Annotated in this window: 59 protein-coding genes and 1 riboswitch (1 of these 60 running past the window's edge); of the genes, 48 read left to right on the top strand and 11 right to left on the bottom strand. The window is 42.7% G+C overall.

Going from position 1 to position 57,671, the window contains the following annotated elements; genetic code table 11:
- The 7 genes from ahrC to AT864_RS01435 all read left to right on the top strand — a co-directional run.
- Positions 1 to 211, top strand: the 3' portion of a protein-coding gene (ahrC, locus tag AT864_RS01460; RefSeq protein WP_044744684.1) for a transcriptional regulator AhrC/ArgR. Its footprint begins 239 nt before the window's first position; the window shows 211 of its 450 coding nt (coding positions 240-450); its start codon lies beyond the left edge, outside the window; the stop codon is at positions 209 to 211.
- Between the two features lie 17 nt (positions 212 to 228).
- The gene (gene recN, locus AT864_RS01455) at positions 229 to 1,950 is read left to right on the top strand and encodes a DNA repair protein RecN (RefSeq protein ID WP_044744468.1); all 1,722 of its coding nucleotides are present in this window, start codon (positions 229 to 231) and stop codon (positions 1,948 to 1,950) included.
- A gap of 125 nt (positions 1,951 to 2,075) precedes the next feature.
- A complete protein-coding gene (spoIVB, locus tag AT864_RS01450) occupies positions 2,076 to 3,362 on the top strand; it encodes a SpoIVB peptidase (protein ID WP_044744467.1) in 1,287 nt (428 codons plus the stop codon).
- A gap of 267 nt (positions 3,363 to 3,629) precedes the next feature.
- Positions 3,630 to 4,409 (top strand): sporulation transcription factor Spo0A, encoded by a 780-nt coding sequence (spo0A, locus tag AT864_RS01445; RefSeq protein ID WP_044744466.1) that lies wholly within the window; start codon positions 3,630 to 3,632, stop codon positions 4,407 to 4,409.
- A gap of 368 nt (positions 4,410 to 4,777) precedes the next feature.
- Positions 4,778 to 5,218 (top strand): RrF2 family transcriptional regulator, encoded by a 441-nt coding sequence (locus AT864_RS01440; protein ID WP_066145740.1) that lies wholly within the window; start codon positions 4,778 to 4,780, stop codon positions 5,216 to 5,218.
- 75 nt (positions 5,219 to 5,293) lie between these two features.
- Positions 5,294 to 5,386: an FAD-dependent oxidoreductase gene (locus AT864_RS18605; RefSeq protein ID WP_369815475.1), complete on the top strand. Its 93-nt coding sequence runs from the start codon at positions 5,294 to 5,296 to the stop codon at positions 5,384 to 5,386.
- A 108-nt stretch (positions 5,387 to 5,494) separates the two neighbouring features.
- Positions 5,495 to 6,193 (top strand): NAD(P)/FAD-dependent oxidoreductase, encoded by a 699-nt coding sequence (locus tag AT864_RS01435; RefSeq protein WP_338078412.1) that lies wholly within the window; start codon positions 5,495 to 5,497, stop codon positions 6,191 to 6,193.
- 288 nt (positions 6,194 to 6,481) lie between these two features.
- On the opposite strand, the gene AT864_RS17405 is transcribed toward AT864_RS01435, so the two are convergent.
- A complete protein-coding gene (locus AT864_RS17405) occupies positions 6,482 to 6,631 on the bottom strand; it encodes a YycC family protein (protein WP_080862329.1) in 150 nt (49 codons plus the stop codon).
- 229 nt (positions 6,632 to 6,860) lie between these two features.
- Here AT864_RS17405 and AT864_RS01430 point away from each other — a divergent pair, with 229 nt between their 5' ends.
- Positions 6,861 to 7,580 carry a glycerophosphodiester phosphodiesterase gene (locus AT864_RS01430; protein ID WP_066145735.1) on the top strand — a complete coding sequence of 240 codons (720 nt, stop codon included), beginning with the start codon at positions 6,861 to 6,863 and terminating at the stop codon, positions 7,578 to 7,580.
- A 20-nt stretch (positions 7,581 to 7,600) separates the two neighbouring features.
- Here AT864_RS01430 and AT864_RS01425 read toward each other — a convergent pair whose 3' ends face one another.
- On the bottom strand, positions 7,601 to 7,837 hold the full coding sequence (locus AT864_RS01425; protein WP_044744462.1) for a DUF2627 domain-containing protein: 237 nt from the start codon (positions 7,835 to 7,837) through the stop codon (positions 7,601 to 7,603).
- A gap of 135 nt (positions 7,838 to 7,972) precedes the next feature.
- Here AT864_RS01425 and AT864_RS01420 point away from each other — a divergent pair, with 135 nt between their 5' ends.
- The 21 genes from AT864_RS01420 to AT864_RS01325 all read left to right on the top strand — a co-directional run bounded on the left by AT864_RS01420 (position 7,973) and on the right by AT864_RS01325 (position 31,871).
- The gene (locus AT864_RS01420; RefSeq protein WP_044744461.1) at positions 7,973 to 10,039 is read left to right on the top strand and encodes a sigma-54-dependent Fis family transcriptional regulator; all 2,067 of its coding nucleotides are present in this window, start codon (positions 7,973 to 7,975) and stop codon (positions 10,037 to 10,039) included.
- Between the two features lie 169 nt (positions 10,040 to 10,208).
- Positions 10,209 to 11,114, top strand: coding sequence for a phosphate butyryltransferase (gene yqiS / locus AT864_RS01415; protein ID WP_044744683.1), 906 nt, complete (start codon positions 10,209 to 10,211; stop codon positions 11,112 to 11,114).
- 34 nt (positions 11,115 to 11,148) lie between these two features.
- Positions 11,149 to 12,252 carry a branched-chain amino acid dehydrogenase gene (gene bcd / locus AT864_RS01410; protein ID WP_044744460.1) on the top strand — a complete coding sequence of 368 codons (1,104 nt, stop codon included), beginning with the start codon at positions 11,149 to 11,151 and terminating at the stop codon, positions 12,250 to 12,252.
- A gap of 63 nt (positions 12,253 to 12,315) precedes the next feature.
- A complete protein-coding gene (gene buk, locus AT864_RS01405; RefSeq protein WP_044744459.1) occupies positions 12,316 to 13,425 on the top strand; it encodes a butyrate kinase in 1,110 nt (369 codons plus the stop codon).
- 15 nt (positions 13,426 to 13,440) lie between these two features.
- Positions 13,441 to 14,862 (top strand): dihydrolipoyl dehydrogenase, encoded by a 1,422-nt coding sequence (gene lpdA, locus AT864_RS01400; RefSeq protein ID WP_044744458.1) that lies wholly within the window; start codon positions 13,441 to 13,443, stop codon positions 14,860 to 14,862.
- Positions 14,863 to 14,884: 22 nt separating this feature from the next.
- Positions 14,885 to 15,880, top strand: coding sequence for a thiamine pyrophosphate-dependent dehydrogenase E1 component subunit alpha (locus tag AT864_RS01395; RefSeq protein ID WP_066145732.1), 996 nt, complete (start codon positions 14,885 to 14,887; stop codon positions 15,878 to 15,880).
- Between the two features lie 13 nt (positions 15,881 to 15,893).
- The gene (locus AT864_RS01390) at positions 15,894 to 16,877 is read left to right on the top strand and encodes an alpha-ketoacid dehydrogenase subunit beta (RefSeq protein ID WP_044744456.1); all 984 of its coding nucleotides are present in this window, start codon (positions 15,894 to 15,896) and stop codon (positions 16,875 to 16,877) included.
- A gap of 139 nt (positions 16,878 to 17,016) precedes the next feature.
- Positions 17,017 to 18,336, top strand: a complete 1,320-nt coding sequence (locus tag AT864_RS01385) for a dihydrolipoamide acetyltransferase family protein (protein WP_066145729.1) — start codon at positions 17,017 to 17,019, stop codon at positions 18,334 to 18,336.
- Positions 18,337 to 18,672: 336 nt separating this feature from the next.
- Complete coding sequence (locus AT864_RS01380) at positions 18,673 to 20,715, top strand: methylmalonyl-CoA mutase family protein (RefSeq protein WP_066145726.1); 2,043 nt, start codon at positions 18,673 to 18,675, stop codon at positions 20,713 to 20,715.
- The gene (gene scpA / locus AT864_RS01375; protein ID WP_066145723.1) at positions 20,708 to 22,903 is read left to right on the top strand and encodes a methylmalonyl-CoA mutase; all 2,196 of its coding nucleotides are present in this window, start codon (positions 20,708 to 20,710) and stop codon (positions 22,901 to 22,903) included. Before AT864_RS01380 ends, scpA begins: the two co-directional genes overlap by 8 nt.
- A complete protein-coding gene (gene meaB / locus AT864_RS01370) occupies positions 22,900 to 24,024 on the top strand; it encodes a methylmalonyl Co-A mutase-associated GTPase MeaB (protein WP_066145720.1) in 1,125 nt (374 codons plus the stop codon). Before scpA ends, meaB begins: the two co-directional genes overlap by 4 nt.
- Before the next feature lie 170 nt (positions 24,025 to 24,194).
- A complete protein-coding gene (locus AT864_RS17820) occupies positions 24,195 to 24,332 on the top strand; it encodes a hypothetical protein (RefSeq protein ID WP_156450476.1) in 138 nt (45 codons plus the stop codon).
- A gap of 314 nt (positions 24,333 to 24,646) precedes the next feature.
- Complete coding sequence (locus tag AT864_RS01365; RefSeq protein ID WP_066145717.1) at positions 24,647 to 25,141, top strand: helix-turn-helix domain-containing protein; 495 nt, start codon at positions 24,647 to 24,649, stop codon at positions 25,139 to 25,141.
- A 14-nt stretch (positions 25,142 to 25,155) separates the two neighbouring features.
- A complete protein-coding gene (locus AT864_RS01360) occupies positions 25,156 to 25,401 on the top strand; it encodes a hypothetical protein (RefSeq protein ID WP_066145714.1) in 246 nt (81 codons plus the stop codon).
- Positions 25,402 to 26,139: 738 nt separating this feature from the next.
- Positions 26,140 to 26,682, top strand: a complete 543-nt coding sequence (locus AT864_RS01355) for a hypothetical protein (RefSeq protein WP_066145711.1) — start codon at positions 26,140 to 26,142, stop codon at positions 26,680 to 26,682.
- Positions 26,683 to 26,800: 118 nt separating this feature from the next.
- On the top strand, positions 26,801 to 27,238 hold the full coding sequence (locus AT864_RS01350; protein ID WP_066146530.1) for a BrxA/BrxB family bacilliredoxin: 438 nt from the start codon (positions 26,801 to 26,803) through the stop codon (positions 27,236 to 27,238).
- Between the two features lie 294 nt (positions 27,239 to 27,532).
- A complete protein-coding gene (locus tag AT864_RS01345; RefSeq protein ID WP_066145708.1) occupies positions 27,533 to 28,327 on the top strand; it encodes a transporter substrate-binding domain-containing protein in 795 nt (264 codons plus the stop codon).
- 206 nt (positions 28,328 to 28,533) lie between these two features.
- Complete coding sequence (locus AT864_RS01340; RefSeq protein WP_044744682.1) at positions 28,534 to 29,193, top strand: amino acid ABC transporter permease; 660 nt, start codon at positions 28,534 to 28,536, stop codon at positions 29,191 to 29,193.
- Positions 29,186 to 29,908, top strand: coding sequence for an amino acid ABC transporter ATP-binding protein (locus AT864_RS01335; protein WP_066145705.1), 723 nt, complete (start codon positions 29,186 to 29,188; stop codon positions 29,906 to 29,908). Before AT864_RS01340 ends, AT864_RS01335 begins: the two co-directional genes overlap by 8 nt.
- 447 nt (positions 29,909 to 30,355) lie before the next feature.
- Complete coding sequence (locus tag AT864_RS01330) at positions 30,356 to 31,303, top strand: aromatic acid exporter family protein (RefSeq protein ID WP_066146527.1); 948 nt, start codon at positions 30,356 to 30,358, stop codon at positions 31,301 to 31,303.
- A gap of 61 nt (positions 31,304 to 31,364) precedes the next feature.
- Positions 31,365 to 31,871 (top strand): L,D-transpeptidase, encoded by a 507-nt coding sequence (locus AT864_RS01325; RefSeq protein WP_066145703.1) that lies wholly within the window; start codon positions 31,365 to 31,367, stop codon positions 31,869 to 31,871.
- 41 nt (positions 31,872 to 31,912) lie between these two features.
- On the opposite strand, the gene prli42 is transcribed toward AT864_RS01325, so the two are convergent.
- Positions 31,913 to 32,008, bottom strand: a complete 96-nt coding sequence (prli42, locus tag AT864_RS17815) for a stressosome-associated protein Prli42 (RefSeq protein WP_149917071.1) — start codon at positions 32,006 to 32,008, stop codon at positions 31,913 to 31,915.
- Positions 32,009 to 32,176: 168 nt separating this feature from the next.
- Between prli42 and mce the strand changes: the two genes are divergently transcribed.
- Positions 32,177 to 32,602: a methylmalonyl-CoA epimerase gene (gene mce, locus AT864_RS01320; RefSeq protein WP_044744441.1), complete on the top strand. Its 426-nt coding sequence runs from the start codon at positions 32,177 to 32,179 to the stop codon at positions 32,600 to 32,602.
- Positions 32,599 to 34,149, top strand: a complete 1,551-nt coding sequence (locus AT864_RS01315) for an acyl-CoA carboxylase subunit beta (protein WP_044744440.1) — start codon at positions 32,599 to 32,601, stop codon at positions 34,147 to 34,149. Before mce ends, AT864_RS01315 begins: the two co-directional genes overlap by 4 nt.
- Before the next feature lie 220 nt (positions 34,150 to 34,369).
- Here the strand turns inward: AT864_RS01315 and AT864_RS01310 are convergent, their stop codons facing one another.
- Positions 34,370 to 35,710 (bottom strand): PepSY domain-containing protein, encoded by a 1,341-nt coding sequence (locus AT864_RS01310; RefSeq protein ID WP_066145700.1) that lies wholly within the window; start codon positions 35,708 to 35,710, stop codon positions 34,370 to 34,372.
- Between the two features lie 290 nt (positions 35,711 to 36,000).
- Here AT864_RS01310 and AT864_RS01305 point away from each other — a divergent pair, with 290 nt between their 5' ends.
- From AT864_RS01305 to sugE, 3 genes are all read left to right on the top strand, one after another.
- Complete coding sequence (locus AT864_RS01305) at positions 36,001 to 37,119, top strand: tripeptidase T (RefSeq protein WP_066145697.1); 1,119 nt, start codon at positions 36,001 to 36,003, stop codon at positions 37,117 to 37,119.
- 383 nt (positions 37,120 to 37,502) lie between these two features.
- Positions 37,503 to 37,964, top strand: coding sequence for a chemotaxis protein CheW (locus AT864_RS01300; RefSeq protein ID WP_066145694.1), 462 nt, complete (start codon positions 37,503 to 37,505; stop codon positions 37,962 to 37,964).
- Positions 37,965 to 38,549: 585 nt separating this feature from the next.
- A riboswitch (guanidine-I (ykkC/yxkD leader) is annotated at positions 38,550 to 38,654 on the top strand.
- Positions 38,655 to 38,817: 163 nt separating this feature from the next.
- On the top strand, positions 38,818 to 39,138 hold the full coding sequence (gene sugE, locus AT864_RS01295; protein ID WP_066146524.1) for a quaternary ammonium compound efflux SMR transporter SugE: 321 nt from the start codon (positions 38,818 to 38,820) through the stop codon (positions 39,136 to 39,138).
- Positions 39,139 to 39,430: 292 nt separating this feature from the next.
- Here the strand turns inward: sugE and AT864_RS01290 are convergent, their stop codons facing one another.
- Positions 39,431 to 39,763 (bottom strand): hypothetical protein, encoded by a 333-nt coding sequence (locus AT864_RS01290; protein WP_066145691.1) that lies wholly within the window; start codon positions 39,761 to 39,763, stop codon positions 39,431 to 39,433.
- A gap of 294 nt (positions 39,764 to 40,057) precedes the next feature.
- On the opposite strand from AT864_RS01290, the gene AT864_RS17810 reads away from it, so the two are divergent.
- The 4 genes from AT864_RS17810 to AT864_RS01270 all read left to right on the top strand — a co-directional run bounded on the left by AT864_RS17810 (position 40,058) and on the right by AT864_RS01270 (position 43,871).
- Positions 40,058 to 40,234 (top strand): hypothetical protein, encoded by a 177-nt coding sequence (locus AT864_RS17810; protein WP_156450475.1) that lies wholly within the window; start codon positions 40,058 to 40,060, stop codon positions 40,232 to 40,234.
- A gap of 259 nt (positions 40,235 to 40,493) precedes the next feature.
- The gene (gene gndA / locus AT864_RS01280) at positions 40,494 to 41,903 is read left to right on the top strand and encodes an NADP-dependent phosphogluconate dehydrogenase (protein ID WP_066145685.1); all 1,410 of its coding nucleotides are present in this window, start codon (positions 40,494 to 40,496) and stop codon (positions 41,901 to 41,903) included.
- A gap of 713 nt (positions 41,904 to 42,616) precedes the next feature.
- Complete coding sequence (locus AT864_RS01275) at positions 42,617 to 43,123, top strand: hypothetical protein (protein WP_066145682.1); 507 nt, start codon at positions 42,617 to 42,619, stop codon at positions 43,121 to 43,123.
- Between the two features lie 124 nt (positions 43,124 to 43,247).
- A complete protein-coding gene (locus AT864_RS01270) occupies positions 43,248 to 43,871 on the top strand; it encodes a hypothetical protein (protein ID WP_066145679.1) in 624 nt (207 codons plus the stop codon).
- A gap of 487 nt (positions 43,872 to 44,358) precedes the next feature.
- Here AT864_RS01270 and AT864_RS01265 read toward each other — a convergent pair whose 3' ends face one another.
- On the bottom strand, positions 44,359 to 44,970 hold the full coding sequence (locus tag AT864_RS01265; protein WP_044744431.1) for a cyclase family protein: 612 nt from the start codon (positions 44,968 to 44,970) through the stop codon (positions 44,359 to 44,361).
- A gap of 23 nt (positions 44,971 to 44,993) precedes the next feature.
- Entirely contained in the window at positions 44,994 to 46,484 is a 1,491-nt protein-coding gene (gene zwf / locus AT864_RS01260) for a glucose-6-phosphate dehydrogenase (protein WP_066145676.1), read from the bottom strand.
- Between the two features lie 163 nt (positions 46,485 to 46,647).
- Between zwf and rnz the strand changes: the two genes are divergently transcribed.
- A complete protein-coding gene (gene rnz / locus AT864_RS01255) occupies positions 46,648 to 47,574 on the top strand; it encodes a ribonuclease Z (RefSeq protein ID WP_066145673.1) in 927 nt (308 codons plus the stop codon).
- A 23-nt stretch (positions 47,575 to 47,597) separates the two neighbouring features.
- On the top strand, positions 47,598 to 48,146 hold the full coding sequence (locus AT864_RS01250) for a histidine phosphatase family protein (protein WP_066145670.1): 549 nt from the start codon (positions 47,598 to 47,600) through the stop codon (positions 48,144 to 48,146).
- A gap of 78 nt (positions 48,147 to 48,224) precedes the next feature.
- Here the strand turns inward: AT864_RS01250 and namA are convergent, their stop codons facing one another.
- Both namA and proI read right to left on the bottom strand, forming a co-directional pair.
- The gene (gene namA, locus AT864_RS01245; protein ID WP_231734571.1) at positions 48,225 to 49,274 is read right to left on the bottom strand and encodes an NADPH dehydrogenase NamA; all 1,050 of its coding nucleotides are present in this window, start codon (positions 49,272 to 49,274) and stop codon (positions 48,225 to 48,227) included.
- A 307-nt stretch (positions 49,275 to 49,581) separates the two neighbouring features.
- Positions 49,582 to 50,415, bottom strand: a complete 834-nt coding sequence (gene proI, locus AT864_RS01240; RefSeq protein ID WP_066145668.1) for a pyrroline-5-carboxylate reductase ProI — start codon at positions 50,413 to 50,415, stop codon at positions 49,582 to 49,584.
- A 537-nt stretch (positions 50,416 to 50,952) separates the two neighbouring features.
- Here proI and AT864_RS01235 point away from each other — a divergent pair.
- Positions 50,953 to 51,918, top strand: coding sequence for an MBL fold metallo-hydrolase (locus AT864_RS01235; RefSeq protein WP_066145667.1), 966 nt, complete (start codon positions 50,953 to 50,955; stop codon positions 51,916 to 51,918).
- On the top strand, positions 51,915 to 52,700 hold the full coding sequence (locus AT864_RS01230; RefSeq protein WP_066145664.1) for an SDR family oxidoreductase: 786 nt from the start codon (positions 51,915 to 51,917) through the stop codon (positions 52,698 to 52,700). Before AT864_RS01235 ends, AT864_RS01230 begins: the two co-directional genes overlap by 4 nt.
- A 104-nt stretch (positions 52,701 to 52,804) precedes the next feature.
- Here the strand turns inward: AT864_RS01230 and AT864_RS01225 are convergent, their stop codons facing one another.
- Positions 52,805 to 53,002 carry a YqzH family protein gene (locus AT864_RS01225; protein WP_066145662.1) on the bottom strand — a complete coding sequence of 66 codons (198 nt, stop codon included), beginning with the start codon at positions 53,000 to 53,002 and terminating at the stop codon, positions 52,805 to 52,807.
- A 626-nt stretch (positions 53,003 to 53,628) separates the two neighbouring features.
- On the opposite strand from AT864_RS01225, the gene AT864_RS01220 reads away from it, so the two are divergent.
- From AT864_RS01220 to AT864_RS01195, 6 genes are all read left to right on the top strand, one after another.
- On the top strand, positions 53,629 to 54,270 hold the full coding sequence (locus AT864_RS01220; protein ID WP_044744994.1) for a hypothetical protein: 642 nt from the start codon (positions 53,629 to 53,631) through the stop codon (positions 54,268 to 54,270).
- A 387-nt stretch (positions 54,271 to 54,657) separates the two neighbouring features.
- Positions 54,658 to 54,906 carry a helix-turn-helix transcriptional regulator gene (locus AT864_RS01215; RefSeq protein WP_044744993.1) on the top strand — a complete coding sequence of 83 codons (249 nt, stop codon included), beginning with the start codon at positions 54,658 to 54,660 and terminating at the stop codon, positions 54,904 to 54,906.
- Positions 54,903 to 55,286, top strand: coding sequence for a sodium/glutamate symporter (locus AT864_RS01210; RefSeq protein ID WP_066145659.1), 384 nt, complete (start codon positions 54,903 to 54,905; stop codon positions 55,284 to 55,286). Before AT864_RS01215 ends, AT864_RS01210 begins: the two co-directional genes overlap by 4 nt.
- A gap of 98 nt (positions 55,287 to 55,384) precedes the next feature.
- Positions 55,385 to 55,720, top strand: coding sequence for an iron-sulfur cluster biosynthesis family protein (locus tag AT864_RS01205; RefSeq protein ID WP_066145657.1), 336 nt, complete (start codon positions 55,385 to 55,387; stop codon positions 55,718 to 55,720).
- Positions 55,713 to 55,952 (top strand): YqkC family protein, encoded by a 240-nt coding sequence (locus tag AT864_RS01200; RefSeq protein WP_044746547.1) that lies wholly within the window; start codon positions 55,713 to 55,715, stop codon positions 55,950 to 55,952. Before AT864_RS01205 ends, AT864_RS01200 begins: the two co-directional genes overlap by 8 nt.
- 126 nt (positions 55,953 to 56,078) lie before the next feature.
- On the top strand, positions 56,079 to 56,297 hold the full coding sequence (locus AT864_RS01195; RefSeq protein WP_066146519.1) for a YqkE family protein: 219 nt from the start codon (positions 56,079 to 56,081) through the stop codon (positions 56,295 to 56,297).
- 376 nt (positions 56,298 to 56,673) lie between these two features.
- Here AT864_RS01195 and AT864_RS01190 read toward each other — a convergent pair whose 3' ends face one another.
- Complete coding sequence (locus AT864_RS01190; RefSeq protein WP_066145654.1) at positions 56,674 to 57,594, bottom strand: aldo/keto reductase; 921 nt, start codon at positions 57,592 to 57,594, stop codon at positions 56,674 to 56,676.
- Positions 57,595 to 57,671: the final 77 nt, after the last annotated feature.

Here is a 57,671-nt window from a genome sequence, read left to right as displayed (position 1 = left end):
AATGGATGCGTTTGTCAAAATTGATGGCGCAGGGCATATGCTTGTAATGAAAACGTTGCCTGGAAACGCTCATGCAATCGGCGCTTTGCTTGATAATCTTGATTGGACGGAGATTGTTGGAACGATTTGCGGTGATGATACATGCTTGATTATTTGCCGTACTCCAGAGGATACCGAAAAAATCTCGCAGCGCTTATTAGACATGCTATAGTATGAGGTGATTCCAAGGTGCTTGCGGAATTATCAATTAAAAATTTTGCCATTATTGAGTCTCTGTCGATCTCCTTTGAGAAAGGCTTGACAGTGCTGACAGGGGAGACAGGAGCCGGAAAGTCCATTATTATTGATGCCATCCATTTGTTGATTGGTGGGCGTGGTTCCGCTGAATTTGTTCGCTACGGCGAAGAGAAAGCGGAAATTGAAGGACTGTTTTTATTAGAAGAAGAAACGCATCCCTGCTATCAAAAATGTGCAGAAGTGGGCATTGATATTAGCGAAGGGATGGTCATTCTGCGCCGAGAGATTTCGGTAAGCGGAAAAAGCGTTTGCCGCGTGAATGGCAAATTGGTGACGATGGGAATTTTGCGCGAAATTGGCTCTACTCTTGTCGATATCCATGGGCAGCATGAACATCAGGAATTAATGGATTCCAGCCGGCATTTGCCGTTGCTTGATGAATATGGAGGCGCAGAAATTGCTTCGGCCCTCGAAGAGTATCAAGCGGTGTATCGAAAATATGAACAGTTAAAAAAACAGCTGCAAAAATTGAATGAAAATGAACAGCAAATGGCGCACCGCCTTGATTTGCTCACATTTCAGCTTGATGAGATTCAAAAAGCCGGCTTGCAGCCAAATGAAGATGAACAATTAATGGAAGAAAAAGTAAAGATTGTGAACTTCCAAAAAATATATGAAGCGTTAAAGAATAGTTACGAAGCGCTATATGGAGAACAGCGCGGGCTTGATTGGATCGGGCTTACGATGAGCCATTTAGATGACGTTGCTCACATTGATGCCGGCTTGAGAGAAATGCATGAAACGATCGCCAACAGCTATTATTTACTCGAAGAAATGGCTTATAAATTGCGCGATCAATTAGAGCAGTTGGAATATGATCCGAACCGCCTTGATTTTATTGAAGGACGCCTGAATGAAATTAATCATTTAAAACGAAAATATGGACAGACAGTCGCCGATATTTTGCAATATGCAGAAAAAATTGCCCAAGAGCTTGATACGATCCAAAATCGCGATACGCATATTCATCAGCTTCAAAAAGAACTGCAATCTGTAACAGAAGATTTACTGATTGAGGCGAAAAATGTTACCGCTGTGCGAATGAAGCATGCCCAAACGCTGGTTCAGCACATTTATCAAGAACTCAAAGATTTGTATATGGAAAAGACGCAGTTCGATATTGTTTTTAGCAAACGGGAGGGCTTGCTTGATGCTCCGTTAATTGATGGCGTGCCTGTCAAATTTCAAGAGGACGGTGTTGATGTCGCCGAATTTTATATTTCAACAAACGTTGGCGAGCCGTTAAAACCTCTCGCCAAAGTCGCTTCAGGAGGCGAACTGTCTCGCATCATGCTGGCCTTAAAGAGTATTTTTTCTAAGCATCAAGGCGTTACATCGATCATTTTTGATGAAGTGGATACGGGAGTGAGCGGACGCGTGGCGCAGGCGATTGCTGAAAAAATTTATCGTGTGTCTGTCGGCTCACAGGTGCTTTGCATCTCCCACTTGCCGCAAGTCGCAGCGATGGCGGATACGCATTTGCTCATTTCTAAGGAAACAGACGGAAATCGAACCAAAACATCGGTCAAAGCGCTTACAGAAGATGAAAAAATTAAGGAAATTGGCCGAATGATTTCTGGGGTGGAAATTACAGAGCTGACAAAGGAACACGCGAAAGAGCTGCTTGAATTAGCAGCAAAAATCAAAGGATGAAAGGCTATCCATTATGGGTAGCTTTTTTTATTAGCAAAAACGATTATATTTATGAGGATTAAGGCAAAATTAAGATTGTAGTCACATTTTGAAGGTGTAGGTGGGAGCGAGGAGAGTGAAAAGGTTTGAACGCAGAAACAATAAGAAAAATGATGGGGATCTTTCTCCTTGTTTCATTCGTATTAATCAGTACATCGAAGCCGGTAAGGGAGTATTTACGCATTCCAAAGCAAATGGTGATGTTTGAAGGAGAAAAAGCAACATTCGCTTCTGCTCTTCCTGTTCATGCAGAGGTGAAAGACGCTTCTCATTCCATTGAGCTTGAGAAAGCAGACGATACCCTTACCGTTGAGGCGAAGCAGCCTGATGAAGAGAAGGTAGTGTTAAATATGGGAGGAGTGCCCATTAAGCAGATTGACGTTAAAGCGCTCCCAAGCTTGAAAGTGATTCCTGGAGGACAATCGATCGGTGTGAAATTAAATACACTAGGAGTTCTTGTGGTCGGCTATCACCTTGTTGATACAGAAAGCGGAAAAAAATCACCGGGAGAATTGGCTGGAATCCAAGTTGGAGATATGATTACAAGTGTCAATGGGAAAAAAATCGAAAATATGAGCGACCTCTCTCCTTTTATTGAAAAGTCAGGGAAAACAGGACAGCCATTGGACTTGCAGCTTATTCGCGATCAACGTTCGATAGCGACGAAACTAACCCCATTAAAAGACAAGCATGACCACGCTTATCGCATCGGCTTATATATCCGTGATTCGGCTGCTGGTATCGGAACGATGACCTTTTTTGACCCCATTTCCAAGAAGTACGGAGCACTTGGACATGTGATCTCAGATATGGATACAAAAAAACCGATTATCGTTCAAAATGGACAAATTATGAAGTCGACAGTCACCTCGATTGAGAAAGGAAGCAGCGGAAATCCAGGTGAAAAGCTCGCAAGATTTTCCAAAGATAAAGAAATCATTGGGAATATCACAACAAACAGTCCTTTTGGGATTTTTGGAAAATTATCGAAATCAGTGCCAAATGAATTGTATGATAAACCAATGCCAGTGGCTTTGTCGAGCCAAGTAAAAAAAGGGCCAGCAAAAATGCTGACGGTGATTGAAAACGACCGAGTGGAGGCGTTTGACGTTGAAATCGTCAATTCAGTTCCGCAAAAGTTCCCGGCAACAAAAGGACTTGTCATCCGTGTCACTGACCCTCGGCTACTGAAGAAAACGGGAGGAATTGTGCAAGGAATGAGCGGCAGTCCTATTATTCAGGATGGGAAGCTAATCGGAGCAGTCACACATGTGTTTGTAAATGATCCAACGTCAGGATACGGCGTGCACATTGAATGGATGTTGAATGAGGCGGGAATTGATATATATGGATCCAAACAAAAAGCGAGCTGACAAATGCTCGCTTTTTGTTTGAAAAAAGGCAAAAAAAAGTCAATATTTTTTTGTTGTTTGCATAGATATTTGTTGAACAATTCGTTAAAATAAAAATACGAAGATTTTTCGACAAAGAAATGAGGGGTTCTGCGTCGAAATGGAACGGTTATTGATGAATTTTAAAAAGATACTTATTTTTGAAAAAATAAAGGATTTTTGCTGACGCTGTCGAATGAATTTTAAGGAAGAAAAAATGATGAATTGGAAGCGGGGAGGAAGATTTTCTTGAAGATTAAAGTGTGTATTGCGGATGATAATCGCGAATTAGTAAGCTTATTAGAAGAATATATTTCCAATCAAGATGACATGGAGGTCGTTGGCGCAGCTTATAATGGCCAAGACTGCTTACATATGCTTGAAGAAAAGCAAGCGGATATATTGCTACTCGATATTATTATGCCTCATTTGGACGGATTGGCTGTTCTTGAGAAGATGCGCATGAAGCGGGAAAAACAGCCGAATGTCATTATGCTAACCGCTTTTGGTCAAGAGGATGTAACCAAAAAAGCCGTTGATTTAGGCGCTTCTTATTTTATTTTAAAGCCGTTTGATATGGAAAATTTAGTTCATCACATTCGTCAAGTGCATGGAAAAACGACTCCTCTTGTGAAAAAAGCGGTGTCCTCTTATCAAGTGCGTGAAAGCAAGCCAAAAAATCTAGATGCAAGCATTACGAGCATTATTCATGAAATCGGTGTACCGGCTCACATTAAAGGATACTTATATCTCCGTGAAGCGATTTCGATGGTATATAATGATATCGAATTGCTTGGTTCGATTACGAAAGTGCTTTATCCAGACATTGCAAAAAAATATAATACAACCGCCAGTCGCGTCGAGCGGGCGATTCGCCATGCGATTGAGGTCGCTTGGAGCCGCGGTAACATCGAGTCGATTTCCTCGCTGTTCGGCTACACCGTCAGCATGTCGAAAGCGAAACCAACCAACTCGGAATTTATTGCGATGGTGGCGGATAAGCTGAGACTGGAGCATAAGGCGAGTTAAAGGCAATAATATCAACGTTTGGGTGATTTCGAACATACATTTTAGTTACCGATAAATATCGGGACGAAGCCAATAAATGTTTGTGCGTATGTATACGAAAAAGAAACGCCTCTTATTTACCGGAAAAAGAACGGTAGTAAGGGGTGTTTTTATTTTGTCCGATTTTATTATCCAGTTAGACAATTTCGTATTGCATTGTGAAGCTAAACATTTATCGTGCCAAACCTTTGGACAAATGTTGTAGGAAACCGGTAAAAAGAAGGGACCACTGCCAGGAAACAAATTTGCTTATGAGGGTAAAGGGTTGACTTATCTGAAGGATTAAGGATATTATAGATTCACGAAGTCTTTAATTAGGAGGTGAGAAAGTGAAGTATTCCAAGGCAACTAATTATGCTCTCCATACCATTGTTTATTTAGCTTTGTTACCACCAGGAAAAACAATAGGTGTAAAGCCTTTAGCTGAAGCTCAAAAAGTGTCGCCTACGTACCTTTCTAAGGTTTTAACTAAATTAGTTAAATCTGGATTTATCGAGTCGGGCACGGGAGTTAACGGCGGATATCAATTAATTAAAGATGCCAAAGATATAACGTTTTTAGATATCATTCATGCGATTGAGGGAACGACCTCATTGTTTAATTGCGGTTTAGATCATACTATACATGATAGACAAAATTGCCTTATTGAGAAAGTAATGAATGAAGCTGAACAAAAAATGGAAGATTATCTAAGATCTCAAACGATTGAGCATATATTACAGAAAGTAGATAAGAATATTGTGAATCGTATCCGTTCTGTAGTAAATTAATTTTTTTTTTGATAATTATAGATTTTAAATATCTTTAATATCTCTAATAAATTTAAAACTAAATGAGGTGGGAAAATGATTTTAGATTGCGCAATAATAGGTGGTGGCCCTGCAGGATTGAGCGCCGCTCTTGTGTTAGGCAGAGCTGGAAGAAAAGTGATCCTTTGACAATGATCAACCGAGAAATGCCGTTACTCAGAAATCACATGGATTTATTACTAGAGACGGTGTTACTCCCAGAGAGTTCAGAAATTTGGCTCATCAAGATATCAGTAAATATCCATCTGTCCAAATAAAAAATGCAAAATTGTAGAAGTAAAAAGAGAGAAAGGTTCCATATTCAAACTAATAACCCATGAAGGTAAGCCATATTTAAGTAAAAAAATGATTATTGCAACGGGTCTTAAAGAAAGCCTCCCCAATGTGAATGGGATTAGGGATTATTATGGGAAGAGCATACTCAGTTGTCCTTATTGCGATGGTTGGGAATTAAGAGAACAATCTTTAGTGCTAATCTCTGAAAACAACAATGCTTTCCATATGGCAAAGATGGTTTATCAATGGAGTAAAGATTTAGTTGTTTGTACGAACGGCAATAAAATAATCTCAGAAACGGAAGAGCAAGTACTTAAAAGAAAGGGTATTATTAAGGAGAAGCCAATATTAAAGTTAAGTGGTTCAGATGGAAAATTAGAAAAGGTGGTTTTTGAGGACGGTACAGAAATTAATCGATCAGGTGGCTTTGTTACAACTGATCTCGAGCAACCTAATGACCTTGCTAAATCGCTAGGATGTGAAGTGAATAAAAATGGTCGAGTGATTGTTGACGTTTTAGGCAGGAGTAATGTAGAGGGGGTATATGCAGCGGGGGATGTATCTGTAGTCGGGCCTTCACAGTTAGTAATCGCTGCTGCTCAAGGAACGTGTGCTGCCATGGGGGTAAATAGTGATTTGACAATGGAAGAATTCGAATGAAATCTGCACTTTGAATAAATGGTTAATTCAATGATGAAACAATGATTTTGTGGTTCATAAGTGACAGCGAGGCATTGATCCAATTAGAATAGATAATAAATTTACTCTTGTTACAAAAGTGACGTAAACCGAATGCGATTATCGGCTTTCTCCTTTGTATCAGTTAATATCGCTTGTGAGAGCCTGGTTTTAAACGATTCAAACGGTGCTACCACTGAACGCTGATTGTAGAGACATGCAATCACATTTAGCGAGAGCTGTAGAAAAAGGCAGTCCTAAAAAATTAGGCTACCTTTCTTCTTTTTTGTCCGCTTTTTCGATTTCTATAAGCTTTTGGATTAAAACATGCTGGGGCATATGCATCACTTGCTCGATCGGGATGCCAAGCGCTTTTGCTAGCTTTTGTGCGGTTTCTAGCGAAATTTGATGTGGACGCATATTGAATCACCTCTCTGTTTATTTGGAAAAGAGCAGCATTTTCATTTATGCATGAAGAGCGTTGATTCGTTTAGTAAAAGGAGATGGCTAGCTAGAAAAAAGCTTTTCGCTTTTCCGCCGCTGCGGCACATGGAAAAGCCTGTTGCCGTTCAAAGAATGGATAATCAACCCTCTCGCTCTTGCATATAATTTTACTATGTTTTCGATTGCTTGGGAAAGGGGCAGGAGTATGACCAAAATTTTTGCTCATCGCGGATCAGCTGGCACGCACCCCGAAAATACGATGATTTCATTTTATGAAGCGGAACGCGTAGGAGCTGACGGGATTGAATTAGATGTGCAAATGACGAAAGATGGGAAGCTTGTGGTCATTCACGATGAAACGATTGATCGAACAACAGATGGAACGGGCTGGGTAAAGGACTTTACGTATCAAGAGCTTCAAGCGTTTAATGCGGTTTATAAATTTGCCAATCAGTACGGAATCTGCCGAATTCCGTTGCTTGAGGAAGTACTTGAATGGATTTCGCCAACTTCGTTATTATTGAATATTGAATTAAAAAACGGATTGATTGCTTATCATAAGCTGGAAGAAAAAGTGATCGAGATGATCAAATATTATCGATTAGAATCCCGTGTCATTTTATCTTCATTTAATCATAACAGCATGGCACGTTGTCATCAAATGGCGCCGGATATCGCAACTGCCCTGCTTTATATGGAGCCGCTCTATCAACCTTGGCAATATGCTCGGCTTCTTGGCGCGAGCGGCTTGCATCCTTATTACCGCACGCTGTCTCCATTATTTGTTCAGAAAGCCCATGCCAACCAGATTGCGGTAAGGCCGTTTACGATCAACCATGAACGGCTGATGAAACAAATGTTTGAACATCGAGTAGATGCTATTTTTACTGATTACCCACTGAAAGCAAAACAAGTCAAAAAATGACCTGAACAGTATCGTTCAGGTCATTTTTTTTGGAAACGGGGCTGCACTTTATTGCGTTTTCGATCACGATGAAGAATAAAACCGCCAACAAACCCTAAGCCAAGCGCAAATAAAACAAAACCGCCCAAAAATTGCAGCCAAAGAGCAGGAATGGGAGGATGTAGGATGCCAAATAAGGTATCGCGCATCCATTTAATTCCTAAAGCAGCTAAAAAGCCAGGGATCAATAAAATCACAAGGGCAATGATTCGTTGCATACGAGCAGAATCCTTTCCTATAGAAAATGGGTTCATGAAAAAATCATAACGATTTGATTATATTTGTCAAGAAATATTCATTAATGATATGATAAAATTGTCTGCAAAAAATTGCATAGTTTAAAGGTGAAGCAAATGAAAAAAGCATTGATTGTAGGAGCCAGCAAAGGTGGCACTGCTTTATTGAAAATATTTCAGGAAACAGCGATTGTTGAGATCGTAGCCGTTATTGATCGCGATGATAAGGCGCCTGGATTAGAATTGGCGAAAAGAATGAATATTCGTACAGGAAACGACTGGCGTCCGTTTTTAACTGACGACATTGATATTGTGGTGGAAGCAACTGGTGAAAAGGATGTGTTTGCGGAGATCAGTCAAAAACGAAAAAAAAATACACTTGTGATTCCTGGAGAGGTCGCCTATGTGATTGCCGAGCTTGTCGAAGAAAAAGAGGCGTTGATTTCGACTTTGAAAAGCGAAACAGCACGTCTTGATTTAATCCTTAACTCCACACATGATGGAATGATTGTAGTGGATGAATTTGCTTATATTACACACATGAATGACAGCGCTGCCGCTATGATCAAAGTCGATAAGCAGCAAGTGATTGGAAAGCATGTTTTAGAAGTGATTCCGACCAGCCAGCTGCCTCGCATATTAAAAACGAGAAAAACGGAAATTCATCAAGAACAAGAGCTTGAAAACGGCCGAAAAATCATCACGACACGCATTCCGATGATCGATGAATCAGGGAGATTGTTTGGCGCGCTGGCGGTTTTTAAAGATGTGACAGAAGTGATGAAACTTGCTGAAGAAGTAACTAATTTAAAGGACATCCGCATGATGCTGGAAGCGATTATTCATTCTTCTGAAGAAGCCATTTCAGTGGTGGATGAGCACGGAAAAGGCATTTTGATTAACCCTGCTTATACGCGCATTACCGGCCTATCTGAGGAGGAAGTGATCGGAAAACCAGCGACAGCTGATATTTCTGAAGGGGAAAGCATGCATATGCAAGTGTTGAAAACACGGCGTCCTGTTCGTGGAGTGCGCATGAAGGTAGGACCAAAAAGCCGTGATGTGATCGTGAATGTCGCTCCAATTATTGTCGATGGCATGTTAAAAGGAAGCGTCGGCATTATTCACGACGTCTCAGAAATTCAGCGTCTGACTAACGAATTAAATCGAGCACGGCAAATTATCCGCACGCTGGAAGCGAAGTATTCGTTTGATGATATCATCGGTACATCGGAAGAAATGATGGTGGCCATTGAACAAGCAAAATTAGCTGCGAAAACCCCTGTTACCATCTTGCTGCGCGGCGAATCAGGAACGGGAAAAGAGCTGTTTGCCCACGCCATTCATAATGCCAGCGATAGAAAATATAACAAATTTATCCGCGTGAATTGTGCGGCCATTTCTGAAACACTATTGGAGAGCGAACTATTCGGATATGAAGAAGGCGCTTTTTCCGGTGCGAAGCGTGGCGGGAAAAGAGGGTTGTTTGAAGAAGCGAATAATGGAAGCATTTTTCTTGATGAAATCGGCGAGCTTTCTGCTAATACTCAGGCCAAGCTACTTCGCGTTTTGCAAGAAAGAGAAATTGTCCGTGTTGGCGGCACAAAGCCCATTCCTATTAATGTGCGGGTGATTGCCGCGACAAACGTCAATCTGGAAAAGGCAATTGCTGAAGGAACATTTCGCGAAGATTTATACTATCGCCTCAGCCGTATGCCGATCCATATTCCGCCGCTTCGCGCAAGAAAGCAGGATATTGTTGCTTTATGCCGACATTTAATCCATAAGCTGAATCAGGATTATGGCAGAAATGTCGAGGGCTTGACGGAGGAAGCGATTCGCTATCTTTTATCCTATGATTGGCCGGGCAATGTTCGCGAGTTGGAAAATGTATTGGGCCGGGCCATGATTTTTATGAAATTCAATGAAGTGCTTATTGATGTTCACCATATTCCACCGCTGCAAATGCCGCAGAATAAGGCGTTAGCTGAAGAACCCACCTTTGCAAGCAGCATCGGTCCGCTTGATGAAATGCTTGAAAAATATGAGGCTCAATTAATTGAAGCAGCCTTGCTTGAACATCAAGGGAATAAAACGGCCACAGCCAAAGCGCTGGGAATTTCGATTCGCAGCTTATACTATAAGCTGGAAAAATACGACCTTGCAAAAAAATACACGCAATAAATTGCGCGGTGTGCAAAAAAATGCAAAAAGATAATAAAGCGTTTTCAACGATTTTTCGTCATTTTTCTCGCTTTTCTTTCATTCGTTTGTGTTTTTTTATTTGGCACAGTTTTTGCATATAATAAAAAGCGGACAAAATGATAAAGAAAAAAGGGGTTGGATGCATGAAATGAAGCTACAATCACTAGTTGACCAAGCAACCCAATATTCCGATATGACTGTTGCGGTTGCCGCAGCGGAAGACGAAGAGGTGATTGAAGCCGTTACGATGGCCTTAGATCATCAATTCGGAAAATTTGTTTTATATGGAGATCGCGAACGTATTTCGCAGCTGCTTAAGCAGAAGAACAAGGATTATGAGAAAGAGGGAAAAATCCAAATTGTTCACGCTCATTCCGTCGCTCAAGCAGCCGAGCTTGCTGTTAAGTCGGTTCGCTTGAATGAAGCGAATGTATTAATGAAAGGAAATATTCCGACAGCGACCATTTTAAAAGCCGTGTTAAATAAAGAATACGGATTGCGAACAGGAAGTGTATTATCCCACGTGGCCGTGTTTGAAGTGCCACATTATGATAGATATATCATCGTCACAGATGCAGCAATGAATATTGCACCTGATTTAGAGCAAAAGGCGCAAATCATTGCCAATGCCGTTTCTGTTGCGAAATCGATTGGGATTGAGAAGCCAAAGGTCGCTCCACTTGCGGCGGTTGAGGTCGTCAATCCAGCTATGTCGGCCACTATTGATGCAGCCGCGCTTTCGATGATGAATGACCGCGGTCAAATCAAAGGATGCATCGTTGACGGGCCGCTCGCGCTTGACAATGCAGTGTCTCCAGCTGCTGCTGAGCATAAGGGAATCGTCAGCGAGGTTGCAGGAAACGCTGATATTTTACTCGTTCCTGATATTGAAGCTGGAAACATCTTATATAAATCGCTTGTTTATTTTGCCAATGCGAAGGTAGGGGCTGTGATTGCAGGGGCGAAAGCGCCGATTGTCTTGACATCACGCGCCGATTCGGCTGAAAGCAAGCTGTATTCGTTAGCACTTGCGGTTTGCTCCGCATCTAAATAAATGATAAATGAAAGAAATAGGGGAGGAAAATCACATGGAAATTTTCAAATATATGGAAAATTATGACTATGAACAACTATTATTTTGCCAAGACAAAGAATCAGGATTAAAAGCGATTATTGCGATTCACGATACAACGCTTGGTCCAGCACTTGGCGGAACTCGCATGTGGATGTACGAATCAGAAGAGGCTGCGATTGAAGATGCGCTTCGTCTTGCTCGCGGTATGACATACAAAAACGCAGCTGCTGGCCTTAATCTGGGCGGTGGAAAAACGGTTATTATCGGCGACCCTCGCAAAGATAAAAACGAAGCCATGTTCCGTGCATTTGGCCGCTTCATTCAGGGGTTAAACGGCCGCTATATCACAGCGGAAGACGTTGGTACAACAGTGGCTGATATGGACATTATTTATGAAGAAACGGATTACGTAACAGGAATTTCGCCAGCGTTTGGTTCTTCAGGTAACCCATCTCCTGTTACCGCTTATGGCGTTTATCGCGGTATGAAAGCAGCAGCAAAAGAAGCTTTTGGAAGCGACTCTCTAGAAGGAAAAACCATTGCTGTTCAAGGTGTTGGTAACGTAGCTTACAACCTATGCCGCCATCTTCATGAAGAAGGTGCGAAATTAATCGTGACAGATATTAACAAAGAAGCGGTACAACGTGTTGTGGAAGAGTTTGGAGCAAAAGCCGTCGACCCTAACGAGATCTACGGCGTAGATTGCGACATTTTTGCACCTTGTGCACTTGGCGGTGTTATCAATGATCAAACGATTCCGCAATTAAAAGCAAAAGTGATTGCAGGAGCAGCTAACAACCAGCTTCGTGATGCAAAACACGGCGATATCATCCATGAAATGGGTATCGTTTATGCTCCTGACTACGTCATCAACGCAGGTGGCGTTATCAACGTGGCGGATGAGCTATACGGATACAACCGTGAACGCGCAATGAAGCGAGTAGAGCAAATTTACAACAATATTGAAAAAGTATTTGAAATCGCTAAACGTGACAACATTCCATCCTATAAAGCGGCAGACCGCTTGGCAGAAGAGAGAATTGAAACAATGCGTAAATCTCGCAGCCAATTTTTACAAAACGGCCATCACATTTTAAGCCGTCGTCGCGGTCGCTAAACAATAATCGGTGAAAGCGGGAATGGATATTCTCGCTTTCACTGTAAAAAGGAGGTTGACATCTTGCAAACGAAAGAATTTCGCATCTTAGTGATTAATCCAGGATCAACATCGACAAAGATCGGGGTATTCGATAACGAACGCTCGATTTTTGAAAAAACGATTCGCCACGACACAGATGTGATTCAATCATATAAATCCATTATTGATCAATATGAATTCCGCAAACAAACGATTTTAGAAACGCTGGATCAAGAGGGAATCAATATCTCGAAATTAAGCGCTGTTTGCGGTCGCGGTGGTTTGTTGCGTCCGATTGAAGGCGGAACGTATCGCGTAAATGAGCAGATGCTTGACGATTTGCGCAAGGGATATGCGGGACAGCATGCTTCGAACCTTGGCGGTATTTTAGCCCATGAAATTGCATCGGCCCTAAACATTCCTGCTTTTATCGTTGACCCTGTTGTTGTCGATGAGCTTGACCCTATCGCGAGAATTTCAGGGTTTTCATTAATCGAGAGAAGAAGTATTTTCCACGCTCTAAATCAAAAAGCCGTTGCTCGTCGTGTAGCGAAAGAGCTTGGCAAAAAATATGAAGAATTGAATTTCATTGTTGTTCATATGGGCGGCGGAATTACAGTTGGCGCTCATAAACAAGGGCGTGTCGTGGATGTGAATAACGGATTAGACGGGGAAGGACCATTCAGTCCGGAGCGTGCTGGTACGGTTCCAGCAGGAGATCTCGTATCTTTATGCTTCTCAGGAGAGTATTACCGTGAAGAAATTTTAAAAATGCTTGTTGGCCAAGGCGGTTTAGTCGGTTATCTTGGTACAAACGATGCGGTAAAAGTAGAAAAAATGATTGAAGCAGGAGATGAAAAGGCAAAGCTAGTATATAGTGCGATGGCTTACCAAGTGGCGAAAGAAATTGGGGCGGCCAGCGCGGTTTTAGCAGGAAAGGTAGACGCGATTATTTTAACTGGCGGTTTAGCATACGGAAAAGGCTTTGTAAAGGAAATCGCTGATCGTGTGAAATGGATTGCTGACGTCATTGTTCATCCGGGAGAAAATGAGCTTCAAGCGCTAGCTGAAGGAGCGCTTCGTGTTTTACGCGGTGAAGAGAAAGAGAAGGTGTATCCTGGAAATTTTTCTAAAGTTGAAGTTTTGCAATAGGAAGGAGAGAGACTCATGGCAAAAGAATATGATCTCGTCATATTAGGTGGCGGTACGGGCGGATATGTAGCAGCCATTCGCGCAGCGCAGCTCGGGCTCAAAACAGCTGTCGTCGAAAAAGGAAAACTTGGCGGCACTTGTCTGCATGCAGGGTGCATTCCAAGTAAAGCATTGCTTCGCAGCGCTGAAGTATATGCACAAACAAAAGAAAGTGAAACGTTTGGTGTACTTGCTAGCGATGTGAAATTAGATTTTGTTAAAGTGCAGGAGCGTAAGCGGAAAATCGTTGAACAGCTACATAAAGGCGTTCAAGGATTAATGAAAAAAGGAAAAATTGATGTATATGAAGGAACTGGCCGCATCTTAGGACCGTCGATTTTTTCGCCGATGCCAGGAACGATTTCAGTTGAAATGAACAATGGCGAAGAAAATGAGATGCTTGTTCCGAAAAATGTGATTATCGCCACTGGCTCTCGTCCGCGTACATTGCCAGGGCTTGATATTGATGGCGAGCTTGTGATTACATCTGATGAAGCGCTACAGCTTGAAGCTCTTCCAAAATCGATCATTATCGTTGGCGGCGGTGTGATCGGCATCGAGTGGGCTTCTATGCTCAATGATTTTGGCGTAGAAGTAACGGTGCTAGAGTATGCAGACCGCATTTTGCCAACGGAAGACCGCGATGTGTCCAAAGAAGTAGAAAAAGTATTAAAGCAACGCGGCATTCAAATCGTGACAGGTGCGAAAGTATTGCCAGAAACGCTTGAAAAAGGCAAGGATGTCACGATCAAAGCGGAGCATAAAGGCGAACAAAAAGCATTTACAGCGGAAAAAATGCTTGTATCAGTCGGACGTCAAGCTAATGTTGAAGGAATTGGCTTAGAAAATACCGATATCATTGTTGAAAAAGGGTTCATTCAAACGAACGAATTTTATCAAACAAAAGAGTCCCATATTTATGCGATTGGCGATGTGATCGGCGGCCTTCAGCTTGCTCACGTAGCGTCGCATGAAGGCATTGTCGCTGTTGAGCATATTGCTGGACAAGCTCCGTCACCAATTGATTACACAATGATTTCAAAATGTGTCTACAGCCGTCCAGAAGTAGCGAGCGTCGGCTTAACAGAAGACGAGGCAAAAGAAAAAGGCTTCAATGTGAAAGTCGGCAAATTCCCGTTCAAAGCGATCGGAAAGGCGCTTGTCTTTGGTGAAGCAGAAGGCTTTGTCAAAATTGTCGCTGATAAAAATACAAACGATTTGCTTGGCGTGCATATGGTTGGGCCTCACGTGACTGATATGATTTCAGAAGCGGGACTTGCACGTGTTCTCGATGCTACTCCTTGGGAAGTAGCTCATACGATCCATCCGCATCCAACCTTATCAGAAGCGATGGCTGAAGCAGCGTTAGCCGTTGACGGCAAAGCGATTCATTTCTAAGTCAATAAAGGAGGTTTTTTCGATGGCAGAAAATCGTCATCAAGCGCTAGGCTTAAGTGATGAAACGGTATTAGAAATGTATGAAACAATGCTATTGGCTCGTAAAATTGACGAGCGTATGTGGCTTTTAAACCGTGCTGGTAAAATTCCATTCGTAATCTCTTGTCAAGGCCAAGAAGCAGCTCAAGTTGGTGCAGCCTTTGCATTAGATCGCACAAAAGACTATGTATTGCCTTATTACCGCGATATGGGTGTCGTCTTAACGTTTGGAATGACGCCAACAGAATTGATGCTTTCTGCATTTGCAAAAGCAGAAGATCCAAACTCTGGCGGACGTCAAATGCCAGGACACTTTGGACAAAAGAAAAACCGCATTGTAACAGGCTCTTCGCCGGTTACAACACAAGTGCCTCACGCAGTAGGTATCGCATTAGCAGCGAAAATGGAAAAGAAAGACTTCATCTCCTTCGTTACATTTGGTGAAGGCTCTTCCAACCAAGGAGATTTCCATGAAGGTGCGAATTTTGCTGGGGTTCATAAGCTACCAGTTATTTTTATGTGCGAAAACAATAAATACGCGATCTCTGTTCCAGTCGAAAAGCAATTGGCGTGCGAAAAAGTATCAGATCGGGCGATCGGCTACGGCATGCCTGGATATACAGTAGATGGAAATGATCCGTTAGAAGTGTATAAAGCCGTGAAAGAAGCAGCTGACCGTGCACGTCGCGGCGAAGGTCCTACATTGATTGAAACGGTTTCTTATCGTTTAACAGCTCACTCTTCCGACGATGATGATCGCGCTTATCGTACACCAGAGGAGTTAGCGGAAGCAAAAGCGAAGGATCCGATTCTTTCATTCGCTGGCTACTTGAAAGAAGTACGCGTATTAACAGAAGAGTTAGAAAAAGAAATTCTTGATCGCGTCATGAAACAAGTCAATGAAGCGACTGATTATGCAGAAAAAGCACCGTATGCTGAAGCGGAGCATGCATTAAAGTACGTATATGCTGAGAAGTAAGGGGGAATGAAGAATGCCAGTAATTTCATACATTGATGCGGTGACGATGGCGATTCGCGAAGAAATGGAACGCGATCCGCGCGTATTCGTATTAGGTGAAGACGTAGGTAAAAAAGGTGGGGTATTCAAAGCAACCATCGGATTATACGATCAGTTCGGTGAAGAACGTGTCATTGACACGCCTCTAGCAGAATCTGCGATTGCCGGTGTTGCGATCGGTGCAGCAATGTACGGAATGCGTCCAATTGCCGAAATGCAATTTGCTGATTTTATTATGCCGGCTGTGAACCAAATCATTTCTGAAGCTGCGCGTATCCGTTATCGTTCCAACAATGATTGGAACTGCCCGGTAGTGATCCGTGCTCCTTATGGCGGCGGCGTTCACGGAGCGCTTTACCATTCTCAATCTGTTGAAGCGGTATTCGCGAACCAGCCAGGTTTAAAAATCGTCATGCCATCCACTCCATATGATGTGAAAGGATTGTTAAAAGCTGCGATTCGCGACGAAGATCCAGTACTATTCTTCGAGCACAAACGCGCTTATCGTCTCATTAAAGGCGAAGTACCTGAAGATGACTATGTATTGCCAATCGGCAAGGCAGACGTTAAACGAGAGGGCGACGATATTACGATCATCACTTACGGCTTATGTGTACATTTTGCACTTCAAGCAGCAGAGCGTGTCGCTCAAGATGGCATTTCTGTTCATGTATTGGATTTGCGTACAGTTTATCCGCTTGATAAAGAAGCGATCATTGAAGCAGCAAGCAAAACGGGCAAAGTTCTTCTTGTAACGGAAGACAATAAAGAAGGAAGCATTATGAGCGAGGTTGCGGCAATTATTGCAGAACATTGCTTATTCGACTTAGACGCGCCAATCATGCGTCTTGCTGGTCCGGATGTACCGGCAATGCCGTATGCGCCAACGATGGAAAAATTCTTCATGGTGAACCCAGATAAAGTGGAAAAAGCGATTCGCGAATTAGCGGCATTCTAATGCCAAAAACGAACATGAGTATGGAATGCTAAAAAAAAGAGGGAAAAATAAGAGAAAGTGACAATGGCAAGCAATCGCTTGCCTTGTCATGCGAAATCATCATAAAAGCAGCCTTTAATCAAGATAGGAGGTCATCGAAGTGGCAATCGAAAAAATCACAATGCCTCAGCTCGGAGAAAGTGTCACAGAGGGTACGATCAGCAAATGGCTCGTATCTGTTGGCGATAAAGTAAATAAATACGATCCGATTGCAGAAGTTATGACAGACAAAGTAAATGCGGAAGTTCCTTCCTCTTTCACTGGCGTTATTAAAGAATTAATTGCGTCAGAGGGAGAAACACTGCCAGTTGGCGCTGTTATTTGTACAATTGAAGTCGAAGGAGAAGGAAGTGCCCCTGAGGCTCCTGCTGCAGAAGCAACACAAGCAGAAGCTCCAAAAACTGAAGCACCAGCATCACAAGCAGCGGCTCCTGCTCAAGCACCGAAAAAACCAGCAGGAGAAAGAGGACGCTACTCGCCTGCTGTTTTACGCCTCGCTCAAGAGCATAATATTGACCTTGAGCAAGTACAAGGCACAGGTGCAGGCGGACGCATTACGCGCAAAGACTTGTTAAAATTAATTGAGTCTGGGAATATTCCGACTCCAGGACAAAAACCAGCAGCTCAAGCGGCAGCACAACCAGTTCAAGAAGCACCGCAAGCAGAACCAGCAGCAGCTCCAAAACAACAAGCTGCGCCTTCTGTTCCTGTACAAGCAGGTGATGTAGAAATTCCAGTTACCCCTGTCCGCAAGGCGATTGCTGCTAACATGCTTCGCAGCAAACATGAAGCGCCTCACGCGTGGACGATGGTGGAAGTGGATGTTACGAACCTAGTTGCTTACCGCGACTCCATGAAAAACGAGTTCAAAAAACGCGAAGGGTTCAATTTAACCTATTTTGCGTTCTTCGTAAAGGCGGTCGCTCAAGCGCTGAAAGAATTCCCGCAAATTAATTCGATGTGGGCGGGCGACAAAATCGTCCAGAAGAAAGAGATCAACATTTCGATCGCTGTTGCAACGGACGATGCTCTATTTGTCCCTGTCATTAAAAATGCTGATGAAAAAACCATCAAAGGCATTGCTCGGGAAATTTCTGAATTAGCTGCAAAAGTGCGGGCAGGCAAACTTCGTCCAGAAGATATGCAAGGCGGCACATTCACAGTCAATAACACAGGCTCATTCGGTTCTGTACAATCGATGGGAATTATCAACTATCCACAAGCGGCAATTTTACAAGTAGAAGCGATTGTGAAACGCCCAGTTGTGATGAATAACGGCATGATCGCGGTTCGCGACATGGTGAACCTCTGCTTGTCGCTTGACCATCGCGTTCTTGACGGTTTGATCTGCGGCCGCTTCTTAGCGCGCGTGAAAGAAATTTTAGAAAACACATCTAAAGAAAATACACCGATCTATTAAGAAAAACACCTACCGCTGCATTTCGGCGGTAGGTGTTTGCATTTAAAATCAAGCAGATTCAACTTTACTATGAGTGGATGGAAGAAAAATTGGAAAATAAGTGACTTTTTTGTAGCAACACAACATAAAAGCAAAACCTTAGGATAGAGCCATCTATCTTCAAGAGAACGATAGGAAAAAAGAAATCGCGCCTGTCTGGGAAGATAGCCGTTTTGTTCATTGCCCGCAAGGCTTATATATACTAAAATAAATATGTAACGAATGTTTAAAAAAATTCAAAAGTAAGCGTTTTCTGAAGAGAGGAAGCAAGCAGATAACAAAGGGGAGGGATTATAGATGACAGAGATTTCAACGATGAAAAATGGCTTGTTTCCTATTCCGAGTTATGAGGAATGGAAGCAAGAAGTCGAGAAATCATTAAAAGGGAAGCCAATTGAAAAGCTATATTCTACCACTTATGAAAATGTGCGCATTCAACCGATCTATACACGTCAAGATATTGAATCGTTAGAGCATCTTGAGCAGCTTCCGGGTTTTGCTGATTATGTACGCGGGACGGAAGTCAATGGGTATCTTCAACAACCATGGTTTATCAGTCAGGAGCTTTCTGCAGCGAGTGCAAAAGAATGGAATGAAATGGTCAAACATGACATCGCGAGAGGGCAAACAGCCATCCATCTTGTGCTCGACAGGCTCGGTTTTTTAGTAACGACGCTTGAAGATGTAGAAACAATGTTTTCTGGCATTGATTTACGGCATTATCCGATTCGAGTGGATGCAGGGGCCTGCTCATTGCCGTTTTTAGCGTTGTTCGCTACCTATTTGCAAAAACAACAAGTACCTCTTGAGGCATTGCATGGCGAGATTGGCATGGATCCGCTGGGGGGGCTTGTCCAAAAAGGACAGCTTCCTGTTTTGCTCGAAGATTCATATGATATGATGGCCGATGTGACAAAATGGGCGATGGAGCATATGCCAAATATACGAACCGTGATAGTTCATGGCGAGTCTTATCATAATGGCGGTGCCAATGCGGTGCAGGAGCTAGCCTTTGCATTTGCGGCGGCGGCAGAATATATCAGCGAGTGCCTCGACCGTGGCTTGGAGATTGATGACATCGCGCAGCGCATCAGCTTTTCTTTTGCGATCGGTTCCAATTTCTTTATGGAAATTGCGAAGCTGCGCGCCGCTCGGGTGGTTTGGTCCAATATTGTTCAAGCGTTTGGCGGCAGTGAAGATGCCCAAAAGCTCACGATGCATGCTCGCACATCTTATTTTACGAAAACAATATATGATCCATATGTTAATATGCTTCGGGCGACTTCAGAAGCGTTTGCGGCTGTTGTGGGCGGAATGAATAGCCTTCATGTCTCTCCTTTTGATGAAGCGATTCAGCCAGCCGATGAATTTTCACGAAGAATTGCCCGCAATACACAGCTGATTTTACTAGAGGAAGCTCATATTGGCCGAGTCATTGATCCGGCTGGAGGTTCTTATTATGTCGAAACGTTGACGGCGCAAGTGGCCCGAGAGACGTGGAAGCTATTTCAACAAATTGAAGCAAAAGGCGGCATGACGAAAGCTCTTGAGGAAGGCTTTGTGCAATCGGAGGTAAATCAAGTAGCCGCGCAGCGCGATCGAAATGTCAAAACGTGCAAGGAAAAAATCGTTGGCACGAACGTCTATGCGAATTTAGCAGAGCCAACCGCACAGCTTCATCGAAAACACGCCTGCATATCCGCCGAGCAATCGCTCGATAAAGAACGAATCGATCAATTGAAAAAGGAATTTACAGCAAAGCAATGGGTAAAAACTGCTTTATCTGCGGTTTCTCAACGAGCGACCGTTCAGGAAATAGAGAAGGCGCTAAAAAGCAGTGGTTTGTCGTTTTGCATCCAGCCGATTCCGCAATGGCGTTTGGCCGAGCCGTTTGAACAATTGAGAAAAGCGGCAGAGGCGCATCTTGCGACTTCTGGAAAGCGTCCAACCGTTCGTTTAATCAATCTTGGCCCGATTCCAAATCATAAAGCACGCGCTGATTTTATCACAGGCTTTTTTGAGGCGGGGGGCTTTGAAGTGGTAAAAAACGATGGCTATATGTCGGTCCAAGAAGCTGTACAGGAAGCGCTTCGTCTGAATGGATCTCATTACATTATTTGCGGCACTGATGAAAGCTATATAGAGACTGTGCCTTTGATTGCAACAGAGCTAAAGAAAGCGCAGTCTCATATTAAATTATATGTAGCCGGAAAGCAAAATCCTGATAGAGAAGCGATGTTTACACAGGCTGGAATTGATGGATTCATTCATATAGGATCGAATTGTTACGAAACGCTTGTTACGGTGATGAAGGAAATGGGGGTGGCTCTCGATGAGTAGAAAAGTCGATTTTACAAATATTCCTTTGCATCTATCAAACCAATCGGCCAACGAACAGCAATGGAAGCAGGCTATTGAACAAAAATTAAAAGCGTCAATGGAGGATCTGTTATTTCAGACGAATGAACAAATCGCAGTGAAACCGCTGTATACGAAGCAGGATATTGAAGAGCTGGATTTTCTGGATTACATGCCGGGCATTCCTCCTTATTTAAGAGGGCCTTATCCATCGATGTACGTCAATCGTCCATGGACGATTCGCCAATACGCAGGATTTTCCACAGCGGAAGAGAGTAATGCTTTTTACCGCCGTAATCTAGCCATGGGGCAAAAGGGCCTTTCCGTCGCGTTTGATCTTGCCACCCACCGCGGCTATGACTCAGATCATCCGCGCGTGGTCGGCGATGTTGGAAAAGCAGGCGTAGCGATCGATTCCATTTTAGATATGAAAATTTTATTTGACGGCATTCCGCTTGACCAAATGTCTGTGTCGATGACCATGAATGGAGCCGTTTTGCCGATTATGGCCTTTTATATTGTCACAGCAGAGGAGCAGGGAGTGACGCAGGACAAGCTTTCTGGAACGATTCAAAATGATATTTTGAAGGAATATATGGTGCGCAACACGTATATCTATCCTCCGGAAATGTCCATGCGCATTATTGCGGATATTTTCGAATATACGTCGAAATATATGCCTAAATTTAACAGTATTAGTATTTCAGGATATCATATGCAAGAAGCAGGAGCACCAGCCGACATTGAATTAGCTTATACGCTTGCGGATGGTTTAGAGTATGTGAGAACAGGTTTGAAAGCAGGAATTGATATTGATTCGTTTGCGCCGCGTTTGTCGTTCTTCTGGGCAATCGGCATGAATTATTTTATGGAAGTCGCCAAAATGAGAGCGGCGCGCATTATTTGGGCGAAAATGATGAAAACCTTTAACCCGAAAAATCCGAAGTCACTGGCGCTGCGCACGCATTCGCAAACATCAGGCTGGAGCTTGACCGAACAGGATCCATTCAACAATGTTGTGCGCACATGTATTGAAGCGCATGCAGCGGCTCTTGGGCATACTCAATCGCTGCATACGAACGCGTTGGATGAAGCGATTGCTTTGCCAACGGATTTTTCAGCGCGAATTGCCCGCAATACACAGCTTTATTTGCAGGATGAAACGGGAATTTGCAATGTGATTGATCCTTGGGCCGGCTCTTATTATGTGGAAGCGTTAACGAACGAGCTGATGACTCGCGCATGGAAACACATTGAAGAAATCGAAAGCCTTGGCGGAATGGCGAAAGCGATTGACACCGGCCTTCCGAAAATGAGAATTGAAGAAGCAGCCGCAAGACGGCAAGCGAAAATTGATTCAGGAGCGGAAACGATCATCGGAGTGAATAAGTACCGCCCTGATAAAGAAGTGCCAATTGACATTTTAGAGGTCGATAATACAGCGGTGCGTCTGCGACAGATTGAAAGACTGCAGCAGCTGCGTGCTTCCCGCGATGAAGAGCGAGTTCAACAAGCGCTGGAAGCTATTACAAAGGCGGCGGAAACAGGAGAAGGGAATTTACTGGAATTGTCAGTAGAGGCCGCTCGCGTTCGGGCGACATTAGGTGAAATTTCTTATGCGATTGAAAAAGTAGCGAAGCGCCATAAGGCGGTCATCCGATCAATCAGCGGTGTTTACAGTTCAGAATTTACAAATGAGGAAGAAATCGAGCGAGTGAAAAAGCTGACGGATGAGTTTTATGAGCTTGAAGGACGCAGACCGCGCATCATGATTGCGAAAATGGGCCAAGATGGACACGATCGCGGAGCGAAAGTAATTGCCACTGCATTTGCTGATTTAGGATTTGATGTGGATATCGGCCCGCTTTTCCAAACACCAGAGGAAACGGCGCGTCAAGCGGTGGAAAATGATGTTCACGTCATTGGCATGAGCTCGCTTGCTGCGGGACATAAAACCTTGCTACCGCAACTGGTGGAGGAGCTGCGCAAACTAGGTCGTGAAGATATTATTGTTGTGGCCGGAGGAGTGATTCCGCCACAGGATTATGAATTTTTATACGAGCATGGAGCGGCGGCTATCTTTGGCCCAGGAACAGTGATTCCGACTGCGGCTGAAAAGGTATTGCATGAAATTTATAAGCGGATCGGGTATGAGGAAGTGAGCCAATGAGTGAAGAACGGACCTACCGTCCAGAATGGGCGCCAAAAGAACAGACGGCTGATTTTGCGACTGCCTATGTGAAGGGAAAGGAAGACACCACTCTGAGATCGCAGGAAACGAAAAAATGGGTGAAACGCAAAGAGCGCTCAGTAAGCGAATATGTGGAGGGGGTATTAAACAACGATCGCACCATTTTGGCACAGGCCATCACATTAGTAGAAAGCAATGCAGCTAAACATATGGAGAGGGCCCAGCAAATTTTGCACGAGCTTTTGCCGCATGTCGGGAGATCGATTCGAATCGGCATCACAGGTGTGCCAGGCGCCGGAAAAAGCACTTTTATTGAAGCGTTTGGACAATTTTTGTGTGAACAAGGGCATCGGGTTGCCGTTTTAGCGGTTGACCCGAGCAGCTCTATTACCGGCGGCAGCATCCTCGGCGATAAAACGCGGATGGAAAATCTCGCGCGCGATCCGCGTGCCTTTATCCGTCCGTCGCCATCCGGAGGGACGCTTGGCGGCGTTCATCGAAAAACGCGGGAAACGATGCTTTTATGCGAAGCAGCGGGATACGATATTATTTTAATTGAGACGGTCGGAGTCGGGCAAAGCGAATTTGTCGTACGCAGCATGGTCGATTTCTTTATGATGATCGCTCTTACTGGTGCTGGCGATGAATTGCAGGGAATGAAAAAAGGAATTATGGAGCTTGTGGATGCGGTTGTGATTAATAAGGCGGATGGCGATAATAAACCAAAAGCGGAAGCGGCTCGAGAAGAATATAATCAGTTTTTGCACTATTTGCGTCCGGCCACACCAGGATGGGAAACGAAGGCCTACACGTGTTCAGCATTGTTGGGAGAAGGGATCGAAAAAGTTTGGAACGTTGTGGAAGCATTTATTTCCGTCACCAAGCAGTCAGGCGCATTTGATGCGCGGCGGCGCCACCAATTGAAGGACTGGATTTACTCCATGATTAAAGATTATTTAGAATCAAGCTTTTTCTCGCATCCGCAAATTAAAGCAGAGCTGCCGATGATTGAAAATCATGTCATTGCCGGTACGCTCTCTGTCACGAAGGCCGTACAACAATTATTGCAGATTTACGAAACCAAAAAAGGGTCTGAGTAAATAGATCAAAAAGCCTTAGATTAAATTCTACGGAATGTGATATTTGATCCCCTTTGAGTAACCGGTGATGAACCTCTCCCACCTCTTAACGGGATGGAGGTGGGGGGCTTCTTGGTAAAAGCCCACATTTCAGATATGGCCTGTCACACGATACTTGAAGGGGATTTTTTATGGCGAAAAAAACCAACATTTCAATTGTATACAGAGGAGTTCAAGCTACAAGCTGTTCCGTTCGTTTGTACGAAAAAGGAGAAATAAGTGATCAAGCTGTTGCCGCGCCATTATGGATTCCTAGTTCTCTCAAGTGAAAACGTAGGCAAGAAAAGATCAAAACGGTGAACTTCTTTCGAATCAATGCGGGACACATATGATTGTTCGTTCACGTACGACGGAAGCTCGTTTTGAGGAGACTTAGATGATGAAGCGGTCTGGAAAAGGGCAAGGATATTTATTATTACAATATGTAACAAAAACAACTAACGGTAGATTGAAAATCAACTTATAGATGATAAAATTCAACGATTTCTCTATTCAATCGATACCTATTAAATGCAATAATATGTATAAAGTTCAGTATAATTAACATTTATTTCAACTTCATAACAAAAGGTAGGTATCGAAAATGGCTAATACATTAGGTTCAAGGATTGGAGAATTCAGAAAGAAAAAGGGAATGACACAGGACCAACTTGCAGAATACATCGGAGTCTCTTCTCAAGCAGTAAGCAAATGGGAAAATGACTTGTCATGCCCAGATATTACTTTACTTCCTCAACTCGCGGATTATTTTCGTGTCACAGTAGATGAACTTCTAAGGGGTGAAAAATCTAAAGTTGTTCAAGTCGTTTCAGCAGAAGAACGCAAAGATTTCAACAAAATGCTTTTAAAGGTATTTGTTCATAGTGAACAGGGGGATATTGTAAAAGTGAATGTACCACTTGGATTGATAAAAGCTGCTTTGGAAATCGGAATGCAATTACCACAGATTTCATGCCATGATGCTTTGAAAAACATTGATTTACAAGCGATATTACTAATGGCGGAAAGCGGAGTGATAGGTAAGATAGTGGAGGTTAAGAGTGCTAATGGCGATAACGTTGAAGTTGTAATTGAGTGATTCGGAGGTCTGTTATGAAGATTAGAATTGAGGCAAACGGACATCGTCTTATCCTTCCTTTACCCATGAAGGTGGTGTTAAATGATGTGACCATCCGAATCATAGCGAGTTGTATTAAAAAGTATTCGAATGTTCCCATCAAAGAAGAATATTTAAAAGTCTTAAGAAAAGAGTTGATCAATGCGAAAATGTCATTCAGAAAACTTGTTCTTCTTGATGTATCAAGCAGTGATGGTTTTAAGATTAAAATTACACTATGAACCTCTCCCACCTTTCCTTCGTGTAGAGGTGGGAGACTTCTCGGTGCATGGTGTTAAATAAATGTTCTAACGTAAAACAGCATGAGACATTGATAAGCGAAAACCTTGACGGCAATGCTTTTGTATATCAAAGCGATTGCCGTTATTTTTATTTATCATTTGTTCTGCAGAGCATTGGCCAGCGCTAAACGGTCGGCTTCCTTAAGCCATAGAACATTCTTTTTTGTACTTGGCAGAAGGCGAGGATTTTTATTTTTATTCATTCTTACGTTTTTCATATAGTTCTTTTCATTCTTTCTGTTAGTGAACTACTCACCACTTAGCTAAAGCTTGAAGTGGGAGCTTCTCAGTTCCACGACGAAAGCCGCCTTTCGTCTCCCTGAGCGTGACTTCGGGTCGTTCCAACCCTAGATGTCCGACAATTCGGAGTTCTTTTGTACCTTGGATATTTTACGCATGGAAGGATCCGCTTGGTTTTCGCATTTTATTTTCTCCATGCAACCTCCTATATCCAGTTATGAAAGAACGACATAGGTTTATTTTACCACAGGGTCAGACAATTGAACAGGCAAAAGCCTGTCCTTGTCCGAAGTCGATTCATCTCCCACTTTCATCAAGCTTCGCAAGATTTAGAAGTGGGAGACTTCTCGACTGAAGAATGTTAAATGATCACATAAAAAAAGGAAGATTGTTGAACAATAGTAACAGCTAACGAAGTGTGTATGATGAGGTGATGAAATGAGAGGATGGTCTAAGCTATTCATCTGTATAGGCTTGCTGTTTATGTTTCATTTCCCTGCTGAGGCTTATTCTGATAGCATTCCAAAGCAAGCAGTCCATATCAAACGTGCCGAAACGTTGAAGGGGTTAGTAAATCGTTCAACGTTCATTGCGTATGGCTGGTTTGATACTTCACATCAGAAACGATCACTAGACAAATCAGTGCAAAGTGGACGGCTTGTCAATTTTGTCCAACGATTTCATGTAGACCAATATATAAAGGGGACGAATGGTAAAATCATCAACGTGTTATCCACCGGAGTTGAGCCACTTCCTGCCCCTTTAAATCCAATTAACAAAGTTTACCCAGGGCCTATGGCGGAAGGGCGGTATGTTTGTTTTTTAAAACCTGTTGAAGGAACAGAATTTTATACCATTGTCGGGGGATGGCAAGGAGTTTATCCTGTTTATGAAGGAAAAATCATTTCGTTGGAAGACGGTTTTTCAGAGTTGAACCAGTTAACCCTCAGACAATTGGAAACAAAAATCAAATCGTACTAAATTCAATGACATTTGAAGGCAGGCCTGTTTGCAATTAAAAAAATGCACGATGTCATATAAATTGAAACATCGCTCCTCTTATTGGTATGATAAAAAAAAGAAAGAAGGAGCGAGTGATATGGAATTTAACTTTCAGTTTTTTATGAATGACATTGTCCAACAAGCACGTAAAGAAATAGTGGAAGCAGGATATGAAGAGTTGCGCACGCCACAGGAGGTAGATGAAGCATTTAGCCGGAAGGGAACAACGCTTGTCATGGTGAACTCTGTGTGCGGCTGCGCAGGAGGAATTGCTCGTCCAGCCGCGGCGCATGCTGTTCACTATGATAAGCGCCCAGATCATCTCGTGACTGTGTTTGCTGGTCAAGATAAGGAAGCGACGGCGAGAGCGCGTGAATATTTTGTTGGCTATCCGCCATCTTCTCCATCATTTGCTTTATTAAAGGATGGGAAGATTTGCACAATGATTGAACGCCATGAAATTGAAGGACATGAACCAATTGCCGTTGTTCAGAAGCTGCAAGCGGCCTTTGAACAGCATTGTGATGAAGTATAAAGAAGCTTATAACCAGATCTGCTCGTTTAAGACGGGCAGATCTTTTTTTGACAGTTGAATATTTTTAAAATATAAAAATAATTTTATATTTATGAAAACGGATTGCATATTTATGAAAACGATGTTATGATACAAATTGTTTTAATAACTTAAGAAAGACTAGTCTTATTACAAAAAATCATGAACTGCAGTTGAAAATGGAAGACGTCTGTCATTAGACAATTTCTAAATATGGTTGTTATAAAAGTATATAAATATAATACCTTTTGAATGGGAAGAGAAGGAGCAAAGATCATGAAAAAATGGAGAGGACTTTTGTCGCTATTATTTTGTATTCTGTTCATTAGTTTGCTTTCTGGCTGCGGGGCATCCGGATCATCTGCAGAAAAACAAAGCGAGTCAAATAAAAAAATATTGAAACTAGGCACCTCTGCTGATTATGCACCTTTTGAGTATATGGATACAGCGAAAGGGGACGAGGTCATTGGTTTTGATATTGATTTAGCAAATATGATCGCCAAAGAGCTTGGATATGAAGTCCAAGTGGTTGACATGGATTTCAATGGCTTGATTCCAGCTTTGCAATCGGGTAAGGTTGATTTCGTTTTAGCGAGTATGACCCCTACGCCGGAGCGGAAAAAAAGTGTCGACTTTTCTGATGTGTATTATGTAGCGAAAAATATGATTGTTACAAAAAAAGAAAATGGGTTAAAGACAATGGAGGACTTAAAAGGAAAAACGGTTGGAGTGCAAACAGCCTCCATTCAAGAGGGAGAGGCGAAAAAACTTGCAAAAACCATTGATATGAAGCTTGAAAGTCGCAATCGCATACCAGAGTTAATTCAAGAAATACAAGCTGGGCGTTTCGATGCGGCGATTATCGAAAATACCGTCGCCAAAGGGTATATAAAGAACAGCGGTGGCAAGTTAATGGGAACGACCATGCAGACGAGTGAGCAAGAAGCTGGCTCAGCCATTGCTTTCCCAAAAGGAAGCAAGCTAACAGACAAATTTAATCAAGTATTACAAGAAAAAATGAAGAACGGAGAAGTAGACAAGCTTATTAAAAAATGGTTTGATCAGCAGTAACTAAATTTCGTGTTGAATCGGTATTTAGTTTGAAGAACGCAGATGAAACACATGGGCCGGCGAAATCAGAACGGCAAGAAAGCCAGTGATCGGAACGAATGGAGCGGATTGGATAAAATCGAAACAGCAAACGAGGCCAAGCGCTGCTTACGGGCAAGCCTCGTTTTTTTACGGTTGATGATATATAAGGAAGGACGGGTTTGAGTGTGAGCTTAAATTTCTCTCAGTTTATCCCGACAATCCCTTTTATTTTACAAGGGATAGGGGTAACGTTAAAAATTGTGGCATCGGCAGCATTGTTGGGGTTTGCTTTCGGAATTGTTTTAGCTTTATTTAAAATCGGCAGAATCAAGCTGTTAACGTGGCTGGCAGATCTTTATACTTCCATTTTTCGCGGCACGCCGCTTGTATTGCAGCTGATGATTATTTATTTTGGCATGCCGCAAATGATCGGCTTTGAAATTGAAGCCTTTCCGGCCGCCGTGATTGCTTTTGGCTTAAACTCTGCTGCTTATATTTCTGAAATCATTCGCGCCGGCATTTTAGCGGTTGATAGCGGCCAGAGAGAGGCGGCAATGGCATTGGGCGTTCCCTATCCCCTAATGATGCGAAATATCATTTTGCCTCAAGCGTTTAAACATATTTTGCCGGCGTTAATGAACGAGTTTATTACATTGACAAAAGAATCGGCAGTTGTAACGGTCATTGGTGCGATGGATATTATGCGGCGCGCCTATATCGTTGGGGGAGACAAATATGCGTTTTTTGAACCGTTGCTGATTGCGGGAATAATTTATTACATTTTAGTGATGATTCTCACAATGCTTGGCAAAGTGATCGAGGGGAGAATGAGAAAAAGTGATTAAAGTCGTAGACCTTCATAAATCATTTGGCAAGTTGGACGTATTAAAGGGAATTACAGTAAAGATCGAACAAGGAGAAGTAGTAGCCATTATCGGACCATCCGGCTCTGGAAAATCCACGTTTTTGCGTTGTTTAAATTTGCTGGAACAGCCGACACGCGGACAAATTTGGATCGGATCGCAAGAAATTACGAATCGTCAAACAGATATGATGAAAGTGCGGGAAAAAGTCGGGATGGTTTTTCAGCATTTTCATCTGTTTCCTCACATGACGGTCTTAGAGAACGTAACATATGCTCCAATCAAGGTAAAAGGGATGTCAAAAAGCGATGCAGAGACCCAAGGAATGGAGCTGCTTGGGAAGGTAGGCTTAGTGTCCAAGGCAAATGAGTACCCCAGTCGTTTATCTGGAGGGCAAAAACAGCGTGTGGCCATTGCTCGGGCGCTTGCGATGTCGCCTGAAATCATGTTATTTGATGAACCGACCTCAGCACTTGATCCAGAGATGGTGAAAGAAGTACTTGAGGTGATGAAGTCGCTTGCTTATACCGGCATGACGATGGCCGTTGTGACGCATGAAATGGGTTTTGCCCGCGAAGTGGCTGACCGCGTGCTTTTTTTAGACGGCGGCCAGCTTATTGAGGATGCACCGCCAAATGAGTTTTTTGCCTCGCCAAAAAGCAAGAGGGCTCAAGAATTTCTCGAAAAGGTGCTATAATAAAAAGGTGATCGCCGATCATCTTTTTATTTTTTTGCAGATAGAATGAGTATGGATGATGAAGAAAACGAGCCGAGAGCGTTCCGTTTGCAAATATCCCTTTCTTTTTGAATCGGAGTTGGTGATGTTGGATAGAGAATGATTCGAGAAAATTTGTATATCAGGTGTATTGATTATCTAATAGAAACCAATTGACACTGCTTGTGTCTAGCTCAATCATTCCATCTTTTTAGTAAAATAATGGCTCATCAACAATTGTGTTTGTATAGCAATGCAAAGATGGAATGAACGGAAATCCAACGTCGGAAGAGTTCAGGGATCTGCCTTTTCGTCTACCTGACCAGCGAAATCAGATCAGCGCTTGCGCATGCGAGAACAGATGTTAATGCCTCAAGCTTCTATATGATGAAGTGGTTAGCATCATGACATTCACAGGGGGTGTATAGGCTGAAAATAGGATATCGCACCATTAAAACAGCGATCGGCACAACCGCTTCTATTAGTTTAGCTCAGTATTTTGGATTGCATAACTTTGTATCAGCCGGAATTATTACACTTTTATGCATTCAGGTGACGAAAAAGAAATCGCTGCAAACTGCGTGGGCCCGCTTTGCTGCTTGCATGGTAGCTATCGTGTTTTCCTTTATTTTTTTTAAAGGAATTGCTTATCATCCTGTCTCGATTGGATTGCTGCTGCTCTTTTTTATTCCGGCGACGGTTAGGCTGAAGATCACGGAAGGGATTGCGACAAGCTCTGTTATCATTCTTCATTTTTATGCGGCTAAACAATTTACCGTGCAAATTGTCATCAATGAGGTACTGTTGGTTGTGATCGGAATTGGCGTGGCTCTTATTGTCAATATGTATATGCCTAGCATCGAGAAGAAATTGAAGGAGTACCAGCGCATCATTGAAGACTTATTTCGCATTATTTTGAAGGAAGTTGTGAAGTATTTGCGGACGAACGAGAGCAGCTGGGACGGGAAAGAGCTTATGCTGGCAGCAGATATTTTACAGGAAGCGAAAATAGCGGCTTTGCACAATCTCCAAAACCATTTCTTAAGGAATGAAACAGGATATTATCACTATTTTCGAATGCGGGAAAAACAGTTTGAAATTATCGAGCGGGTGCTTCCGCTTGTGACGTCGCTTACATATACAGTGGAGCAGCGAAAAGTCGTTGCTGATTTTATTGATGAGCTGAGCGATGCCATTCATCCAGGCAATACAGCTGATCGTTTTTTGCAAAAGCTTCATGATATGAAAAAGCAATTTGAGGCAATGGAGCTTCCGAAAACGCGCGAAGAGTTTGAAGAGCGAGCGGCATTGCTTCACCTAGTGAAGGAATTGGAGCAATATTTAATCATTAAAAGCCAGTTTCATCCTGACAAATAAATCATGAATGGGGTTTTCCTTTTTGCTTCAAAATATAAGAAAAAGCAAAGGGTGAAATTATATGCGGCTACTTATGGCGATTATGCTATCATGCTCATTGCTGTGGCCGACGACATCATCAGCATCATCAGCCACCCAGCCTTTTATTATTATTAACAAGGCGACGAATCAGCTTGCTTTTATTCGAGGAGGAAGAATTGAGGCGGTTTATCCTGTGGCAACAGGTGTCACAACAGCTTTAACACCTGAAGGGCTGTTTACAGTGAAGGTAAAAGCGAAAAATCCATATTACCGAAAGAAGAGTATTCCCGGAGGTGCTCCAAGCAACCCGCTTGGAACAAGATGGATCGGCTTTGATGCAAAAGGAACCGATGGACGAATCTATGGAATCCACGGCACAAACAATTCACAATCGATTGGCCGTTATATTACGCAAGGGTGTGTGCGCATGCACAATCGGGATGTGGAAACGCTATATGAAAAAATTCCAGAAGGAACCAAGGTGTTCATTGTTCGTAGCAATGAATCATTTGCCGTGCTAGCTAGACAGCAGGGAGCGATGCGATAAAAGAAAGACGGGCGACTTTGATGGAAAAGTCGCCTCTCTTATTAAAACCACATACCAACGCCTGCTAAAATAGTTGTTAACAGCATGGTAATAAGCATTAAGTATACGACAATTTTTTGCGTTTTTTTGCGGGACATGAGATTTCCTCCCTATCTAAACATATTGCCATTTATCATTGTACCGCCATTTTAAATCGTGAACAAGCAAAAAAATAGGTCGCTCTAAAACGTGTTAGCAGGATTTTTTGTCGAAAGGTCGAATATAAATAATGTTTATGAATATTCACAGCAAAGGGGATTAGACGGATGAACGTAAAGAAAATCGACCATATCGGCATTGCGGTTTCGTCGATTGAGAAAGCGCTGCCATTTTATGTCGATACGCTGCAACTGCCGCTGGTTGGAATCGAGGAAGTCGAATCGGAAAAGGTAAAAGTAGCGTTTTTAAAGCTGGGAGAAGCAAAGATTGAACTATTAGAACCGACGGCCCCGGATAGCGCTGTTGCCGCATTTATTGAAAAGCGGGGAGAAGGAATTCATCACATTGCGCTCGGTGTCGATGACATTCAAGCTCGTATTGACGAATTAAAAACAAAGGGAATTCGCATGATTCAAGATAAACCGAAAACCGGGGCTGGGGGAGCGCTTGTGGCATTTATGCATCCGAAATCGGCCCACGGCGTGTTATACGAGCTTTGTGAAAAAACAAATGCGGGAGGTCATCAAGAATGACAGACATGTATGACAAAATTAATGAGCTCTATGACCGACGCCGAGAAATTGAATTGGGCGGCGGGGATGATAAAATTGAGAAGCAGCATGCAAAAGGAAAGCTTACTGCCCGCGAGCGCATTGATTTACTTTTAGACGAGGGGACGTTTGTCGAATTAAATCCATTTATGGAGCATCGCTGTACCGATTTTGGCCTTGAAGGAAAAAAAGGACCTGGGGATGGCGTTGTGACTGGATATGGGAAAATGAATGGAAGAACCGTATTCGTCTTTTCGCAAGATTTTACAGTTTTTGGCGGTGCGCTGGGAGAAATGCATGCCAAAAAAATCACGAATATTATGGATTTGGCGGCGAAAACAGGAGCGCCCGTCATCGGACTAAATGATTCAGGAGGCGCTCGCATTCAAGAAGGCGTTTTATCACTTGATGGATATGGGCATATTTTTTACCGAAATGCCATTTACTCTGGAGTGATTCCGCAAATTTCTGTGATTATGGGACCTTGTGCGGGCGGTGCCGTTTATTCGCCGGCGATTACAGACTTTGTTTTCATGGTGGAAAAAACGAGTCAGATGTTTATCACTGGCCCAAAAGTCATTGAAACAGTGACGGGCGAAAAAATCAGCGCTGAGGATTTGGGAGGAGCCCGTGTACATAACACAATCAGCGGTAATGCGCATTTTTCTGGAAAATCGGAGGAAGAAGTGCTAGAGGAAGTGCGTCGGCTGTTAAGCTATCTTCCGCAAAATTGTCAAGAAAAACCGCCGGCTAGCTCTGTCCCAGACGATGATGATGATCGGCCAGACTTAGCTGACGCGATTCCAGTGGATGCGGTACGTCCGTACGATGTGCGCAATGTGGTGCTTCAGGTCGTCGATGAAGGATCATTTATGGAAGTGCATAAAGACTTTGCTAAAAATATTGTCGTTGGTTTTGCTCGCATTAAAGGAGAAGTGGTTGGGCTTGTGTGCAACCAGCCGAAATTTATGGCCGGCGGTCTTGATATCGATTCGTCTGATAAAGCCTCCCGCTTTATTCGTTTTTGTGATTCATTCAATATCCCAATTATTACATTTGAAGATGTGACCGGCTTCTTTCCGGGGGTTAAACAGGAGCATGGCGGCATCATTCGTCACGGAGCGAAAATTTTATACGCCTACTCTGAAGCGACGGTTCCAAAAATCACTGTCATTTTGCGCAAAGCGTACGGCGGCGCGTACGTGGCACTAAATAGCAAAGCGATTGGAGCGGATGTTGTATACGCTTGGCCGAACGCAGAAATTGCTGTCATGGGGCCTCAAGGAGCCGCTAATATCATCTTCGCCGGCGAAATTGAGAAAAGCGCAAATCCAGAAGAAACGCGAGCACAAAAAATTGAGGAGTATCGCAATAAATTCGCAAATCCATATGTCGCCGCCAAATACGGAATGGTGGATGATGTGATTGATCCACGCGATACAAGAGTGAAGCTGATTCAAGCACTCGACATGCTCCGTCATAAGCAGGAGGAGCGTCCGCAGAAAAAACACGGAAACATTCCATTATAATTTGTGTAACACTGAGCGGTCGCTCAGAGAGGAGACAAAGTCCATTTAGGCTTTGTCTCCTGTTATTTTCCATATCGGACTAGAACGGAAAAGGAACATAGACGAGCGAAGACACAAATCAAATAAAAACGTTGATGAGCGAACGAGCGCGGCTAATGACAGGGAATGAAAGCGTTTGTCAATAGTTTGGGCGAACAGGCTGCAGCCTGTTCGCCCTTTCTTATGAAAACCAAGCGTGTAATTTTGGAATGCGTCGAATGATCAACCAATCAAAAATAAGAGCGGCTGCTAAGGAAAGAGCAACCAAAGGCATCGCAATTCCGAGGATCACGATGAGCGCTGTTACTACGCGCATGGCTTTTTTATTTTGCGGTGCCGGAGGCGTTCCTAATTTTCCTTGCGGCCGGCGCTTCCACCACATGACTACACCGCTATAAGCAATGAAGATGAGCCCAAGACAGGCAATCAGTCCTAATATTTGATTAAATAACCCAAAGTAGCGTCCCTCATGAAGAGCAATGCCAATTTCAATCCATTTAGCCATCCATCCATAATCTTTGAACCGTAAATCTGCTAGCACCTTTCCGCTGTATTGGTCGATATGCAATGTGGCTTGATCCTGCGGAAGTGTGGGGAATACCGAAACCGTATATACGCCTTTTTCTCCTTCCGGAAAATTCACTTCAAATCCAGGATGTACATTTCTCTCTTTGGCAATTTCAATGATTTTTTCAACAGGAAGTGCCGCCGGTCCATTTTCTTGGGATTGCGGAACGGGCATATTTTCAGCTGCCCAAGGCACTTTGGCTACTGATTTCGTCGGTATGGAGGATTCTGGAATGTTACCATCCCATAAACCAGAAGGATATCCAGATTGTGTAGCTGTTGCTATGCGGTTAATTTTGTCTCCCATAAACCCAGCCCAAGGCAATCCTGTTATGATGAGCAATAAAATGAAGGCAGAAAGCCAAATCGCTACGATGGAGTGGAAATCTTTCCACATTGCGCGTTTTCCGGCATGCAGGCGAATTTTGATTATTCCATATAAAGAACGGTTACGAGGCCACCATAAATAGAGGCCGGTGACTAATAGAATAATAGCCCAGCATGCAGCCAATTCAACTAAACGATCTCCGATGGTACCAGCCATGATCTCCCCGTGAAGCTTGACCACGATATTCATCAGCCTGGATTCATCTGCTAGCTTCCCTAAAATGCTCCCGTTATACGGATTGATAAAAACGGTATAGGCTTTGTTGTTCCAAACGATCCCCACTTCTGTGGAACGGTTTGCCGCATCACTTGGTTTGTAGCGTGTAATGGTGGCGCTCGGATATCGGTGTTTGACATTTGCGATTAATTCGCTTGGTGTCAGCTCCTGAGTTTCTTTTGGGATGTAATAGTAATTTTTATATAAAATGGATTCTATTTGTGGTTTAAACAAGTAAATGGTCCCTGTAATAGCCAAAAGGATGAGAAGTGGCGCAAAGATCATTCCCGCATAAAAATGCCAGCGCCATATGGATTTGTATACATCTTTTGGTGACAAGAAGGTTTTCATGATATGAATCTCCTTTTCAGCATGATATGAAAAATTTATTGGCCAGTGGAAGCATAACAGCTAGTTGTGATAAAAAAGTGAAGCTTCTATGAAGTTTTAATATGCCTATTGAGAAGCCGCCCACTTTGAAACGACGTATAGCTGGGAGAGCGGTTTATCGTTTGAAGTGGGCATAATAGAAAGGATGTGACAATAGAAAGGATGTGACGATTATATGACATTGATGAAACAATGGTGTATAATTTTTCTATAATAATGATTTTTACATACTAGTGCAGGGGGCTTGTTAGATGATTAATGAACAACGTTTAGTGGATGAGTTTTTAGAGCTTGTTCAAATTGATTCAGAGACAAAATATGAAGGAGAAATCGCCAAAGTATTAAAACAAAAATTTGAAGCGCTTGGACTTCATGTGATCGAAGATGATACGACAGGTCAAACAGGACATGGGGCAGGAAATTTAATTTGCACGCTTGAAGCCACAAAAGAAGGAATTGACCCTATTTACTTTACATCCCACATGGATACCGTCATTCCGGGAAAAGGAGTGAAGCCTTCGATTCAGGATGGCTATGTTGTAACAGACGGCACGACCATTTTAGGCGCCGACGATAAAGCAGGGCTTGCGGCAATGTTTGAAGCGATCCGTGTCCTTAAAGAGCAAAATATGGCACACGGAACCATTCAATTTATTATTACGGTTGGTGAGGAATCTGGTCTTGTTGGCGCGAAAGCCCTTGATCCATCTCTGATTACGGCTAAATTCGGCTATGCATTGGACAGCGACGGAAAAGTAGGAAATATCGTGGTTGCTGCGCCGACACAGGCAAAATTAAAAGTGGTGATTCATGGGAAAACAGCGCATGCGGGGGTGGCACCTGAGCGCGGGGTATCGGCAATCACCATCGCATCGAAGGCAATTGCCCAAATGCCGCTTGGCCGCATTGATGAAGAAACGACAGCGAATATTGGCCGCTTTGAAGGCGGAACACAAACGAATATCGTCTGCGATCGCGTTAATATTTTAGCAGAAGCGCGCTCGCTCGTGCCAGAAAAAATGGAAGCACAAGTAGCGAAGATGAAAGAGGCGTTTGAACGGGTAGCAGAGGAAATGGGAGGACGTGCACATGTCCAAGTAGAAGTCATGTATCCGGGCTTCAAGTTCGGCGACGGGGATCATGTGGTAGAAATAGCGAAACGTGCTGCCGCTAAAATTGGTCGTTCGTGCGAGCTTTTGCACAGCGGAGGAGGCAGTGATGCCAATGTAATTGCTGGCTTCGGCATTCCAACCGTGAACTTAGCTGTAGGATATGAAGATATTCACACCACAAATGAGAAGATGCCAATTGAAGAGCTTGTAAAAACGGCGGAAATGGTCATTGCGATTATCGAAGAAGTAGCGAAATAAGAAAGACGGGGTGTCTTAAAAGACAGTTGGATTTAAGGCACCCTTTTATGTTACATGGGATTATGATTGGGTTTACCACTAATTTTTCCGTTTCATTTATGCGGTAGTTATATTAGGATAGTAAAGTGACCAAATGCCTTTTGCCTCGTTTATTGAACGAATGCAGTTAAATTTGGATAAGAGTTGCGGCTAGAGGAAAGCACACAGATGAAGAATACAAGCGAGCGAGCATTTCTGCTATCCATTTTCAGCTTATATTTATTTTGCGAACAGCAGTTAGAGCATATGAGAATAAACAACAAAGACTTAGATAGAAAATTTTGATATTCAGCAGAGGCTGGAGTATGATGAATATATAGTGTTTGTTGGGGAGAGAATGGAAGATGAATAAAGTAGTTGTATTTCAGCTCGGGAACGAGCAATATGCGATTCCGATCGAGCAAGTCGTTTCCATCGAAAAGATGGCGGCACCAACCGTGATTCCGCAAATGCCTGATTATATGCTTGGGGTTGTGCGCATTCGCGGTGAATTAGTGCCGGTGCTTGATATGGTGAAAATTTTATATCGTCATTCATACATCCAAACGGAGAAAACAAGATTGATTGTTGTCCAGACGGAAGATTTGGTCGTGGCGTTTATTGCCGACGATGCGAAAGAAATCCTTGATATTCCTAGCGAAGCAATGAAGAAGTTAAATATGCTCGCCTACCGGCAAACACCTTATTTTCTTGGAGTGGCCAATTTGCCGGAGCGATTGATCACTCTTATTGATGCCAACCGCCTGTTTGAGAGTCTAGAAGGAATGCAGGTGATTAAGGAGCGCATAAAAGAGAATCAATCATGAAAATAGCGCGACTGGATTGATGTGCTTATTGAATTATCAGCGGCAATGCATTTCGAGAAATTTCAACTTGTTTTTTGTCATATAGACGTCCATGATAAACGATTTTGTCACTATTGGAAAGGTGAAAATGGTGCTTTGGCGTGACAAAGGCAAGTCACCGAACTTGCTTCTGATCGTCAAAAAAATGGAATGCTGCTTTCAATAAGCTCAGTCTTCTAACTGCATCTATAATAGTGAAGAGCACGCATTCAGATGGCTGGCCAATGTAAGTGACACGCTTTTGGTTGGACAAATTTCTCGCTGTGTGCTAGAATCACGTACAATGTTTTTAACCTTACTCCAAAAGCAGTTTCCCACTTCTAAACATGAAGGCGTGCCAGCGCCAATGAAAGTGGGAGAGGGATCGCCAACAGATAGGATCCTCTATCGTTCAAACAGACCTCTTCGGAACGAAGGAAAGCCATAAAGGTTCCTTGTGTGTGGCTTACCGTTCAGCGAACATGCACAAGGCGTTTGAAGCCTCCACCTCTAAGCGAAGCGTAGGTGAAGGGAAAGTTCACGAAATATAACACGAAATATAAAATATAAAAAGTTTTCTAGGGTTCCGTGGTTGCTTAGCAGCCAGACTGTGACCGAGAGAAAACGCACAAGCCACGCTTGTGTACACGGAGGGATAAAAGCCCGGGAGGAATGTCTTGTAGAGAGATATTTCTTTCGAGGCTTTTTATTTTTTTCTTACTAAACCATATAGAGCTGCAGCTTGGCACATGGACATTTGTATTCCGAAGGCTGAAACGTAGGTTTTTACAGATTTTTAAGTTGTATTGATATAAACAGAAGGAGGATTTAGATGATGGCGTGGATATATTTAATCATTGCTGGCCTATTTGAAATTGTGTGGGCGATCGCTTTAAAATATACATTTGGGTTTACGAGGATGATTCCATCTATCATCACCATTGCTGGAATGCTTGTCAGCTTTTATTTTTTGTCGCTTGGAATCAAAATGTTGCCGATTGGCACGGCCTATGCAATATGGACTGGAATTGGAGCGGCAGGAACGGTGATAGCCGGCATCTTGTTTTTTAATGAACCAGTTACAATTTTAAGAGTGGTTTTTTTGCTGTTACTTTTGGTTGGACTTATTGGTCTGAAATTTACATCTGGACATTAAGAAGTATGGCGTTTATGTTTACTTATCATCAAACTTCGTTTTTTCTACGGAGCTTATGTTGTTTTTCGAAGGACCTTTTCGTCACGTATCCACGTGACGAAAAGGTGAATCACGAGACTCTTCTGACCGCAGAGTTTCATAGGCACCATTCGTTCTAATGTTAACCCATCCATCGAGAAGCCTCCCTTCCTTTAACGAAGTGTAGATGGGAAACGGATAGTCCCCTCTTTGAAGTAATGTGACTGTCAAGCATGTAACATCATAAAGAAATTTAAAGGATGATCCCTTCGATTTACATTGCTAAAAGGGGCATTTTTTTAATATTTCCTTTGATGAGCTTTAATTCTTTGCCGTCGATAATTAAATCGATCATTAACCCTTGGCACACATCATGAGCGTTCTTTTTATAGTTGGATTGCAAATATTGTACACGATACCATTTTCCTTGGTATTCAAAGTACATAAAACGCCCGCGAGTGAAATCAATCCAAAATTTTGTTTGTTCTCCGTTTAGCCTCTTGATGACATATCCCCATGATCTTCCTTGTTGAGACATGGCCATTTTCGGTTTGGAAGTATTGATTGCTTGATAATATAGCTTGTTGTGAAGGTCATAAAGCATCATGATTGCGAGCGCCTCCTTTTTTCCGTTTTGTTACTATTATAGACAAGCTATGAGAATATTAGACTAGTTTTTATATACGGAAACTTGCAGTAGACGATCGGAGAGATTGTTCAAAATGCAGAGTGCAACCTGTCACGATTCGAGCCGTTCGCTATATGGTGTGGATGGAGAATGGGATAAGAGAAAGAAAACATGGGTATGGGTTTTTGCCTATACATTTTTTTTCCTCCGCACATATCCTATATAGCGACATGGCAAAAAAATAATGGAAATGACATGAGGAGGAATTTTATTATGATTATGGATGAAAGACAACAATGGCCATATGGATCATATCCAGGATATGGAGGAGGATATTACCCGCACTATCCGCATGGACACCATTATCCGTATTATCCACATTATCCGTACCACCATCATCATTATCCGTATTATCCTTCTTATCCGCACTATCCATATAGAGGATACTAAAAACGGTAAAGGAAAAGAGCCCAAAATTCGGGCTCTTTTCCTATTAGGTATAGATTCATCACTTGGTTCAATGATCAGGGTTCGTTCGATTCGTGACAAGGCAAGTCATCCATCTTGGATTTTTACAGCCATCGTTTGTTCCCTTTTTCCGTTATCTTTATATAAAAGCGTAAAAAATGCATTCACAAAACTTGAATGAGAAAATGGACTGTGGTATGTTCTTTCATGAACAATTAAAAATAGAAAGGAACGTTTTACGATGGCAAAGCAGCAAATTGGTGTCATTGGTCTAGCGGTAATGGGGAAAAACCTGGCCTTGAATATTGAAAGCCGCGGATATTCAGTGGCTGTGTACAACCGTTCACCGGAAAAAACGGATGAGTTTCTAAAGGAAGCCAAAGGAAAAAATGTAATTGGTACATATAGTGTTGAAGAATTTGTTCAATCTCTTGAAAAACCGCGTAAAATTTTGCTAATGGTCAAGGCGGGAGCAGCGACAGATGCCACGATTGAGCAGTTGAAGCCACACTTAGAAAAAGGAGATATTTTAATTGACGGCGGCAATACGTATTTTAAAGACACACAGCGCCGCAATCAAGAACTGTCTGAACTTGGCATTCATTTTATCGGAACAGGCGTCTCTGGAGGAGAAGAAGGAGCATTAAAAGGTCCTTCCATTATGCCAGGAGGGCAACAGGAAGCGCATGAGCTTGTACGTCCGATTTTTGAAGCGATTGCGGCTAAAGTGAATGGAGAGCCATGCACCACCTATATCGGTCCAGATGGTGCGGGACATTATGTGAAAATGGTGCATAATGGCATTGAATACGGTGACATGCAGTTGATTGCGGAAGCCTACTTTTTATTAAAGAGTGTGCTTGGCTTGAGCGCTCAAGAACTGCATGAAGTGTTTGCCGAATGGAACAAAGGTGAATTGGACAGCTATTTAATTGAGATCACGGCCGATATTTTTACGAAAATAGATGAAGAAACAGGCAAGCCGCTCGTGGATGTGATTTTGGATAAAGCTGGTCAAAAAGGAACAGGAAAATGGACAAGTCAAAATGCGCTTGACTTGGGCGTTCCGCTTCCAATCATCACGGAGTCGGTATTTGCCCGCTTTATTTCAGCGATGAAAGAAGAGCGTGTGAAGGCGAGCCAGCTTCTTTCCGGTCCTTCTGTCGCTCCGTATGAAGGAGATCGAAAGCATTTTATCGAAGCGGTACGGCGTGCGCTTTATATGAGCAAAATTTGTTCATATGCTCAAGGATTCGCGCAAATGAAAGCCGCATCAGAAGAGTACAACTGGAATTTGCAATATGGCAACATTGCGATGATTTTCCGCGGCGGCTGCATTATTCGCGCACAATTTTTACAGAAAATTAAAGATGCGTACGATCGTGATCCACAATTGCCTAACTTATTGCTTGATCCGTATTTTAAAGAAATCGTCGAAAGCTATCAACAAGCGCTGCGCGAGATTGTTGCGACGGCAGCCATGCGCGGGATTCCTGTACCGGCGTTTGCGAGCGCTCTTGCTTACTATGATAGCTATCGGCTGGAGACGCTGCCTGCTAACTTGATCCAAGCACAGCGCGACTATTTCGGTGCTCATACCTATGAACGCATTGATAAAGAAGGAATTTTCCATACGGAATGGTTGAAGTAAACGAAAAACCCTTAGGGCAATTTGCCTTAGGGGATTTTTGATGGCAAATATATTTATCTTAATATTATTAATTTTTTGAATAAATAATCGACATGTTTTTTAAAAATTTTTATAATGCTCCTAAATCCGTAACGAGTCCACTTTGACTGTACTTCGTTTAATTTTATGTCTACCACTTTCCACAAGTATTGTTTGACCACTAATCAAGATTCATAGGAGAAAGCAAGCACTCGACAAGGACAAGCTCATCACTTGGAGTGTCTGCTTCATCATAAAGTGAACGGGGAAGTCTTCCGTGATACCCACCTATTTGAAGAAGATTCATAAAAGCCAACTGCACTGTATCAATGGTTTACGAGAATTGTAAAGATGGTTCGTCACAGATTTAGATGCTCACTTGAGTAAATACATTTTTAGCATAATCCACTGAGAAATCTTTCACCTCTAAGTGAAGTGTAGGTGGGAGAGGGTTCGTCCTCATCCAATTCGCAGAGATCCAGAGTGCATCGCATACCATTCCACTCACTTCAGTAAAAAATACCTAGCAGTGACTGCGAAGCGCACCGTGGTCTATTATATATAAACAAAAATGGGAGTGTATGTATGAAATGTTGTCGAAAAAAATTTTTTTGCCCCCCCCTGAGATGCCAAGGGACTTTGATAGACCAACATTTCTAGAGGGAGGTTCATTTTTATTGATAAGGAGGTATAAAATGGCTAAGTTCATTAAAAAAATAGTAAGTGTAATCGTACTGTTTGTTACTTTTTCTATGCTGGTTCCGATACTCTCTTTTGCTGCCTATACTAATAATGATGCGTTTTTCAAAAGTGGATTGCCAAAATATGTTGTTGGTGATTGTTATGTATTCGTTTCTGATTCTGTTTCAAACTATGGTTATAGTACCTATGTATCTAATGCTAAAAGTGGATGGGGAGGAATATCAAATGCAGATGTAGACTTTTGGCCTGCTGGTAGTGCAACAGACGCTGATATTAGGGTTTATGCTGGAAACTACGGATTGGACTACGCCGGTCTTGCACAACCTTACCAAGGCGATTCTTTGGTAACAGATCCAGATGCAACAACTACCAATTGGTCATTCGTGAAAATCTACTTAAATGATTATTATATGGATTATTATAACTATACAAATGCGAATAGAAATAAAACAACAATACATGAGTTTGGACATGTGCTAGGCTTTGCGTCACCAACCTAGTGGTACAATCTCAATCATGGTTCAAGGTAAATTATCTTATAGTGGTCCTCAAGAATTAGATAAATCCAATATAGCCTATAAATATTAGTAAAAGAAATTTCTGGAGGGGGATATACGTATACTAATGAAGAAAAAACAGTTTATTTTTGGGTTTGTTCTGTTACTTGTGACAATAGCTGCGATGATAAGTTATTGGCATTTTTCAAGTGTAACTTACAATAATCAGAGTTCACAAACTAAAGTTGCCGTTTTAGATGCTGACTACGATTTGATGAATGACATTAATGAAGTAGATAGAAATGCTACTCTTATAGTAAAAGGTAAGTTTATAGGAAATCGAACTTTGAAAGAATGGGTTGATGAACCAACTAATACAGTAACTGCAACTGCTTCTAAATCTGAAATTCGAGTAGAGAAAGTTTTAAAAGGAGAATTGAAAAAGAAAGAAATTGCAGTTTATGAGCCAGCATACTTTATGAATGATACTTTTGTAAGTATTGAAGGGTATAATTTGATGCAAGAAAGACATAATTATTTATTGTTTCTAAAACCAATGATTGATGATGACACATATGTTATTGTTGGGATGTACCAAGGAAAGTATGACTTAGACTCACCTGATCCTGTAAAGCGTATTTCAAGTATTAAAGAATATAAGAACTTAAAGGATATTGAATATTTCGGTGATCATATTGAGGAATTTAACAAACTCAAAAAACAAGTAAAAGAAAAATATCAACTTAATTAAAACACGATAACTATTCAGATTATTGTTGAATAGTTTTTGAACTCCTTACATAATTTGTAAGGGAAGAGTAGTTATCTGTTATAAGTTAAGTAAAGTGAAAATGTAGCAGCAGTTGATGGAGGAAGTGGACGTGCTCTGCTCTTGTGGAGCAAAAACTATTTGGAAAAGTAGAAGTATCAAGAGTAGGATTTCGTAGCAAGCTGACTAATTATGAAAATATAGAACTGAACAATTTTATGAGGAAAATGTTAATTAGTGAGTAAGTAATATCGTGTTGAAATCATTACAGAACGAAAGCAGGCAAAAAGTAAAGTTAAATGATGAAAAGTGCATTTTGAATTAATGGAGACCGATAAAAAATGTACGGCTGTATTAAAAATGTTTGATATGAACCATCAAGAATTAAAAAACGTAAAATGATATAAATTATTGATTTTATTTTATGGATAGATTTTGTCCCCCTCACTGCATGATGAGGGGGGGTGTTTTATTGCTCAAACAAAAGAACACGTGCTGGCGCGGCATCGGTACCGACAAGTTTTAATGGGGCAGCGACCATCCAATATTCTCCGGATGGCACGTCTTTTAAACGCAGCCCTTCAATGACGATAATGCCGTGGCCGAATAATGTTTTATGAGTTGGATGTCCCGGTTGGCTGCGTTCAATGCCAAGGGCATCAATGCCAACGCCGCGAATCTGTTTTTCTGCCAAGTATTTCGCGGCATCTTCAGCTACATAAATAAACTCGAAATGGAACGCCTCTTCTAACGAATTTTTGGTTTTGAACAAGATGAAATCATTCTTTTGGATATCAAGCGCCATTAGATCTTCTTTTGAAATTTTATCTGTTACATGTGTAAGATCAAACAATTTGCATGCTCCTACTAGCTTTTCTAGCGGAATCGTTTCAAATGTTTCCCCATTTTTAACCATATGGAGCGGCGCATCGATATGAGTTCCTGTGTGTAAATCCATGTCAATCCGTGATTCGGTTACATAATCGTTCGTTACCGTCATCAGCTTCGGCTGTTTTTCAGGCTTATTTTTATAGACGGGCATTCCCTCAAAAATCGGGGCTGTTACATCATACATTTTCATGGCGTTTCTCCTTTCATCCGACATTACTGTCCATTATAATGAATGGACCACCAATGGAATCCGTCTTTTTGCAGCAGCTCATCGGCCGCTTTTGGTCCCATTGATCCTGCTTCATAGTTTGGAAAATCAGCCGCTTTTGTGTTTGTCCATACTTCAGCAATCGGATCAATAAAGCTCCAAGATGCCGCTACTTCATCCCAATGAGTAAAATTAGTGGCATCGCCGCGCATGCAATCATAAAGCAACTTCTCATATGCTTCAGGAGTATTAATGCCGTCGATGCAGTTGTAGCAATAATCAAGCTTAATTGGCGTCGTCTTCATACTTTCGCCGCTTTTTTTAGCATTTAAATGCAACGTAATGCCCTCATCTGGCTGGATATGAATGACAAGCAAGTTTGGATGAACATTTTCACTTGTACGATAGTATAGGTTCATGGGCACATCTTTAAATTGGACTACGATTTTCGTTGATTTTTCTTTCATTCGCTTACCTGTGCGAATATAAAACGGCACGCCCGCCCAACGGAAATTATCGATCATTAATTTGCCAGCGACAAATGTCTCTGTATTGGAATCTGGATCCACATTGTTTTCTTCACGATAGCCGATCACTTCTTTTTCCCGAATGATTCCTCGTCCATATTGCCCGCGAACGAAATACTGTCCGACTTCGTCATGTGAGATAGGGCGAAGGGCACGAAGCACCTTTACTTTTTCACTGCGAATATCATCGGTTGTTAATTTGATTGGCGGTTCCATGGCCAGCAAAGCGACCATTTGCAGCATATGGTTTTGAACCATGTCCTTCAGCGCTCCTGAATGATCGTAATAGCGGCCGCGATCTTCCACCCCTAGCGTCTCGCTAGACGTAATTTGAATATTGGCGATAAATCGGTTGTTCCAAAGCGGTTCGAAAATGGCATTAGCAAAACGGATGACTTCAATATTTTGGACCATTTCTTTGCCCAAGTAATGGTCGATACGGAAAATCTCTTTTTCTGAAAACGCCTTGCGGATTTCCTTATTTAGATGCTGGGCGCTTTTTAAATCATGGCCAAACGGTTTTTCGATCACGAGCCGTTTCCATCCGTTTACATTTGTCAATCCTTCTGATTTCAGATGGGCTGTAATGGTGCCGAAAAACTCTGGTGCCATGGCTAAATAAAAAATGCGGTTACCTTCGATGTTGTATGTACTGTCCAAGCGTTCAAGCAGCTGCTTGAGTTCTTGATAGGAAGCGGTGTTCGTTACATCAAGGGAATGATAATAAAAATGTGAAATAAAGGCTTCATCAAGAAACTGCTGTTTCGTAGAGTGTTCAATGGCTTCGCTTACATAATGGCGAAAGGCGTCATCTGATAGTGAACGACGAGCGACACCGACAACAGCAAACTCTTCTGATAATTTTCCTTTTTGATACAGACTATAAATCGAAGGAAATAGTTTGCGCTTTGCCAAATCCCCTGTAGCGCCGAAGATAACGATCAGTGACTTTGGATTCACGTTGCTCACGATATGTACCTCGCTTTAGCTAAAATTGTCTCTTCAAATATTTAATTGTAGAGATTTCTGTTGCTGAACGCAAACATTTTCGACCCGAAAGGGAAAACAGTGTTGAATTGCTGCTTAAACATTGATACGCTAACAACAGACACATAAAGGAGAGGTGGGCTCATTGGAATTATCATTTTTAGGAACGGGATCAGGTGTTCCATCGAAAGGCCGAAATGTGTCGGCATTAGCTTTACAGCTGCTTGAAGAAAGAGGAGCGACATGGCTGTTTGATTGTGGTGAAGCAACACAGCATCAAATTTTACATACATCTATACGCCCAAGGAGAATTGAAAAAATTTTTATTACCCATCTTCACGGCGACCATATTTTCGGATTGCCGGGCTTGCTTGGAAGCCGCTCGTTTCAAGGCGGAGACACACCGCTTACCGTTTATGGGCCAAAGGGAATTGAAGCGTTTGTAGAAACAGCGCTTTTAGTGAGCGGAACACGGCTCAAGTATGATCTTGAAGTGATGGAGTTTGTCGAAGGAACCGTATTCGAGGACCATCAGTTTGTGGTGACGGCGCAACTTCTCGATCACGGCATGCCTTCGTACGGGTTTCGAATTGTTGAAAAGGATTTGCCGGGCACGCTACTAGTAGATAAGTTGCGTGCACTCGGCATTCGACCGGGGCCGATTTATCAGCAAATTAAACAAGGGAAGATGATCACGCTAGAAAATGGCAAGGTGATTGATGGACGCGAGTTTGTTGGACCACCACAAAAAGGGAGAGTGGTGGCGATTATGGGAGATACTCGTTATTGTGAAGCGAGCATCGAACTGGCTAAAGAGGCGGATGTGCTTGTTCATGAGGCGACGTTTGGCGCAGCGGAAGCCCAGCTGGCGCACGATTACTTTCATTCAACGACGGTGCAAGCGGCAGAAGTTGCGAAGCGGGCGGAAGCAAAGCAGCTCATCTTGACGCATATTAGCTCGCGATATCAAGGCGATATGTGCGATAAGCTTTTGGAAGAAGCAAAAGCAATTTTTCCGAACACAGCGATTGCTTCCGATTTTATGTCGTTTTCCCTTGCTAAGAAGAAGTAGATGGGTAGAGAGGAGAAGCATCAGTGGAAAAACGTCTTTATATTGTTCGGCATTGTAAAGCAGCGGGGCAGGAGTTTACGGCACCGCTAACGGAGGAGGGAGAGCAGCAGACAAACGAGCTTGTGCATTTTTTCGCAGACAAGCCGATTGATCGAATTGTTTCAAGTCCATATGTTCGTGCAGTTCAAACAATTGAACCGTTAGCGCGTCAACGGAATTTATCGATTGAACGCGATGAACGCTTCGGGGAGCGCGTGTTATTTGGGGATGGCCAGTTTACGGAGGACTGGCTCGAAAAATTTGAACGCACGTTTGTTGATTTTGATCTGGCATACAGCGGTGGGGAATCGAATCGTCAAGCCATGGAACGAGCCAAAGCAGCTATTGGGGAAGTTTTGCAGGCGGATGCGGCGCATACCGTCATTGTGAGCCATGGCAATCTAACTATATTGATGTTGCATCTGTTTGACAAACGTTATGGGTTTGCAGAGTGGAAGAGTTTATCGAATCCGGATGTGTTTGAAATTGCCATATCCGCTGGGAAAGGAGAAGTCACGCGGATTTGGCGTTAAAATGAAGAGTCAAGCTTCTCTGGAGATTGAAGAGGCTTGACTCTTTTTTTATGTTGAGTGAAGGAAAAAACACAGCTTTTACCACCCGCGCGTATACGGTATTGGTGCTTCGATGGATACGCCAAGTTCATTTGCGGCTGTTCTTGGCCAATATGGATCACGCAGCAATTCACGGCCAATAAAAATGAGATCCGCTCGTTTATTGCGTAAAATTTCTTCTGCTTGACGCCCAGAGGTGATAAGGCCGACTGCGCCTGTGGCGATATCGGCGCCGTTTCGGATCGCTTCGGCAAACGGCACTTGATAGCCCGGATAGCTGTCAATGGAGGCCGGAACGACTGCTCCAGAGCTAACATCGACTAAATCTACGCCATCTTCTTTCATTCGTTTCGCATACTTGATGTAATCCTCGACGGTCAACCCCTCTGGATGATAATCGCAAGCGGACACGCGGACAAAGAGAGGACCATCCCATACTTCTCTAACGGCAGCAATCACTTCACCTAAAAAACGATAGCGATTGTCGAATGTGCCACCATATTCGTCTGTTCGTTTATTAGATAGCGGCGATAAAAATTCATTAATTAAATAGCCGTGGGCCGCGTGAATTTCGATCACGTCAAAACCCGCTTGTTTCGCACGGCGCGCTCCGTCTTGAAACGCCTGAATGGTTTCTTCAATGTCGGTTTTCGTCATTTCCCTCGGCGTTTGCATTTTTTCATTAAACGGAAGTGCTGAAGGCGCAATAATTTCTCCTTCAATCATGGCTTTTCTTCCTGCATGAGCGAGCTGGATGCCAATTTTGGCCCCTTGTTCTTGAACGAGTGCTGTGAGCGATTGGAGGCCTTTCACATGGTCATCGCTCCAAATTCCTAAATCGCGCTCTGAAATTCTTCCTTGTGGTGTAACAGCTGTTGCCTCGACGATAATAAGTCCGACTTGGCCGACGGCACGTGCAGGGTAATGGATGAGGTGCCAGTTGCGCACAGTGCCGTCTTGCGTATCGCATGCATACATGCACATTGGCGACATGACAATTCGATTTTTTAGTGTGACTCCTCGAACATCATATGGTGAAAAAAGCATGGTTCTTCCCCTCCAAATCGTATCAGTTTCAGTTAGAATCATATCATCTCGATTTGGAAAAGAAAAACATTTTGCTTCAATGCTTTAAGAATGAATCGTGAAGCTAAGAAAACTTTTTGTCGCATCCAGTGCAGGCAGAAGAGGGAGATGCTTCCGTTCGGTCCTTTTCTTTTCGCCTGTATGAATCATTACAGTGCCAATCAGCTTCTGATTGTCGAGAGTCAGGAAGCTGGCTACCAATAGCTTGAAAGTTCCCCTCCTTTCAACAAAATGGAGGAGAGGGAGCGTCAAATGCTGGAGTGATTTCATGAGCTTGAGAGCGAGATGCTCATGCAGATGAACGAGATTTTTACCGATGGAGCGAGAGAAGGGCTTTTCCGAGCTCTTGAGAGCGTTCAGCCGCGCGTTTGATGCAGGAGATGACGGCTTCTTGATAGTGATAACGCTCAAGCACGCCGATACCTGCTTCTGTTGTCCCACCTGGGCTTGTGACTTCCTTTCTGAGCATAGCCGGTTGTTTGTCTGTTGTTTTTAACATATGGGCAGCTCCGATAATCGTTTGCAAAATCAAATCTTTCGCTACTTCACGCTCCAGCCCGATCTCATCGGCTGCCTTTTCCATCGCTTCCACCAAATAATAAACGTAAGCGGGGCCACTTCCGGAAAGCCCTGTTACCGCGTGTAAATCTTCCTCATTGACAGCCGTGACAATTCCGACGGTTTCAAATAATGCTTGAGCTGTGGCTAAATGGCTGTCATTTGCGTAACGTCCGCATGAAATCGCGGTGGCAGATTGTCCGATCGCGGCTGATGTGTTAGGCATTGCCCGCACAACAGCTACGGGCTTTCCAATAAGAGATACGATGGTATCAGTGGTGACTCCAGCTAATACAGAGATGATCAACTGATGCTCACCAATAGCATGAGCGATAGAGGAGATGGCTTCCGCCGCATCCTTTGGTTTCATAGCCAAGATCACAATATCCGCTTCTTTCAATGCCGTGTCCTTATTGATTTCCGTCCGTACGTGATAGGTTTTTTGTATATAGGCAAGACGTTCTGTATTGCAGCGATTGGTGACAATGATTTGTTCCGGCTGATAAAGCGTTTTTGTCATGCCAGCAATCAGAGCTTCCGCCATTGAACCGGCCCCCATAAAGGCAATCGTTGTTCTTTTTTCCATGTCAATCCCTCCTGAATTTGTTTATGATCCCAATAAAAAAGCCTTTCCCGTCCTCATAAAGGACGGAAAAGGCCTTGTTTTTCCGCGGTACCACCTTTGTTGGCACAAGCAGTGCCCACCTCATAGCCGGTATCGTCGGCTGGACGGTTAGGTTTTCCTAACAGCTCATGGGATAGGTTCAATGATGAAGAGGACAATGAAGCCTTTCAGCCTGTGGGCTTCACTCTCTTGTTGTCGTTCATCATTTACTGGTCCCATTCATCGCCTTGCATTTATGAAATTTATGCGTGAACGCAAAGTCATTTTCGATTGTTCAGCGAGCTTTCTCTGCATAAAATGGTTCCATCATCAATGCGCTTGATTTGTTTGCAATTATGTACTGAAAACAAGCTAGTTGTCAATAGGAAAAAGCAATTTTTTAGAATTTTTGTGCAAGTGATAACAAGAAAATGACAAATCGACAAAATGCGTGTAAACTTTAAACTAATATGAGCACTAAAATATTATGATAATATAATGACAAAGGGGACGTTATAAATGGCGAAAGAAACCATTTATCCAATAGTGGTGCCAACGCCGTTTGCCGTTGGCAATGTCAACATGTATCTAGTGAAAACGGATAGTTTGACGCTGATTGATGCTGGAGTTAAAACAGAGGAAGCTTGGCAGGCATTTAAGCATCAGCTGGCGGAGATTGGTTATGAACCCGCTGATATTGAGCAGGTGGTGATTACACATCATCATCCTGATCATGTCGGATTGTTAGACTATTTGCCCCATTCTGCTCTTGTTATCGGCCATCCGAAGGCAAGGCCGTGGATCAGCAAAGATCCGCAATTTTTAGCTTGGCATGAGCGTTATTTTCACCGCTTTCTCGTGGAGTGCGGACTTGAACCGGCTTCTCTCCATCGACTCCCTAGCTTTCGTCGTTCGTTGCGCTATTCGTGCGAGCGCTCGCTCGATATCGAGGTGCTCGAAGGAGAGGTTGTCGATGGACTCCCAGGCTGGACGGTATTAGAAATGCCGGGACATGCGCAAAGCCATATCGTCTTATATTGTGAAAAGGATGGCAGAATGATAGGAGGAGATCTTTTGCTTGCAACCGTTTCCTCCAATCCGATGCTAGAACCGCCGGATGAAGGGGAGGATGAACGTCCAAAACCACTTTTGCAGTATAACGATTCATTGCGCAAACTGCTGCGATATAAAATGACTCGTGTTATGGCGGGGCATGGCCGTGATGTGACAGATGTGCCTCCGTTAGTAGAAAGACGGTTAGCTAGACAAAAAGAGCGGGCCGAGCAAGTATGGAATATGTTGCAGCAGCGTCCGATGACCGCGTTTGATGTATGCCGGGAGCTCTTTCCGGCTGTTTATGAAAAGGAATTTTTATTGACGATGTCGGAAGCGGTCGGCCAGCTTGATTATTTGGAACAGCTGGGGGCTGTTATGAAGGAGAAGGAAGGGAACTTATATGTGTATAAGGCGGTGGCGATGCGTTGAGAATTGAAGGGAAGCAGATCGTGATTACTGGCGCTTCAAGTGGAATCGGAGAGCAAATGGCGTATGAGGTTGCGAAGCGAAAAGCGATTCCGATTTTGTTGGCGCGCAATGAGAAAAAGTTGGCTGATATGGCCGAGCATATTCAACAAACATATAGCGTTCCATGCCGCTATGAGGCGCTTGATGTAAGTGATATCACAGCGGTGGAAGCAACGTTTCACAAACTGTTGCAGGAGATGGAAATAGACGTGCTTGTCAATAATGCGGGATTTGGCGTATTTCGCCATATAGAAGACATTGATTTAACGGAAGCGGAAAAAATGTTGGAGGTCAATGTGCTCGGTATGATCGCCTGTACAAAAGCGGTATATTCTCATATGATTAACCGACGCAGCGGACACATCATTAATATTGCTTCACAGGCAGGAAAAATGGCGACACCGAAATCCAGTGTATATGCTGCCACAAAGCATGCTGTGCTTGGATTTACAAACAGCTTGCGCATGGAGGCTGCGCAGCATGGTGTATTTGTGACGGCCGTCAATCCGGGACCGATCGCTACGAGCTTTTTTGCGATCGCAGATTCATCGGGCAGCTATGTGAAAAACATCGAAAAATGGATGCTTCGTCCAGAAGCGGTTGCTCGCCGCGTGGTTGATGTGATGATGACGCCAGCGCGGGAGGTAAATATGCCGGGCTGGATGAGTGTGGGAAGTCGCTTGTATCAGCTGGTTCCTAGTCTTGTAGAAAAAGTGGCAAAACGAGCATTTTTTCAAAAATAAGCTTCAACAAACGCGAATATGGGGACGCTCAGACAGCAAGAGGGGATATTGGCTTAGGGGAAGACAGCAGGGAAACCAAGCCATTCAGATGAGACAACGGTTTTTTACATGTTTGTAATGAACTCGTAGACAGCATCATGAACAAGCTCGTAGATGTCAGCGCTCCTATTTTTTTCTTTTTCTGCTGTGACATAGGCACACAGACGATGCCATTCGTCTTCATCAAGATTCCATGTTTCCGGATGGTAGCCATATTGGTGCAAAACATTGCGAATTAGTTTTCGCAGCCATTGTTCGTTCATCATGCGTATCTCCTTCTTACAGTGGAACAAGACCGATGTTCATTTTAAAACGGTCTGTTCTCTCTCTTCTTCCCCTTTCTGCTTTGACAGCACCGCGCTTCAGTAGGTAAAATAGAGGCAAATTGGCAAAAAGGAGCTTTTGTAGAAGTGAACATCCTATGGACTGACGAAGCGATTGCCGCCCTCGCTCCTATTGTAGCGAAAATGAGATGATGGTTAAAGTAAAAAGGATGATACTGATGGTTGTGATCATGAAATCGTTTATAGAGTCGATATAAAACCCCCTTAGCTTTTTAGGAATAAGGGGGAGTTTATAAAAATGAACCATTTTTCTTAAGTAATGGTACATTGTTTCCGGTTTTTTTGGCCGCAAAAGGAGACAGAAGCTTATGTGGCCTGATGTCGACTTATTTAGTAGAGTGTCACTAGCCACATAATAAGTCAAACAAACGTAAAATCTTATGACTATTTTAAGGGCGAATCGATAGGATCTTTGCCTTAGTGAACATGAATCATTTTTATCTTTATTAGTTCATTCCCCCTTCCGAACGTATGCATATCCGAATATTTTATAATGTCTTAATGGACAGATAGTTTTATATTATATCAAGGAAGAGGGATTTTTTATGTCATTTACTTTATATGGTGTAAATCCAAGCGACTTAATTATCTTGGAAGATTTTTTTCAAAATCAGTCCAAATTTATTTCTTTGAGCCAAAAGAATGGAGATTTTCAAGCGATGGTGGCTGCACTTCAGCAGAACGGATATACTGTATCATTTAAAACAGTCCGGACTGTTGAATTGCCTGTAGGGAAAGAGGATGCAGTAAATCCTGCCATTGATTTAATTGTTTACAATGTCTATGAAGAGAGCTTATTAGTTGGCGAAGCCTACATGGTTTCTGGTCCGAAACAATCTATTGCTTTTAGTGTAATTAGTAATCTAAACAGTACAACCTCCTATTATTTTATAGAGAATAATGCAGTTCAAAGAGTTGTGTTTGATAAGAATGGTAATCTATATGAGTCAACTATTGATATTAATTTAAATGATCTAAATAATGAAAGCATTTCTATTCAGCAATTATCCTGTGAAACAATTTGTACTGGGCTTTGTTCTGGGGGGCTGGCTGGTTCTATTCCACGCTGTGTTGCTGGATGTTTAGCTACAGGCCCAGTTGGTACTCCATTTTGTACGGTACTCTGTACATTATTAGTGACTTTTGGATGTGCGTATGGTTGTGATGCGCTTTGTCAGCTTATCTAGATTATATGTGTTGATGAATAAACAAAATTTTGTTGTTTGGAGATGGTTTATGTGCCTTATTTTCATAAGCTCAGATGAAAAGGTCTGACAGAAGCAAGATACGAAGTAAATTAAAAAGAGAAGAAAGCAATGGATTTCTGTCGGAAAATCGACCTGTATTGATATAGTCCCACATTCAATGAGGGGCTTTTTTGTTTGAGTGATAAAATCACCTTTGCTCAGAGATTTTTTGGGGAATATGGTGTCAGTTGCAGGCAGGATATTGATTTTTTAGAATATCTTTTTTCTATGGCCTATACACTCCATATGCAAAGTTATAATTATGTATGTAATATATAATTGACAAAATTAAAATATATGTTACTTTATTTAAGAGAGGTGTTATGGATGGTGAATGATCATATAAAAGTCAGAAATAGAGTTAAAATGGCTCGAATTGAAAAGGGAAATTTGACGCAGATAGAATTGGCAAAAAAAGTAGGCATAACAAGACAAACACTCAATCTAATTGAAGCGCAAAAATATAACCCATCGCTAAAAGTTTGTTTGCTTTTGAGTAAATATTTAGAAAAAAGCTTGGATGAGCTTTTTTGGCTTGAGGAGAATAACGAAAAAAGGAGTGGACTGAGCGAATGAAAAACCATGATTTTATGCTAACTCTTATTGGGTTTACTGTGGCTTTTGGAATTTTAAGCATCATCACCTATAAAATTCAATGGGCTGTTTTAGTGGGGGGGATCATAGGAACTGTCGTCACTAAATTAGTCAGAAAAATGAGCAGTAAGATACGCGATCAAAAAGATGAGATAGAGTACGATGAAAGAATCAATGATCATATGAAAAATTATATAACGAACACATTTTTTATTTCTAATCTTTTATTATTACTTTACTTAATTATGGGTAGCTATATATTCAAGATATCTTTCATTAATGCTGATTATTTAGCGCTATATCTGATTATCACCTTTATCATTGCCTTTTTTATTGTTCCGGAAATTGCGAAAAGAAAATAACGTGCTTTTGTCAAGATCCCTTCCCCTTTCTGCTTTGACAGCATCGCGCTTCAGTAGGTAAAATAGAGGCAAATTGGCAAAAAGGAGCTTTTGTAGAAGTGAATATCCTATGGACTGACGAAGCGATTGCCGCCCTCGCTCCTATTGTAACGAAAACAGGGCGCCGGTTAAAGCTAAAATATGATACCGACGGCTGCGGCTGTGCCGTTAACGGCGTGCCGACGCTCTGGCTCGTCGATCGCGCTGATAAAGACGATATCGTGGTAGAGACGAATTTTGTGCCCATTTTACTCGAAAAATCTCGTCTCGTATTTTACGATGAAACGATGACGATTGATGTCGTGAAAGGCTCGGGTTGCTTTCAACTGAAGAGTCCCAATCAAATTTTAAATCCGCGTATGTCGCTTTTGGAAGTGAGTGAACAGCATGAATGATAAGCTAAAACAGATTGCCAACATTGCAAGACAAAAGACATGGGTCTCATTTTTGCATGAAAATGATCCATATAGTTTACTGCATTGGTCGGTTGCCGGCGTTTACCAGGAAAAAAAGGATGTTTGGCTGCTGCAGGATGAAATGACATTTGAAGCAACAGAGTTTGCGACGCTCGATGAAGCGATTGCTTGGCTGAATGAACATATGCCTCATATTACAGAAATTTTGTAAACATAGGTCGTTGAAATGATGCCTTTAACATTATCGACCAAGCAGTCTCCCACCTCTAAGCCAAGCGAAGGCGGGAGTAGTTCAATTGTTGGAGGGGGAATAACAGTGGCGAAAAAAGCATCATCCATGAAGCAACAGGATGAAGCGATCACATTGCAAGATCGCCTACATGTGGATTTGTATGAACAGCTGCGAGCTAAAAAGAAATCGTTGGAGGAAGTCGAGCAGCGAAAAAAAGAGGAGGAAGAGGCGCAAAGACGAGAGGAAAAAAGGCAGCGCGAAAAGCAAAAAACATTTGAAGAACTATTAAATGAAAGCAACCTTGATTGGCGCCGTTTTAAATAAGCCGCTGAATCCATCAGCGGCTTTTGTTATGTTCACCATAGAAAATTTATGTTAACGGATTTTATATCGGCGACCATTGATGATGGCACGCATGGACTCTGAAAAGGAAGAGGAGCCTGTTTGAGGACGGTCAGAGCGTGAAGCCGGATCATGGATCAGACTGTTGATCAACCGTTCACTCTGCGTCGCGGGCCTCGCTCGCCTACTTTTGCGAACGTTTCGGAACGATTCGCCTCTTGGCTAAAACATAATGCCTTGTCTGTCCAGTAGATTCAAGAACGGTCCAGGACGAAAAAAGAAATGAATCGATCTCTTAAAGTGGTGATGGACAAAGTCAAAACGGACGTTGTACCACCCTTCTACTTTCCATTTTATATTAGCGATGTTCTGTATAGATTGCCGTTTTTGTTTGCTTCCGAAGCCATTCGTATTCCTCTTTTGTCAATCCTGAGGCAGAAGCCGCTGCTGCGTTTTCCGCTAGCTGCTCGCTGCTGCTGGCTCCCGGAACAACGACCGCGACCGCTGGATCGTATAAGCAAAATTGGAGAGCGGTAGCTGTGAAGGAGCGGTGCAAAGCGGTTTGCTTTTTTAAGTTTGGCAGCAGTGTTTGCAGTTCTTCGTATGTATAGCTTAAATAACCATGCTGTTTGATGGAGTCGCTAGCTGCCTCCAGCGGACGTTCAGTCAATAGCCCTTTGGCTACCGGGCCGCGAATGATGACGCTAATGCGATGTTCTTTTAGAAGCGGGAAAAGCTCCTCTGGACGGCGATCCAGCAAGCTATATTGCATCATGACGCTGACGATATTCGAACGTTTCACATATTCGCGAATGACATTGGGACGAATCGAAGAAATGCCGTAATAGCGGATAACCCCTTCTTTTTTTAATTCTTCAAACGCTGCGATGGTCTCATCGATCGGATCCTCGATCGTTCCGCCGTGAAGCTGGTATAGATCAATGTAGTCTGTTTGCAGACGGCGCAGACTTTCTTTTACAGCTGTTTTAATATATGATTTTGAAGGATCCCAAAACCATCCTTCTTTTCCTTCCTCCCAACGATTTCCGACTTTTGTCGCAAGGATTACTTGATCGCGCTTGCCTTTCAGCGCTTTGCCGACAAATTGTTCATTTAACCCGCGATCGTAAAGATCAGCGGTATCCAAATAGTTAATGCCTCGCTCTAAAGCTTCATGAATAAGGCGAATGGCTTGTTTCTCATCTGTTCCGAGCGACATACAGCCAAGGCCGATTTCGCTGGCATATAAATCCGATGTTCCAATCCGCCGTTTCTTCATCGCACATGCCTCCTTGCAATCTGTATTTTCTTCATTTTATCACATAAAAGAGAAAATCTCTTTTTCTGAAACAGGCA

Origin of the sequence: Anoxybacillus sp. P3H1B (assembly GCF_001560855.1) — a bacterium.
Lineage (GTDB): Bacteria > Bacillota > Bacilli > Bacillales > Anoxybacillaceae > Anoxybacteroides > Anoxybacteroides rupiense.
Note: the sequence above shows the minus strand (reverse complement) of the source record. Positions and strands in the feature narration are given on the sequence as shown.

Bases quoted from the DNA above. Each gene is read 5' to 3' on its own strand.
- AT864_RS01200 (WP_044746547.1), top strand. From the start codon at position 55,713: ATGAATGATAAGCTAAAACAGATTGCCAACATTGCAAGACAAAAGACA.
- AT864_RS01315 (WP_044744440.1), top strand. From the start codon at position 32,599: ATGACAGACATGTATGACAAAATTAATGAGCTCTATGACCGACGCCGA.
- AT864_RS01265 (WP_044744431.1), bottom strand. From the start codon at position 44,970: ATGAAAATGTATGATGTAACAGCCCCGATTTTTGAGGGAATGCCCGTC.
- AT864_RS01360 (WP_066145714.1), top strand. From the start codon at position 25,156: ATGAAGATTAGAATTGAGGCAAACGGACATCGTCTTATCCTTCCTTTA.
- yqiS (WP_044744683.1), top strand. From the start codon at position 10,209: ATGAAGCTACAATCACTAGTTGACCAAGCAACCCAATATTCCGATATG.
- bcd (WP_044744460.1), top strand. From the start codon at position 11,149: ATGGAAATTTTCAAATATATGGAAAATTATGACTATGAACAACTATTA.
- AT864_RS01390 (WP_044744456.1), top strand. From the start codon at position 15,894: ATGCCAGTAATTTCATACATTGATGCGGTGACGATGGCGATTCGCGAA.
- mce (WP_044744441.1), top strand. From the start codon at position 32,177: ATGAACGTAAAGAAAATCGACCATATCGGCATTGCGGTTTCGTCGATT.
- AT864_RS01325 (WP_066145703.1), top strand. From the start codon at position 31,365: ATGCGGCTACTTATGGCGATTATGCTATCATGCTCATTGCTGTGGCCG.
- AT864_RS01350 (WP_066146530.1), top strand. From the start codon at position 26,801: ATGGAATTTAACTTTCAGTTTTTTATGAATGACATTGTCCAACAAGCA.
- AT864_RS01290 (WP_066145691.1), bottom strand. From the start codon at position 39,763: ATGATGCTTTATGACCTTCACAACAAGCTATATTATCAAGCAATCAAT.
- AT864_RS01425 (WP_044744462.1), bottom strand. From the start codon at position 7,837: ATGCAACGAATCATTGCCCTTGTGATTTTATTGATCCCTGGCTTTTTA.
- AT864_RS01380 (WP_066145726.1), top strand. From the start codon at position 18,673: ATGACAGAGATTTCAACGATGAAAAATGGCTTGTTTCCTATTCCGAGT.
- scpA (WP_066145723.1), top strand. From the start codon at position 20,708: ATGAGTAGAAAAGTCGATTTTACAAATATTCCTTTGCATCTATCAAAC.
- AT864_RS17820 (WP_156450476.1), top strand. From the start codon at position 24,195: ATGGCGAAAAAAACCAACATTTCAATTGTATACAGAGGAGTTCAAGCT.
- AT864_RS01220 (WP_044744994.1), top strand. From the start codon at position 53,629: ATGTCATTTACTTTATATGGTGTAAATCCAAGCGACTTAATTATCTTG.
- AT864_RS01300 (WP_066145694.1), top strand. From the start codon at position 37,503: ATGAATAAAGTAGTTGTATTTCAGCTCGGGAACGAGCAATATGCGATT.
- AT864_RS01345 (WP_066145708.1), top strand. From the start codon at position 27,533: ATGAAAAAATGGAGAGGACTTTTGTCGCTATTATTTTGTATTCTGTTC.
- sugE (WP_066146524.1), top strand. From the start codon at position 38,818: ATGGCGTGGATATATTTAATCATTGCTGGCCTATTTGAAATTGTGTGG.
- meaB (WP_066145720.1), top strand. From the start codon at position 22,900: ATGAGTGAAGAACGGACCTACCGTCCAGAATGGGCGCCAAAAGAACAG.
- AT864_RS01355 (WP_066145711.1), top strand. From the start codon at position 26,140: ATGAGAGGATGGTCTAAGCTATTCATCTGTATAGGCTTGCTGTTTATG.
- AT864_RS01430 (WP_066145735.1), top strand. From the start codon at position 6,861: ATGACCAAAATTTTTGCTCATCGCGGATCAGCTGGCACGCACCCCGAA.
- AT864_RS01310 (WP_066145700.1), bottom strand. From the start codon at position 35,710: ATGAAAACCTTCTTGTCACCAAAAGATGTATACAAATCCATATGGCGC.
- AT864_RS01270 (WP_066145679.1), top strand. From the start codon at position 43,248: ATGAAGAAAAAACAGTTTATTTTTGGGTTTGTTCTGTTACTTGTGACA.
- AT864_RS01195 (WP_066146519.1), top strand. From the start codon at position 56,079: ATGAAGCAACAGGATGAAGCGATCACATTGCAAGATCGCCTACATGTG.
- AT864_RS01420 (WP_044744461.1), top strand. From the start codon at position 7,973: ATGAAAAAAGCATTGATTGTAGGAGCCAGCAAAGGTGGCACTGCTTTA.
- AT864_RS01395 (WP_066145732.1), top strand. From the start codon at position 14,885: ATGGCAGAAAATCGTCATCAAGCGCTAGGCTTAAGTGATGAAACGGTA.
- prli42 (WP_149917071.1), bottom strand. From the start codon at position 32,008: ATGTCCCGCAAAAAAACGCAAAAAATTGTCGTATACTTAATGCTTATT.
- AT864_RS01305 (WP_066145697.1), top strand. From the start codon at position 36,001: ATGATTAATGAACAACGTTTAGTGGATGAGTTTTTAGAGCTTGTTCAA.
- AT864_RS01210 (WP_066145659.1), top strand. From the start codon at position 54,903: ATGAAAAACCATGATTTTATGCTAACTCTTATTGGGTTTACTGTGGCT.
- AT864_RS01225 (WP_066145662.1), bottom strand. From the start codon at position 53,002: ATGAACGAACAATGGCTGCGAAAACTAATTCGCAATGTTTTGCACCAA.
- AT864_RS01365 (WP_066145717.1), top strand. From the start codon at position 24,647: ATGGCTAATACATTAGGTTCAAGGATTGGAGAATTCAGAAAGAAAAAG.
- gndA (WP_066145685.1), top strand. From the start codon at position 40,494: ATGGCAAAGCAGCAAATTGGTGTCATTGGTCTAGCGGTAATGGGGAAA.
- AT864_RS01275 (WP_066145682.1), top strand. From the start codon at position 42,617: ATGGCTAAGTTCATTAAAAAAATAGTAAGTGTAATCGTACTGTTTGTT.
- AT864_RS01215 (WP_044744993.1), top strand. From the start codon at position 54,658: ATGGTGAATGATCATATAAAAGTCAGAAATAGAGTTAAAATGGCTCGA.
- AT864_RS18605 (WP_369815475.1), top strand. From the start codon at position 5,294: ATGATTTTAGATTGCGCAATAATAGGTGGTGGCCCTGCAGGATTGAGC.
- proI (WP_066145668.1), bottom strand. From the start codon at position 50,415: ATGGAAAAAAGAACAACGATTGCCTTTATGGGGGCCGGTTCAATGGCG.
- AT864_RS17810 (WP_156450475.1), top strand. From the start codon at position 40,058: ATGATTATGGATGAAAGACAACAATGGCCATATGGATCATATCCAGGA.
- AT864_RS17405 (WP_080862329.1), bottom strand. From the start codon at position 6,631: ATGCGTCCACATCAAATTTCGCTAGAAACCGCACAAAAGCTAGCAAAA.
- AT864_RS01190 (WP_066145654.1), bottom strand. From the start codon at position 57,594: ATGAAGAAACGGCGGATTGGAACATCGGATTTATATGCCAGCGAAATC.
- namA (WP_231734571.1), bottom strand. From the start codon at position 49,274: ATGATTCTAACTGAAACTGATACGATTTGGAGGGGAAGAACCATGCTT.
- AT864_RS01235 (WP_066145667.1), top strand. From the start codon at position 50,953: ATGGCGAAAGAAACCATTTATCCAATAGTGGTGCCAACGCCGTTTGCC.
- lpdA (WP_044744458.1), top strand. From the start codon at position 13,441: ATGGCAAAAGAATATGATCTCGTCATATTAGGTGGCGGTACGGGCGGA.